Origin of the sequence: Stenotrophomonas sp. NPDC047960 (assembly GCF_043204395.1) — a bacterium.
Lineage (GTDB): Bacteria > Pseudomonadota > Gammaproteobacteria > Xanthomonadales > Xanthomonadaceae > Stenotrophomonas.
The window spans coordinates 784,434-839,900 of the sequence record NZ_JBIDBX010000001.1 but is presented as its reverse complement, the minus strand read 5'-3'; the positions used below and the strand labels follow the sequence as shown (position 1 = coordinate 839,900).

Annotated in this window: 53 protein-coding genes and 1 other RNA gene (2 of these 54 running past the window's edge); 17 read left to right on the top strand and 37 right to left on the bottom strand. The window is 67.3% G+C overall.

Features of this window, described 5'->3' with window-relative positions; genetic code table 11:
- Positions 1-367: the start of a heat-inducible transcriptional repressor HrcA gene (gene hrcA, locus ACGFZ3_RS04080; RefSeq protein WP_392916720.1), read on the bottom strand. The gene continues 701 nt to the left of window position 1, outside the view; the window shows 367 of its 1,068 coding nt (coding positions 1-367); it begins with the start codon at positions 365-367; its stop codon lies off the left edge, out of view.
- A gap of 92 nt (positions 368-459) precedes the next feature.
- Between hrcA and recN the strand changes: the two genes are divergently transcribed.
- Positions 460-2,124, top strand: a complete 1,665-nt coding sequence (recN, locus tag ACGFZ3_RS04075; RefSeq protein WP_392916717.1) for a DNA repair protein RecN — start codon at positions 460-462, stop codon at positions 2,122-2,124.
- A 32-nt stretch (positions 2,125-2,156) separates the two neighbouring features.
- Here the strand turns inward: recN and ACGFZ3_RS04070 are convergent, their stop codons facing one another.
- On the bottom strand, positions 2,157-3,074 hold the full coding sequence (locus ACGFZ3_RS04070) for a LysR family transcriptional regulator (protein ID WP_392916714.1): 918 nt from the start codon (positions 3,072-3,074) through the stop codon (positions 2,157-2,159).
- Positions 3,075-3,171: 97 nt separating this feature from the next.
- Between ACGFZ3_RS04070 and ACGFZ3_RS04065 the strand changes: the two genes are divergently transcribed.
- Positions 3,172-4,413 carry an SGNH/GDSL hydrolase family protein gene (locus ACGFZ3_RS04065; protein WP_392916711.1) on the top strand — a complete coding sequence of 414 codons (1,242 nt, stop codon included), beginning with the start codon at positions 3,172-3,174 and terminating at the stop codon, positions 4,411-4,413.
- A 108-nt stretch (positions 4,414-4,521) separates the two neighbouring features.
- On the opposite strand, the gene fur is transcribed toward ACGFZ3_RS04065, so the two are convergent.
- A complete protein-coding gene (gene fur, locus ACGFZ3_RS04060; RefSeq protein ID WP_068851145.1) occupies positions 4,522-4,938 on the bottom strand; it encodes a ferric iron uptake transcriptional regulator in 417 nt (138 codons plus the stop codon).
- A 104-nt stretch (positions 4,939-5,042) separates the two neighbouring features.
- Here fur and ACGFZ3_RS04055 point away from each other — a divergent pair, with 104 nt between their 5' ends.
- Complete coding sequence (locus ACGFZ3_RS04055; protein ID WP_392916707.1) at positions 5,043-5,438, top strand: outer membrane protein assembly factor BamE; 396 nt, start codon at positions 5,043-5,045, stop codon at positions 5,436-5,438.
- A gap of 51 nt (positions 5,439-5,489) precedes the next feature.
- On the opposite strand, the gene ACGFZ3_RS04050 is transcribed toward ACGFZ3_RS04055, so the two are convergent.
- Together ACGFZ3_RS04050 and ACGFZ3_RS04045 are read right to left on the bottom strand one after the other, a co-directional pair.
- A complete protein-coding gene (locus ACGFZ3_RS04050; RefSeq protein ID WP_392916704.1) occupies positions 5,490-5,747 on the bottom strand; it encodes an RnfH family protein in 258 nt (85 codons plus the stop codon).
- A gap of 3 nt (positions 5,748-5,750) precedes the next feature.
- The gene (locus ACGFZ3_RS04045) at positions 5,751-6,179 is read right to left on the bottom strand and encodes a type II toxin-antitoxin system RatA family toxin (RefSeq protein ID WP_392916702.1); all 429 of its coding nucleotides are present in this window, start codon (positions 6,177-6,179) and stop codon (positions 5,751-5,753) included.
- A 56-nt stretch (positions 6,180-6,235) separates the two neighbouring features.
- Here ACGFZ3_RS04045 and smpB point away from each other — a divergent pair, with 56 nt between their 5' ends.
- The 3 genes from smpB to ssrA all read left to right on the top strand — a co-directional run bounded on the left by smpB (position 6,236) and on the right by ssrA (position 7,684).
- On the top strand, positions 6,236-6,739 hold the full coding sequence (gene smpB / locus ACGFZ3_RS04040) for an SsrA-binding protein SmpB (protein WP_068851133.1): 504 nt from the start codon (positions 6,236-6,238) through the stop codon (positions 6,737-6,739).
- 85 nt (positions 6,740-6,824) lie between these two features.
- The gene (locus ACGFZ3_RS04035; protein WP_392916698.1) at positions 6,825-7,181 is read left to right on the top strand and encodes a hypothetical protein; all 357 of its coding nucleotides are present in this window, start codon (positions 6,825-6,827) and stop codon (positions 7,179-7,181) included.
- Between the two features lie 110 nt (positions 7,182-7,291).
- Positions 7,292-7,684: a transfer-messenger RNA gene (gene ssrA / locus ACGFZ3_RS04030) on the top strand.
- A gap of 73 nt (positions 7,685-7,757) precedes the next feature.
- On the opposite strand, the gene ACGFZ3_RS04025 is transcribed toward ssrA, so the two are convergent.
- Positions 7,758-8,069, bottom strand: coding sequence for a hypothetical protein (locus ACGFZ3_RS04025; RefSeq protein WP_392916695.1), 312 nt, complete (start codon positions 8,067-8,069; stop codon positions 7,758-7,760).
- A gap of 387 nt (positions 8,070-8,456) precedes the next feature.
- On the opposite strand from ACGFZ3_RS04025, the gene ACGFZ3_RS04020 reads away from it, so the two are divergent.
- From ACGFZ3_RS04020 to ACGFZ3_RS04010, 3 genes are all read left to right on the top strand, one after another.
- Positions 8,457-16,040 (top strand): deaminase domain-containing protein, encoded by a 7,584-nt coding sequence (locus ACGFZ3_RS04020; protein WP_392916692.1) that lies wholly within the window; start codon positions 8,457-8,459, stop codon positions 16,038-16,040.
- 102 nt (positions 16,041-16,142) lie between these two features.
- Positions 16,143-16,811: a hypothetical protein gene (locus ACGFZ3_RS04015; protein WP_392916689.1), complete on the top strand. Its 669-nt coding sequence runs from the start codon at positions 16,143-16,145 to the stop codon at positions 16,809-16,811.
- 92 nt (positions 16,812-16,903) lie between these two features.
- Positions 16,904-17,770: an endonuclease/exonuclease/phosphatase family protein gene (locus ACGFZ3_RS04010; RefSeq protein WP_392916686.1), complete on the top strand. Its 867-nt coding sequence runs from the start codon at positions 16,904-16,906 to the stop codon at positions 17,768-17,770.
- Between the two features lie 24 nt (positions 17,771-17,794).
- Here the strand turns inward: ACGFZ3_RS04010 and ACGFZ3_RS04005 are convergent, their stop codons facing one another.
- From ACGFZ3_RS04005 to ACGFZ3_RS03975, 7 genes are all read right to left on the bottom strand, one after another.
- Entirely contained in the window at positions 17,795-18,013 is a 219-nt protein-coding gene (locus ACGFZ3_RS04005; RefSeq protein WP_392916684.1) for a hypothetical protein, read from the bottom strand.
- Between the two features lie 205 nt (positions 18,014-18,218).
- The gene (locus ACGFZ3_RS04000) at positions 18,219-19,649 is read right to left on the bottom strand and encodes an efflux transporter outer membrane subunit (RefSeq protein WP_392916681.1); all 1,431 of its coding nucleotides are present in this window, start codon (positions 19,647-19,649) and stop codon (positions 18,219-18,221) included.
- Complete coding sequence (locus ACGFZ3_RS03995; protein WP_282245129.1) at positions 19,643-20,380, bottom strand: SDR family oxidoreductase; 738 nt, start codon at positions 20,378-20,380, stop codon at positions 19,643-19,645. The genes ACGFZ3_RS04000 and ACGFZ3_RS03995 overlap by 7 nt, the downstream gene beginning before the upstream one ends.
- A 25-nt stretch (positions 20,381-20,405) precedes the next feature.
- Complete coding sequence (locus ACGFZ3_RS03990; protein ID WP_392916677.1) at positions 20,406-23,576, bottom strand: efflux RND transporter permease subunit; 3,171 nt, start codon at positions 23,574-23,576, stop codon at positions 20,406-20,408.
- 128 nt (positions 23,577-23,704) lie between these two features.
- Complete coding sequence (locus tag ACGFZ3_RS03985; protein ID WP_392916674.1) at positions 23,705-24,907, bottom strand: efflux RND transporter periplasmic adaptor subunit; 1,203 nt, start codon at positions 24,905-24,907, stop codon at positions 23,705-23,707.
- 91 nt (positions 24,908-24,998) lie between these two features.
- On the bottom strand, positions 24,999-25,769 hold the full coding sequence (locus ACGFZ3_RS03980; protein WP_392916671.1) for an SDR family NAD(P)-dependent oxidoreductase: 771 nt from the start codon (positions 25,767-25,769) through the stop codon (positions 24,999-25,001).
- The gene (locus ACGFZ3_RS03975; protein WP_392916668.1) at positions 25,766-25,993 is read right to left on the bottom strand and encodes a hypothetical protein; all 228 of its coding nucleotides are present in this window, start codon (positions 25,991-25,993) and stop codon (positions 25,766-25,768) included. Before ACGFZ3_RS03975 ends, ACGFZ3_RS03980 begins: the two co-directional genes overlap by 4 nt.
- 142 nt (positions 25,994-26,135) lie before the next feature.
- On the opposite strand from ACGFZ3_RS03975, the gene ACGFZ3_RS03970 reads away from it, so the two are divergent.
- Positions 26,136-27,158, top strand: coding sequence for a LysR family transcriptional regulator (locus ACGFZ3_RS03970; RefSeq protein WP_282245138.1), 1,023 nt, complete (start codon positions 26,136-26,138; stop codon positions 27,156-27,158).
- Between the two features lie 72 nt (positions 27,159-27,230).
- Here ACGFZ3_RS03970 and ACGFZ3_RS03965 read toward each other — a convergent pair whose 3' ends face one another.
- Both ACGFZ3_RS03965 and ACGFZ3_RS03960 read right to left on the bottom strand, forming a co-directional pair.
- Positions 27,231-27,926 carry an OmpA family protein gene (locus tag ACGFZ3_RS03965; protein ID WP_392916664.1) on the bottom strand — a complete coding sequence of 232 codons (696 nt, stop codon included), beginning with the start codon at positions 27,924-27,926 and terminating at the stop codon, positions 27,231-27,233.
- A 116-nt stretch (positions 27,927-28,042) separates the two neighbouring features.
- Positions 28,043-29,452 carry a cryptochrome/photolyase family protein gene (locus ACGFZ3_RS03960; RefSeq protein WP_392916661.1) on the bottom strand — a complete coding sequence of 470 codons (1,410 nt, stop codon included), beginning with the start codon at positions 29,450-29,452 and terminating at the stop codon, positions 28,043-28,045.
- 150 nt (positions 29,453-29,602) lie between these two features.
- Between ACGFZ3_RS03960 and ACGFZ3_RS03955 the strand changes: the two genes are divergently transcribed.
- Positions 29,603-30,685 (top strand): catalase family protein, encoded by a 1,083-nt coding sequence (locus ACGFZ3_RS03955; RefSeq protein ID WP_392916658.1) that lies wholly within the window; start codon positions 29,603-29,605, stop codon positions 30,683-30,685.
- Positions 30,686-30,691: 6 nt separating this feature from the next.
- On the opposite strand, the gene ACGFZ3_RS03950 is transcribed toward ACGFZ3_RS03955, so the two are convergent.
- Genes ACGFZ3_RS03950 through ACGFZ3_RS03935 form a run of 4 tightly spaced genes read right to left on the bottom strand, consistent with a single transcriptional unit; the run spans position 30,692 to position 36,373 of the window.
- On the bottom strand, positions 30,692-31,327 hold the full coding sequence (locus ACGFZ3_RS03950) for an inorganic diphosphatase (RefSeq protein ID WP_392916656.1): 636 nt from the start codon (positions 31,325-31,327) through the stop codon (positions 30,692-30,694).
- Between the two features lie 8 nt (positions 31,328-31,335).
- Positions 31,336-32,715 carry a metallophosphoesterase gene (locus ACGFZ3_RS03945; RefSeq protein WP_392916653.1) on the bottom strand — a complete coding sequence of 460 codons (1,380 nt, stop codon included), beginning with the start codon at positions 32,713-32,715 and terminating at the stop codon, positions 31,336-31,338.
- Complete coding sequence (locus ACGFZ3_RS03940) at positions 32,712-33,824, bottom strand: phytase (RefSeq protein ID WP_392916650.1); 1,113 nt, start codon at positions 33,822-33,824, stop codon at positions 32,712-32,714. The genes ACGFZ3_RS03945 and ACGFZ3_RS03940 overlap by 4 nt, the downstream gene beginning before the upstream one ends.
- Complete coding sequence (locus ACGFZ3_RS03935) at positions 33,824-36,373, bottom strand: TonB-dependent receptor (RefSeq protein WP_392916647.1); 2,550 nt, start codon at positions 36,371-36,373, stop codon at positions 33,824-33,826. Before ACGFZ3_RS03935 ends, ACGFZ3_RS03940 begins: the two co-directional genes overlap by 1 nt.
- A gap of 157 nt (positions 36,374-36,530) precedes the next feature.
- On the opposite strand from ACGFZ3_RS03935, the gene upp reads away from it, so the two are divergent.
- A complete protein-coding gene (upp, locus tag ACGFZ3_RS03930) occupies positions 36,531-37,166 on the top strand; it encodes a uracil phosphoribosyltransferase (RefSeq protein ID WP_392916644.1) in 636 nt (211 codons plus the stop codon).
- Between the two features lie 11 nt (positions 37,167-37,177).
- On the opposite strand, the gene ACGFZ3_RS03925 is transcribed toward upp, so the two are convergent.
- From ACGFZ3_RS03925 to rsmD, 6 genes are all read right to left on the bottom strand, one after another.
- Positions 37,178-38,065: an MBL fold metallo-hydrolase gene (locus tag ACGFZ3_RS03925; protein ID WP_392916641.1), complete on the bottom strand. Its 888-nt coding sequence runs from the start codon at positions 38,063-38,065 to the stop codon at positions 37,178-37,180.
- Positions 38,066-38,144: 79 nt separating this feature from the next.
- Positions 38,145-39,890: a gamma-glutamyltransferase gene (gene ggt, locus ACGFZ3_RS03920; protein WP_392916638.1), complete on the bottom strand. Its 1,746-nt coding sequence runs from the start codon at positions 39,888-39,890 to the stop codon at positions 38,145-38,147.
- Entirely contained in the window at positions 39,887-40,168 is a 282-nt protein-coding gene (locus tag ACGFZ3_RS03915) for a YfhL family 4Fe-4S dicluster ferredoxin (RefSeq protein ID WP_068851051.1), read from the bottom strand. The genes ggt and ACGFZ3_RS03915 overlap by 4 nt, the downstream gene beginning before the upstream one ends.
- A gap of 127 nt (positions 40,169-40,295) precedes the next feature.
- A complete protein-coding gene (locus tag ACGFZ3_RS03910; protein ID WP_392916635.1) occupies positions 40,296-40,787 on the bottom strand; it encodes a hypothetical protein in 492 nt (163 codons plus the stop codon).
- A gap of 45 nt (positions 40,788-40,832) precedes the next feature.
- Positions 40,833-41,342: a pantetheine-phosphate adenylyltransferase gene (coaD, locus tag ACGFZ3_RS03905; protein WP_392916632.1), complete on the bottom strand. Its 510-nt coding sequence runs from the start codon at positions 41,340-41,342 to the stop codon at positions 40,833-40,835.
- A 7-nt stretch (positions 41,343-41,349) separates the two neighbouring features.
- A complete protein-coding gene (rsmD, locus tag ACGFZ3_RS03900; protein WP_392916629.1) occupies positions 41,350-41,955 on the bottom strand; it encodes a 16S rRNA (guanine(966)-N(2))-methyltransferase RsmD in 606 nt (201 codons plus the stop codon).
- Between the two features lie 117 nt (positions 41,956-42,072).
- Here rsmD and htpG point away from each other — a divergent pair, with 117 nt between their 5' ends.
- On the top strand, positions 42,073-43,971 hold the full coding sequence (htpG, locus tag ACGFZ3_RS03895; RefSeq protein ID WP_392916626.1) for a molecular chaperone HtpG: 1,899 nt from the start codon (positions 42,073-42,075) through the stop codon (positions 43,969-43,971).
- A 64-nt stretch (positions 43,972-44,035) separates the two neighbouring features.
- On the opposite strand, the gene ACGFZ3_RS03890 is transcribed toward htpG, so the two are convergent.
- Positions 44,036-44,335 (bottom strand): hypothetical protein, encoded by a 300-nt coding sequence (locus tag ACGFZ3_RS03890; RefSeq protein WP_392916623.1) that lies wholly within the window; start codon positions 44,333-44,335, stop codon positions 44,036-44,038.
- Between the two features lie 132 nt (positions 44,336-44,467).
- On the opposite strand from ACGFZ3_RS03890, the gene ftsY reads away from it, so the two are divergent.
- Genes ftsY through ACGFZ3_RS03875 form a run of 3 tightly spaced genes read left to right on the top strand, consistent with a single transcriptional unit; the run spans position 44,468 to position 47,190 of the window.
- The gene (gene ftsY, locus ACGFZ3_RS03885) at positions 44,468-45,757 is read left to right on the top strand and encodes a signal recognition particle-docking protein FtsY (protein WP_392916619.1); all 1,290 of its coding nucleotides are present in this window, start codon (positions 44,468-44,470) and stop codon (positions 45,755-45,757) included.
- 17 nt (positions 45,758-45,774) lie between these two features.
- Positions 45,775-46,917, top strand: coding sequence for an A/G-specific adenine glycosylase (mutY, locus tag ACGFZ3_RS03880; protein ID WP_392916616.1), 1,143 nt, complete (start codon positions 45,775-45,777; stop codon positions 46,915-46,917).
- 3 nt (positions 46,918-46,920) lie between these two features.
- Complete coding sequence (locus ACGFZ3_RS03875; protein ID WP_392916613.1) at positions 46,921-47,190, top strand: oxidative damage protection protein; 270 nt, start codon at positions 46,921-46,923, stop codon at positions 47,188-47,190.
- A gap of 155 nt (positions 47,191-47,345) precedes the next feature.
- Here the strand turns inward: ACGFZ3_RS03875 and ACGFZ3_RS03870 are convergent, their stop codons facing one another.
- From ACGFZ3_RS03870 to ACGFZ3_RS03825, 10 genes are all read right to left on the bottom strand, one after another.
- Positions 47,346-47,804, bottom strand: coding sequence for a DUF6491 family protein (locus tag ACGFZ3_RS03870; RefSeq protein WP_392916610.1), 459 nt, complete (start codon positions 47,802-47,804; stop codon positions 47,346-47,348).
- A gap of 87 nt (positions 47,805-47,891) precedes the next feature.
- On the bottom strand, positions 47,892-48,605 hold the full coding sequence (lolD, locus tag ACGFZ3_RS03865) for a lipoprotein-releasing ABC transporter ATP-binding protein LolD (RefSeq protein ID WP_392916607.1): 714 nt from the start codon (positions 48,603-48,605) through the stop codon (positions 47,892-47,894).
- Positions 48,598-49,839, bottom strand: coding sequence for a lipoprotein-releasing ABC transporter permease subunit (locus ACGFZ3_RS03860; protein ID WP_392916604.1), 1,242 nt, complete (start codon positions 49,837-49,839; stop codon positions 48,598-48,600). Before ACGFZ3_RS03860 ends, lolD begins: the two co-directional genes overlap by 8 nt.
- Positions 49,840-49,873: 34 nt before the next feature.
- Complete coding sequence (locus ACGFZ3_RS03855) at positions 49,874-50,311, bottom strand: hypothetical protein (protein ID WP_392916600.1); 438 nt, start codon at positions 50,309-50,311, stop codon at positions 49,874-49,876.
- Positions 50,262-50,510 carry a succinate dehydrogenase assembly factor 2 gene (locus ACGFZ3_RS03850; protein ID WP_392916597.1) on the bottom strand — a complete coding sequence of 83 codons (249 nt, stop codon included), beginning with the start codon at positions 50,508-50,510 and terminating at the stop codon, positions 50,262-50,264. The genes ACGFZ3_RS03855 and ACGFZ3_RS03850 overlap by 50 nt, the downstream gene beginning before the upstream one ends.
- 71 nt (positions 50,511-50,581) lie before the next feature.
- A complete protein-coding gene (locus ACGFZ3_RS03845) occupies positions 50,582-51,367 on the bottom strand; it encodes a succinate dehydrogenase iron-sulfur subunit (protein WP_093534163.1) in 786 nt (261 codons plus the stop codon).
- Between the two features lie 84 nt (positions 51,368-51,451).
- A complete protein-coding gene (gene sdhA / locus ACGFZ3_RS03840; RefSeq protein WP_392916588.1) occupies positions 51,452-53,242 on the bottom strand; it encodes a succinate dehydrogenase flavoprotein subunit in 1,791 nt (596 codons plus the stop codon).
- 30 nt (positions 53,243-53,272) lie between these two features.
- The gene (gene sdhD, locus ACGFZ3_RS03835; protein WP_392916585.1) at positions 53,273-53,659 is read right to left on the bottom strand and encodes a succinate dehydrogenase, hydrophobic membrane anchor protein; all 387 of its coding nucleotides are present in this window, start codon (positions 53,657-53,659) and stop codon (positions 53,273-53,275) included.
- Positions 53,656-54,048: a succinate dehydrogenase, cytochrome b556 subunit gene (sdhC, locus tag ACGFZ3_RS03830; RefSeq protein WP_145477963.1), complete on the bottom strand. Its 393-nt coding sequence runs from the start codon at positions 54,046-54,048 to the stop codon at positions 53,656-53,658. Before sdhC ends, sdhD begins: the two co-directional genes overlap by 4 nt.
- Positions 54,049-54,105: 57 nt before the next feature.
- Positions 54,106-54,279: a DUF1674 domain-containing protein gene (locus ACGFZ3_RS03825; RefSeq protein ID WP_282248070.1), complete on the bottom strand. Its 174-nt coding sequence runs from the start codon at positions 54,277-54,279 to the stop codon at positions 54,106-54,108.
- Between the two features lie 39 nt (positions 54,280-54,318).
- Here ACGFZ3_RS03825 and ACGFZ3_RS03820 point away from each other — a divergent pair, with 39 nt between their 5' ends.
- Positions 54,319-55,182: a YgfZ/GcvT domain-containing protein gene (locus tag ACGFZ3_RS03820; protein WP_392916580.1), complete on the top strand. Its 864-nt coding sequence runs from the start codon at positions 54,319-54,321 to the stop codon at positions 55,180-55,182.
- A gap of 101 nt (positions 55,183-55,283) precedes the next feature.
- Here ACGFZ3_RS03820 and ACGFZ3_RS03815 read toward each other — a convergent pair whose 3' ends face one another.
- A protein-coding gene (locus tag ACGFZ3_RS03815; protein ID WP_392916577.1) for an ABC transporter ATP-binding protein crosses the window boundary here: on the bottom strand, positions 55,284-55,467 show its 3' end. Its footprint extends 911 nt past the window's final position; 184 of the gene's 1,095 nt are visible here — the last part of the coding sequence; its start codon lies beyond the right edge, outside the window; its stop codon occupies positions 55,284-55,286.

Below are 55,467 nucleotides of genomic sequence, written 5' to 3'. Positions count from 1 at the left end.
TCATTGCCGAGAGCAGCTCAGAGGCACTGCCAAGCAGGGCCTGGGTGCCCGCACCGCTGGACAGCTCGCTGCGCAGGCGGTTGAGCTCGTTTTCGCCGGGCGGCTGCATCTTCACCAGGCTGTCGACGAAGACCCGGTAGCCGTGCGCGGTGGGCACCCGCCCGGCCGAGACATGCGCTGAGCTGAGCAGGCCCAGGTCTTCCAGATCGCCCAGGATGTTGCGGATGGTGGCCGGGCTGACATCCAGCCCGGCCAACCGCGCCAGGGTCTGCGAGCCAACCGGTTCACCGTCCTGGATGTGGCGCGCGATCAGCGTCCGCAGCAGGTGGCGGGTGCGCGGCGCGAGATGGGGCGCGGAGGGGTGCATGGAATCAACCTGTGAGACGCGACGTTGGATAATGGCAGGAACACTGCCTGCCCCACCCATGCTAGCGTTGCGCGGCTCAAGAACCCAATACCATGCTCAGACATCTATCGATCAAGGATTTTGCCGTTGTCCGCGCCACCGAACTGGAGTTCGGCGCAGGCATGACCGTGGTTTCCGGCGAGACCGGCGCAGGCAAGTCGCTGATGGTCGACGCCCTGGGCTTCCTGTCCGGGCTGCGCGCCGACAGCGGCGTGGTCCGCCACGGCGCGGCGCGTGCCGAACTGTCGGCCGAGTTCGCGCCCGGTGAAGAGGCCCCGGCCCGGCAATGGCTGCGCGACAACGAGCTGGATGACGAGGACCAGTGCCAGCTGCGACGGATCATCCGCGCCGATGGCGGCTCGCGCGCCTGGATCAATGGGCGCCCGGTGACCCTGTCCCAGCTCACCGAACTGGCCGGCATGCTGGTCGAGATCCACGGGCAGCACGAACAGCAGGCGCTGCTGGCGCGGCCGTCGCAGCTGGCGTTGCTCGACGCATTCGCCCGCAACGAGGCCGAGCGCGGCCAGGTCCGTCAGGCGGCTGCGCGTTGGCAGGCACTGGTGGACGAAGCGGAGTCGCTGTCGCGGCAGGGCGATGTCAGCGATCGCATCGGCTTCCTGGAACACCAGCTGGGTGAGCTGCAGCGGGAAGACCTGGAGCCGGCTTCGATTGCCGCACTGGGCAGCAGCCACCGCCGGCAGGCCCACGCCGGCGCGTTGCTCAGCGCCTGCGACGTGGCGGCGGCCCGCCTTAATGGCGACGATGAGGTGTCGGTGCTGCAGCTGCTGCAGCAGACCCGGCACGACCTGACCCGCGTGGCCGAACACGACGCCCGCCTCGGTGAGGTGGACGCGCTGCTGGACAGCGCGATCATCCAGCTGCATGAAGCGCTCGCCCTGCTCGACCGGGTCCACGACGATCTGGATGCCGACCCGGAGCAGTTCGAGGACATCGAACGCCGTCTGGGCCGACTGCACGACCTGGCGCGCAAGCACCGCGTGCCGATGGAAGGCCTGGGTGACCACCGCGATGCGATGGAAGCCGAGGTGGAGCAGCTGCGCGGTGCCGATGCGCGCCTGCAGGCGCTGGCCGGCGAGATCGACCGCGCGGCCGCACAGTGGCAGGCGGTGGCCGCCACGCTCAGCGCCAGCCGTGCCACTGCGGCCAAGGCGCTGTCGGAAACCACCACTACGCTGATCGGCGAGCTGGGCATGGGAGGCGGCCAGTTCCTGATCGAGATCGAGCCGCACGCGGCCGCCAGACCGGACCCGAACGGCGCCGAACGCGTTGAATTCCTGGTGGCGGCCAACGCCGGCCAGCCGCCGCGCGCCCTGCGCAAGGTAGCCTCTGGCGGCGAACTCTCGCGCATTTCGCTGGCCATTGAAGTAGCCGCACTGGACCTGGATGCGGTACCGACCATGGTGTTCGACGAAGTCGATTCCGGCATCGGCGGCGCGGTGGCCGATATCGTCGGCCAGAAGCTGCGTGCGCTGGGCGAGAAGCGGCAAGTGTTGTGCGTCACCCACCTGCCGCAGGTCGCCTCCAAGGGCCACGCCCATTATCGGGTCAGCAAGGCACCGGTGGAGGGCATGACCCAGAGCGCGGTGGAAAAGCTGGATGCCAAGGCCCGCGAAGAAGAGCTGGCGCGCATGCTCGGCGGGGTGGAGGTGAGCAGGGAAGCCCGCGCGGCGGCGCGGAAACTCCTGCAGGAAACCTGAAGGCCGTACCCACCAACGGTGGGTACCCACCGTCAGATCAGCGGTCTGCGCAGATCTACGTGTTCCACCAGGAAATCCAGCAACGCACGCACCCGCAAGGGCAGATACCCCCCCTGCCCCACGAACACGGCGTGGACGTCTTCCAGATCACCGGGGTTGGCCTGCTCCAGCACCGGCAGCAGCCGGCCGGCGGCGATATCGGCCTGCACCTGGAACGCTGCCAGCCGCGCGATACCTGCGCCGCCCAGCACCAGCCGCCGCAACGCCTCGCCATCGCTGGCACGTGCGTTGCCGCCGGTCGGCACCCTCTGTACCTGCCCCTGTTCGCGCAATGGCCAGCCGGTCTGCGCACGTGGGTGACCGATATCCAGCCGGTTGTGCGCCAGCAGCGCCGCCGCATTGCCCGGCAAGCCGTGCCGTGCCGCGTACGCAGGCGCCGCCACGATCATCATCCGGGTACTGCCCAGCCGCCGCGCAACCAGGCTGGAGCTCTTCAGGGGGCCGGCCCGTACCGCCACATCGGTGCGCTGCTCGAGCAGGTCGATTACCTCATCGGTCACCACCAGATCCACCCCCACCTGCGGGTGCCGATCCAGGAAGGCCGGCAGCAGCGGCAGCAGGAAGTGATGGGCAAATGGCACGTTGCTGTTCACCCTCAGCCGTCCCCGCGGCTCGGCGTGGTCGCTGGCGCAGCGTTCGGCTTCGTCCAGGTCGGCCAGCACGCGCAGGCCACGCTCGTAGAAGGCGCAGCCCTCCGGGGTCAGCTGCAACTGGCGGGTGGAGCGCTGCAACAGGCGCGTGCCCAGCCGTTGTTCCAGCCGCGCCACCAGCTTGCTGACCGCCGAAGGCGTCATGTCCAGCGCGCGGGCCGCCGCCGAAAAGCTGCCGGCCTCGATCACCCGCACGAAAATCTCCAGCTGGCCGGAACGGTTGATGTCGGGCGCCGGCATTGGATGAATCCAGTTCACAGATGATTGTCCGCAGGCAGTCTAGTTCACAGATCGACCGCCGCGCACCATGGCCGTCCTCTTCCACGGGATGGACCGCATGCTTTCCTTGATCCGCCTGGCGGCCGGCGCACTGCTTACGGCGTCAGCCAGCACCTCCCCCTCCATCGCCGTTGCCGCAGCCCGGCCCGGGCCGTCGCACTGGGTCGCCACCTGGCAGGCCAGCCCCCAGCGGGTCTGGGGCGCGGGGTTCCTGTTTCCGACCGGCATCCCGGACGTCCTGCGCAACCAGACGTTCCGCCAGACCGCCCGGATCAGCCTGGGCGGGCCGCAGCTGCGCGTCCGCTTCAGCAACGCATACGGCACCGCGCCGGTGCGGATCGGCGCGGCCAGCGTCGCGGGCAGCGCCGGGGCGCCGCCGGTGGCGCTGTCCTTTGACGGCCAGCCGGGCGCGGCGATCCCGCCCGGCCAGGACCGCGTGAGCGACCCGCTTGCCCTACCCACCCGCGACCTGCAGGCCATACAGGTCGATGTGTACGTACCCGCCGCCACACGCCTCCAGACCTTCCACTGGGACGGGCGCCAGACCAGTGCGATTGCCCCGGGCAACCAGACCGGCAACGCTGCGTTGGCCGACAGCACGCCTACCACCGCGCGGCTGTTCATGACCGGGATCGAGGTCGAGGCCCCGGCGGCGGCGCGCAGCGTGGTGGTGATCGGCGATTCGATCACCGACGGGGCCACCGCCAGCCTCGACCACGACCAGCGCTGGACCGACCACCTGGCCGCCCGGCTGGCTCCGCAGGGCATGGCGGTGGTCAACGCCGGCATTTCGGGCGGGCGACTGCTTCGCGATGGCATGGGCGAATCCGCCCTGTCCCGTTTCCAGCGCGATGTGCTGGAACAGCCGGGCGTGGCCAGCGTCGTGGTGCTGGTCGGCATCAATGACATCAGCTGGCCGGGCACCGCCTTCGCCCGCGACCAGGCGCGGCCAACGCTGGCAGAACTCCAGGCCGGCTACCGCCAGTTGATCGAGCGCGCGCATGCCCACGGCGTGCGGATCATCGGCGCCACCCTGACCCCGTTTGCCGGTGCGCTGCCCGGCACCCCGCTGGACGACTATCACGCCCCGGCAAAGGACAAGCTGCGCCAGCAACTCAATGCCTGGCTGCGCAGGGGGGCCCCGTTCGATGCCGTGGTTGACCTGGACCGCGCCCTGCGCGATCCGACCGATCACACCCGGCTGGCACCCGCCTACGACTCCGGCGACCACCTGCACCCTGGCGATGCCGGCAACCGGGCGATGGCCGAGGCGGTGGACCTGGCGGTGTTCGGGGAATGAAAAACCCGGGCTTGGCCCGGGTTCTTCTGGAGGCTGGTCGACCGATGATGGATTCTTTCAAAGGTCTACCGACCAACGGTCGGTAGCTACCGCGCAAGTAACCTGCGGTTACTTGCGCTTTTTGCGCACGTAGAGCACCAGCGAGTGCTCTTCCAGTTCGTAGCCGTGGTCGGCGGCGATCTTGCGCTGAAGTTCTTCGATCTCGTGGCTTTCGAACTCGATGATCTTGCCCGAGTCCACGTCGACCATGTGGTCGTGGTGGCCGCCCCGGTCCAGTTCGTACACGGCCTGGCCGCCTTCGAAGTTGTGCTTCAGCACCAGGCCGGCGGCCTCGAACTGGGTCAGCACGCGGTATACCGTCGCCAGGCCGATTTCGTCACCATGCTCCAGAAGCTGGCGGTAGATGTCTTCGGCGGTCATGTGATGCTGGTGCTTCTGGGCGTCGCGCTGCTCGAGCAGGGCAAGGATCCGCATACGCGGATGGGTCACCTTCAGGCCAACTTTGCGCAGGTCGTGGGTTTCCATAGGTCTCCGTTCATTGGCGATTTAGCGCCAGCTGCCTCGGATTGGGTCGCGGCGACACGTTCGGAGTGTATCATCGACTGGATTTCCCCAAACGCCATTCCCCGATGCGCAATCTCCTGCTGGTCGCCGCCGTTGCCCTGTCCACCACGGGCTGCGGCATCATCTATAAGCAACCCATCTATCAGGGCAACCTGATCCGGGAGCAGGCCGTCGGTCAGCTGCAGGTGGGCCAGAGCAAGCAGCAGGTCAACGCGCTGCTCGGCACCCCCTCCATCGACGATCCCTTCCATGCCCAACGCTGGGATTACACCGCCAGCCAGCGGCTGGACCGACTCGGCCGCACCGAAGTGAAGAACTTCGTGGTCTTCTTCGAAGGCGACCAGGTCACCCGCTGGGAAGGGGATTACTTCCCCAACAATGACGCCCAGCTGGCCAAGGATCAGGTGCGCCAGTTCGGCCGCAACCTGGCCAAGGACAAGAAGAAGCAGCGCGGGCGGTAAGCCCGGGCATCGCCTGGCAGTGGATTGACCGGGTAGCCGGCGACGCGTACCTCAGCGCGCGCGCGCCCGCCTGCGCCGGTTGTCCTTTGGATCCACCTGCAGGGGCCGCAGCAGCTCCACCCGGTCCCCGTCGTGGAGCACCTGGCCGGCCTTGGCCAGCATCCCATGCACGGCCACGGCCGGGCAGCCTTCGTGTCCGTTGATCGCCGCGGCAGCAATGGCGTCGGCCACGGTAGCGCCTTCGGCCAGCTGCAGCGTTCGCGACTCGGCCCGGTCAGGCCAGGCCAACACCACTTCCACGCGGATCACGGCTCAGTCCTGTTCGTCGGCGACGCGGACGAAGTCGGTGACCATGCGGTCGGCCAGGCCCTGGAAGCCCAGCGCCAGGGCCGGCCCCAGCAGGCGTGAGTTCGGTTCGAACTCCAGGGTGAGGCTGACCTTGCAGGCGTCCTCGGCAAGGGCATGGAATTCCCAACGGCCATGCAGCCGCTTGAACGGGCCATCGCGCAGCTGCATGTCGATGTGGTGCGGGCGCTGCAGGGTATTTTCGGTCATGAACCAAGTTGAAAACGACCCCAACCCCAGGTCCAGCCGCGCTACCAGCCGGTCCGGGGCCGATTCCAGGATCTGCGCGGCCGAGCACCACCGGAAGCGGCGCGGGTAGGCATCAATATCATTGACCAGGTCGAACATGCGGGCAGCCGAATGTTCAACCAGGGCACTACGTCGGATAGTTGGCATGCGAAGGCTTGGCTGGCGAATCGACCAAGGAGGCCCGAATCGGAGACAATACGGAAATGAGCAAGAACAGCGGCAAGGATAAAGCAAAGAACGCGACGGCCAACAAAACCATCGCGCTCAACAAGCGTGCCCGCCACGAATACACCCTCGAAGACCGTTTCGAGGCTGGCCTGGCCCTGCAGGGGTGGGAAGTGAAATCGATCCGTGCCGGGCGCGGCAACATCATCGACGCCTACGCCTACGTCAAAAGCGGCGAAATCTTCCTGATCGGCGCGCAGATCACCCCGTTGATCCAGGCCTCCACCCACGTGGTGGCCAACGACCGCCGCGAGCGCAAGCTGCTGCTCCACCGCAGCGAGATCGACAAGCTGGTCGGCAAGGTTGAACGTGACGGCTACACCATCGTCCCCACGGCGATGTACTGGAGCAAGAACAAGATCAAGCTGGAAGTGGCGCTGGCCAAGGGCAAGCAGACCCACGACAAGCGCGACGCTGAAAAAGACCGCGATTGGGCCCGCGAGAAGCAGCGCACCATGCGCCGCCACAACCGCGACGCCTGACGCGGTCCGCGCGACCCTCTTCCCATATCCGTAGAGCCGGGCCCAGCCCGGCTGCCCTACCCGCCCCAACTGTCCGGAGCACCGCGTGACCCAGGAAATCCCCCAGGAGACCGCCCCGAGCGCGGACCCCATCGCCACGCTCCAGGCCGACGTCGCCGCCTACGAGGCCATCTTCGCCGAGCTGGCCCGCGCCATGGACCCGGCCGCCCTGCTCAAGGTGCTGACCTACACCCTGCGCAACGCCAAGCGCGTGGCCTCTGAGAACCAGAGCTACGACTCGCTCGAGCACCGCCGCCTGGTCGCCCGGATCGAGGCCCTGATGGCCCGGGCCGAGCCCGAAGCGCGCAAGCAGGCCATGACCCAGCGCAACGCCCAGAACCACGACCGCAAGGTCCGGGCCAAGCACCAGGCCGACAGCAAGCGCCAGCGCGAAGGCAGGTAGTGCCCGACAGGGCCGTGACGCTTTCAGGTGACTGTTCAGCCGAAGTGGAGTAGCATCGGCCCCGTCAAGTAGCGTCTGGTCGTAGACGGCTTGCAGTTCTTGAAGAAACCGGGGGTGCATTGGTTTCGACGGGGGTTGTGAAGTTACTTGGTGCATGCCGAGGGGGCAGCTTTCCTCGTTAATCCAGCAGCAAACTTCTAGTTGCCAACGACGACAACTACGCTCCGGTCGCTCTCGCAGCCTAAAAGCTGTTTGAGTTACCTTCTGCCGACTTAGGCGGAGCCCCGAACCCACTTGTGTCCATGCTCGTCGGTGTAGGGTCATTATCATGGAATCGGTTGTGATGGCTGCCTGTCAGTCATGACCTAACCCAAAGCAGGCTGATCCTGGAGTGCGTTTCGCACACCGTACTGCTCCAGGACGACACCAAACGGTGAGCTAAGCATGTAGAACCGGGGATGGAGTGCCTTCGGACGGCGGTTCAATTCCGCCCACCTCCACCAATGCGGGGTCTGCCAGGACCCTGGAAAGCCGAGAGATCCCCGTCAAACGGGACTCTCGGCTTTTTTATTGACCTCAGGGCAGCGTGAACTTCCGCGCCATGCGGGTCGGCCACACCGAGGTGAACTGCGCACCGCCGACCAGCCGGTAGGCGGCCGACACGCTGTGCAGGACGCCCAGCCGTTCCAGCACGTCCTTGGCACGGCGGAACGCCGGGCGCGGGTCGGCCGTGAACATGAAGAGGTTGATCTCCTTGGCGCTGAGGTCGTAGCCGTCGAGCTTGGCTGCGCTGCCCAGGGCCGCGCCCAGCTCGGCCTCCAGCGTGGCCAGGAAGGCTTCATCATCCAGCGACTTTCTCCAGAATTTGATGATCAGCTGGTATTCCATGCGGCTGGCCCGGGGTTGGCGATGGGGGACTGCCCAGAGTACCCCGTTCCGGCGTCCGGGTATTGCTGCCGGACAATGGCGAGCGCGGGCGCACAGGCCGCAACAATTCCGATTCCGACAGCGCACAGCACACGCAGGCGGCTGACGGCGGCCTCGCGGAATCGTGCGCCCTGCAACGATGTTGAAGCACGGCTCGTCGGGTCGGGTCAGGGTTGATTGATGTAGTGGACTGCAGCAGCAGGCCGCCGTGGGTAGGATCGGCGCCCTTCCGCGCCCTGCGCCTGCCGCGACGCCCTGCCCGTGCCGACGATGTCCTGCTTCTCCGCCCTCCCCGCCCCTTCACGTACCGTGGCGCGCGTGCCTGCCATCGCGTCGCCGCCGACGCGCATGCCCCGCCCCATGCAGGTGTGCAACCGGGCGCAGACGGGAGTGGTAATCACGTTGCCGCTGCGTGGGGTGCCCCGCGCGCACCTGGACGCGCTTGCCGACCGCCTGGCGGCCGAGCCGATCGACACCACGCTGTTGCACGCACTCATCGCGGGTGGATTGCCGGGCACGCCAACCGGTGATGCGATGGCCGAGTGGCTTGCAGAGCACTGCGTCCTGCCCGCATGCGTCAAAGGAGAGGCGCTCGCATGGCGCTGTGTGCTGCTGCATGCGCTGCGGCTGCCGGCTGCCCACTGGGAGGTTGAATGCATCACCGCACGGCCGCACCTGACCGCAGCCACCGCCGCTGCCGACCCGCTGCTGCAACGACTGCGCGATGCGCTGTATCGCCCCATGCACGTCGCGCCCGCGCCGTGGCGGGCGCTGCTGATCGAGCGCCGCCACCAGAACACGCAGGCAGACGCGCGCGCGGTGGCACTGGAACTTCAGAAGGGACAGCTCGGCGGCAAGTCTGATCCTGCGCGCTGGAGCTGGGCATTGACCCAGCTTCGGGAGCTGGCCCCGGAAGCTTCGCCACGGACGCTGCAACGGGCGCTCCGGCGCGTGCGGCAGCAGCGTGATGCTGGCCTGGTCGAGCCGCGCGCGGGCCTGCCGCAGGTGTTCGAATCGCTGGATGCGTCTGCGATCGCCGCAGTCCACGCGCGCCTGGCTGCGCTTCACGGCGGTCCCGCCGATGACGGCAGGACGGCGTCCTTGGGCGTCGCCACGCCTGCCTTGGCAGCCAGGTTGCTGGCGGTAGCCCACCAGGCCAGCATCGAGCATGTCGCCGCTGCGCCGCCGCTGGGTGGCTACGGCACCGTCGCCCAGGTGCTGGTCAGCATGCTGAGCATGCCATGGCAGTTGCCGCAGATCGTGGGAGCCGGCTCCGATCTGATCTTCGCCGGCGCGGTGGGCGCGCGCCTGCTGGGCTACAGCGCACTGCCTGCACCCGAGACGGTTGCCAACATCGCACAGCCGCACGCCTTGGATGCGGCGTGGATGAGCACGCTGACGGCCTTGGCCTGCACACCGGCTGCCGGAACCGCGCCCCCCCTGCAGGGAAGCGACGCGCTGCTCGGTCGGCTACGGCCCGGAACCGCGCTGGCACAGCCGGGCCAGTGCTGGGAGGAAACGCGCACTGTGCCGGGCCTGCTGCGCGAACAGGCCGCAGCGATGGGAAACCTGCTGGCCCGTCTGGGAGCCCCTGCGGCGACGTCGACGTCTGCCTTCATGCCTACCGCAGGCCCCGCCGCTGACGGTGCCACCGGGCGCCCGCGGCGGGTCTCGCGGCGGCCGCATCACCCCGCCACCGCGCCGCGGGCACTGGCCGGTGCACTCACCGACAGTGGGATACCCGCGCGGATCATGCCGACCACCGCCGCGCCGGTCGGAGGCGCGGCCGCACAGGAAATGGTGCAGGTGCAGGTACAGGGCGTGCTTCCGCTGGGCGTGCTGGCGCCGTTGATCAACGGCATTCCATTGCACGCCTGGTGGAGCGTGCTGGATTGGCAGGTACCCCACACGCCGGCCGGCCTGCACGCCGCCGTGACCGACGCCTTCGCGCAGGCCGGGATCGCGCTGCAGCAACGTACGCCAACGCCGGCCCAGCTGGCGGCATTTTTCGACGCCGCTCCAGTGCGTGAATGGTACGCAGCACTGCAGGCACTCGCGCTGCTGCACGACGGCGGCCGGCATGCCCTTGCCAATGGCGGCCATACTGCACGCGCCTACGCCTTCACCCGCATGCTGGAAGTGCTGACCCATGGCCAGCACGACGACGCCCAATCCAGCGCGCTGCATGGACTGGCACGCCTGGGAGGCGCCGCCTGCCGTTACCTCCTGGAACAGGACGATGTGCCGCTGGAGGCGGCACACGCGCACTTCGATGCCCTGGCCTGGCAGACCGATACCGTCGCCGCACGTCTGGCAGCGCCGCTGACCGGGCCGCAGGTAGCAGCTCACCGCGCACGCATGCGCCAGTCCTACGGCATGCCGCTGACCCATCCCCACGACGCGGACCGGACGCGGCGCTGGCTGGTCGAGGCCGCACCGCCACTGCTCGATGCGACCGGATTCGAGACGTTGGACCCGGCCGACGGGTTGCTGGCCGACCTGCTGGTTGCGCTGCGCGACACGGTCGATCCCCTGCGGTTCGGCGAAGGGTGGGAGTGGCGCGGGAACGCCCCCCGCGCGGCCGACTGGCGTGACCACTTTGAGCGCCGCGCGGCAACGGCGGGCACGCACTGGGCCACCGAGCTGGGCGCGCTGTTCCATCACGTCGCCGCATCATTGGCGCGATACGACGACCTGGAGCCGGTGCTGCCGTCCGTGATCGACCCGCGCCGCAACGATCTGCGCGTGCTGACCCGCGCCTTGATCGCGCCAGTCGTGCAGCTGTATGCGGGACTGGACCTGCCGATGGACGATGCCGACCCTTGGTATGGCACGGCGTATGCAACCTGTGCCGCGTTTTTCGACTGGGTGGGCGACACGCGGTCATCCCCCGCGCTCGCGCTGCTGGCGACCATGGACCTGGGCAGCAATTCCCTGCCGCTGCGCCGGCTGCTGCCGCCGCTGAGCATCGCCCAACCGCTGCCTGTTGCGGTGCTGCGCCATCTGCTGGGCAGCGAGCACTACCCGGCAACCGCACAGGATCAGGAACGGGCCCTGCTCAGGCTGATGCGCGGCGATGACAGCCGCCGTCTGATCGGGCGGACGCTGGGCGTCACGGACGAAGCAGTCACCCCCGAGCTTGCGCACGCGTTCTACCGCAGGTTGATCGGGGTCAGTGGCGGCGACGCGGGTGACGCGTGGCGTGCTGCGTTCGAACGCGGTTCCACCTGGCACCTGTCACCGGCCGAATGGCTGTCCGTGCAACCGACCCGCGCGCTGGCTGCGCTATGGCGCGGGCCGGGTGCCAGCAACAGCCGGCAGGGCCTGGTTGACGTGGTGAACGCCGCCAGTGCCTCCGTCGTCGAAACGCGCCAGGCGCAGGGTGTGCCGACGGTGTGGACGCGGGTCATGGAAGGGGCTTCCGCGCTGGATGCCTGGTGCAGCGGCGACGATGCACGCCACACGGTGTGGCGCCATCTGCTTCGACCCCTTCCCGCGGGCAACGCGCCCTTGCGGCTGGATCACACTGCACCGCTGACGGCGGCCACGTGTGCCGCCCTCCTGGCCGCATCGGCGCAGGCGCAGCTTGCGCTGCCCGAGGCCCTGCCGGCGTGGCCGCTCCGCCCCCCCGCAGACGATGGCGCACCGGTATTGTCATTGGCGATCGCGCTGCGCGCGCGCTACCCGGCACTCTCCTCCGACGAGGCGATCGCCTTCAGTACCGCGCTGCTGCCGCGCGCGGCGCCCCGGCAGCACCCGCCATTGGAGTTCCCGCTGCTGGCAGCCCAGCGTGACGTGCCCAGGCCGCAGCATGCGGAGGACGCCGCGCTTCCGGAATATGCGCTGCGCGACACAACGACGGTCACCCCCGATGCAGGTCAGCTCGGCGCGGCCCACCTGCCCGCACTCGATGTCCTGCTCGATGGCTTCGGGCTGTCGCTGTTGCACCCGCGCAATGGAGCCGACAGCGATGCGGCACCGCTGGCCGCCGTCGATGCCTGGGAGCTGATGAGCCGCACCCGCCAGTTCGCCGAGTTATGCCGGCCGCTGCTGGCCGCGGCGGGCTGGTACGGGGGCAGTGATGATCACGCCGCCTCGGTCCGCGGCGCGCAGACGCTGCTCGCGCGGCTGATGCTGGAACGCTACGTCGGCCGTGCACGGATCGACGCGCTGCGCGAGCGTTTTGCATCACCCGACGTGGTCGATGTGCCGTTCACCGTCCTGGCCGACGAGGTGCGCGCAGCGGTCGCGCACGGCAACGCCAACGCCTCGCCCGCTGCACTGGGGGTGCTGTTCTGGCTGCTGGCCAGCGAACTGCAGCAGCCCGCCCTGCTGGTCCGCGGAATTCCCGATGACCTGAGCTTTGCGCGTACCCCCCTGAGCGTATCGCTGCGCCACGCGGCCACCTTCCTCGACGCCATGCAGCCCGGTGCCTGCAGCCGGGTGGACTTCGATACGTTGGCCGCGCTGCCGGCGCAGCTGGCGCTGCCCCCCCGCGTCGCCGGCGAGCACGATGATCTGCACGACGCCTGGGCACGCACCCTCGTGCCCGCGGCCATCGCCTATGCGAGCGCGCACGGGGCGATCCCCCGCACCACCCGCCTGGACCAGGTGAGCGCGCAGCAGATCAGCGACGCGCTCACGTTCCTCCACACCCGGCAGGGCCAGCACGCACTGCATCTGGAGCAGGTGCGCAGCCCTGCGCCGCGGCGCATGGATGTCGCCGCGCAGACCCTGCGCGAGGCCGGGGTGGACCCGTCGCTGTGGTCGAAGCGGCCGATCGAGATCGGCCAGGACTATCTCACCCGGCACGGCATCGTGCCGTCCCGGCTGATCGCGTTCGAATCGCAGGTGGTTGCATTTGGCCAGCCGTCCGCGGTCGGCGCGATGCCCAGCGCCGATGCCGTTGTCCACGACCTCCTCACGAATGATGATCCGCTGCAGGCGCTGCTGGTGGCCGACGCCTATCGGTCCACCTCGGGCCCCAGCACGGCGGACCGCTACGCCACCGAATTCGACGCCTACCAGCGCCGCGTGGAGGCCGGGCTGGCCGGGCTGATTGTCACGGCACTGGATGGCCTGCCGTCGCGGGACCGGCAACTTCTGCAGGAGGGCACCTGCACCACGCTGCGGGTCAGCTGCGATGGCCGGGACGCCGACCAGGGCCTGCTGCTGCGCTGCGACCCGGCCGGCAGCGATGACGCGCCGGTCTACTACGAGCTGGTGCCGCAGGCGGGGCTGGCGCGACGCGCCTGGGAAGATCCCACGCTGGGGCCGCTGGTCGATTTCGAAGGGCTGGTCAGTAGTGCGATCCGCCGCAGCCGCGATGGCAACGGCCTCACGCCGTTGTCCGGGCTGACCCTGGCATCCACCGGCACGGCCATCCGCGGCAGCGATTCGCAGAAGCTGCCGGGCATCGCCAGAATGGCTGCCACCCATCTGTGGCAGCCACTGCTGAAACGCGTCCGCGACAAGGAGCTCGCCGACCTGACAGGGCTGGAGCAGCTCTGGCAACGCGAGCTTGGCATGCTCGAGCAGCTGGCCATATTCGCAATCCCCGGCTATGGCTGTGCGAAGAACCTGCTCAAAGGCGATTTCTCGGCAGGCAGCCTGGTTGGATGCGCCATGGATTCAATGATCGTGCTGCCGTTTGGCACGTTCGCCCGCACCACGACCCGCATCCTGGAAACGGCTGGCGAACAGAGCGTGAGGTCGATCGCGGCCGAGGCCGGCGGCGCCGTGCTGAAGCTGGGCCTGGATCTGGTGCGTCAAGGCGGCCTCGGGACAATCGAAACCGTGGGCAAGGCCGCGCTGTGGGTGGGCAGCCATGCGTGGAACAGTGCGCTGCAAGGCGGCGGCAAATGGCTGCAGCGTGCGCTGCGCAGCGGAACCGCGCTGGACGGATCGGCGCAGGCGCTGGAACGCGCCCTGGCCCATGGCGCGGCACCGGCAGGCACGCTGCATGATCTGCAGGCTGCCACCCCGGCGCTGGCCGAGGCGCGGCTGGATGACGGCCGTGCCGTCCTGATCGTCGCGCAGGACATGGCCTGGCACCGCTTCGATCTGTTTACCGGGCGTGCCTACGGGCCCGCGCTGGAGGGGTTCACGTTTGAACACGAGCTGCCGCCGATCATCCCGGCCCGGCGCAGCGAAAGCGGCCTGCAGGTGTCGGTGGGCGACACCCCGGTGCGGTTCCTGCGCCGCGGTGACACCGACTGGGACGTGCTCATGGACGGCCATCCCTACCGGCTCAATGCTGAAGGCAACGCACTGGAAGCGCGGCCCGGCGACGCATGGCCCGTCGAGCCGGGACACTGGGAGGCGTTGCCGGCCACGTGCCGGCCGCACCGTTCGCTGGAGGTCCTGCCCTGCCCTGAAGGTACGCGTCTGCGCTTCACCCCTGATGCGGCCAGGGACCTGGTTGCCGAGGCACTGCCAGCCGAGCGCCTGGAGGCGATTGCAGCGGCCACGCGCGAGTTCAGCCTGGACCTGGCGCATCGGGCCCCGGACGGGAGCGGGCCCTTGCCGCTGATGGTCCACAAGGGAGCGGTCTGCTCCTGGACGCCGTCCCCATCGGACACACCGCCACAGCTGCTGCCCATTTCGGCTGCACAGCGTGACGCGATGGGGCTGCCTGCCAGCGTTACCTATCCCGATACGCTGCACGGCACGCTCGTGGATGAACCCGACTTCGGCCTGCGGGCATCGGCGCAGGAGCCGGATCTGGCGCGCCTGCGGCAGACGCTGCCCGTGGTGGATGTCGGCGCACTGGTGCCCGGCATCGACGACGCACGCCGGCTGCGTGCGATCCGGGTCGAATCGCCGTTCCTGCGGGCGCTGTGCATCGAGCCCGATGATGGGGTGTTCTACCAGGCAGCGCTGCCGGACACCTTCGAACCAGGCACCGGACTGCAGTTCACCCGTCTGCAGCACGAGCGCGATGCGTCCGCGCTCAATGCCTATCTGCGCACATCCGAACAGTACCGGATGACCCTGCTGCGCCCGCATCTCGAGCAGGACCGGGAGAACATCGCGCGACTGGCGTACAGCTTCATACGCCCTGGCCTGAGCGGGGACCTGCTGGCGCAGTTCCCCACTTACGAAGCGTACGAGGCGTACTTCGCTGCACGCGGTCGCCCTGATGTGCTCAAGCGCTACGCTGACAGCGTGCTGACCGGAGAGCGCGAGCAGCTGGCCTTCGTCCAGATCGCGCGCCGCCGCATTCCCGACTGGAAGGCACTGGCCAGCGCACCGGAGGAAGAACGCCGCCAGGTGGCCGATGTCATCAATGCACTGCTGCCGGCCACCGGCGGCAAGGGCGGCTGGCAGCCGGTGGACGCTGCAGCGCTTGCCCTGCCGGATGCCGGCGCATCGATCATGAAACACCTCAAGGGCACCAACCTGGCATTCGCGATCGTCGGCGAAAACGTCGACGGCAGCCTGCGGCAGACCATCTACTATGCGCTCTCGGGTGGAAAAAACGGCCTCAAGCTGCAGTTGCGGCCGAACCCCAGGCTCGGCGACGGCACCCGTTTCATCGATGCGCGCAAGGTGATGGAGGGCAAAGCGCCGTTGCGGACCATCACCAGCCTGCCGGTAGTACGCAACCCCGGCAACCTGGAGGCGCGCCCGTTCGGCCGCGAAGTGGATTCGGAACGGCTGATCGCCAGTTGCATGGACGATCATCCACAGGCGGTCGCGTTCAGGCTGTGGTCGCTGAGAGACACGTGCCGCTCATGCGGCGGCGTGGTGATGCAACAGATCCGTAACCGCTTCCCGCACGCCAACCCGTTCTCGGTGCGGTACACGATGGAGTATGGATCCGGCGGCCGCGTGCCAGAGCCATTGCCTGCGGCTGCGGAGCGGCTGGAGGCCGATACCGGGCTGGTCAGCTACTTCGACCAGTGGCGGCGGGACCGCGGCCTGAGTTGAGCCACTGCCGGCGCTGTACGCCACGGCGCGGCTGGGCCATGCTGGTGCCGGCGGCGCCGTGTCCTGCGGCGTCGCGCACCGCCCACCGCGCCGGAGACCTCGATGGATTTCCTGAAGCTGCTGCGTTCGCTGGAAGAATTCCTGTACGAGCTGTGCACCTGGTTCCTGTTCTTCCCGCGCACGCTGTACCGGGTGGTAGTGCATCCGCAGCGGATGGCCCAGTACGTCGACACCGAGCTGAAGGAGAAGCTGGAGCGCCAGTTCGACGATGCGATCAGTCCGCCCATGTTCCTCATGCTGGCCGTACTGGTCGCGCACGGGGTGGAACTGCTGATGCACCAGACCGTGGTCGGCACCAGCGAACTGTCACGCACGGTGATGGGCAACGAGGAAGGCCTGCTGCTGTACCGCTCGATCACGTTTGCAATCTGGCCGCTGGTGGCCACGGTGCATCTGCTGCGCCGCAAGCGGATCCCGATGACCCGCGAATCGCTGCGCCGGCCGTTCTTCATGCAGTGTTACCTGACCGCACCGTTCGCGGTGGCCTTGTCCACCAGCATGGTGTTCGTGCGCCTGCCCGGGCAGCTCTCCACCCACATCGGCATTGCCACCGCCCTGCTGTCGGCGGTCTGGTTCCTGGTGGTGCAGGCCGGCTGGCTGAAGGTGGCCCTGCAGCGCTCCTGGCTCAACACGATCCTGTCCACGCTCTGGGTGTTCGCGCTTGGCGCGGCGATCAACATCACGATCGGGATCGTGCTGCTGGGCAGCTGACCCCTCCGCCGCTTCCGCCAATCTCCGCATATCCCTGATCGCCTGATCCGTGCGACCCTCTGCAAACGATTTCACGGAATGGAGGGATTCCCATGTTGTCTCGTTTTCGTCGTCCCGCCCTGCTGGCCTTGATCGCGCTGGCGCTGCCGCTCGGCTCCGCCCTGGCCAAAGCTCCCGACCCGCTGCGGGTGATGTCATTCAATGTCCGCACCCCGGTGGACACCGAACCCAACAAGCGCTGGGAGGACCGTCGCGATGCGATGGTGACGCTGCTGCGCGAGCAGCACCCGGTGGTGTTCGGCACCCAGGAACTCAAGACCAGCCAGGCCGATTACCTGGTGCAGCACCTGCCCGGCTACCGGTGGTTCGGCGAGCCGCGTGGCCCCGGCGACAATGAAGAGCACATGGGCGTGTTCTACGACAGCGCCGCATTGAAGGTGGTTGAATCGGGCAACTTCTGGCTGTCCGATACACCGGAGGTGGCTGGCAGCATCACCTGGGGCAACCTGATGCCGCGCATGGTGACCTGGGCGCTGTTCGAACGTACCACTGACGGAAAGCGCTTCTACCTGTACAACACCCACCTGCCCTACCGCGACGAAGACGAGCCGCGCCGGGTACTGGGCGCCAAGCTGATCAGTCAGCGGCTGGCTGCGCTGCCGAAGGACATTCCGGTGGTGGTCACCGGCGATTTCAACAGCGAACCGGGCAGCACCACGTATGCGGCATTCACCACCGGGCTGGGCGATGCCCGCAGGCTGGCGCGCCGGGTCGAGGGTCCACGCCTGACGTTCCAGAATTTCAGCGATACGCCGACGGCCGAGATCGACTGGATCCTGGTCCGCGGCTTTGGCGTGAATCGATTCGCCACGCTGGACCAGAAGCCGGGCGGCGTGGTGCCGTCGGACCATTATCCGGTTCTTGCAGAACTGGTGTTCCCGGCCGCATCGACGACTTGAGCGCCTGGATGGCCAAGCGGCGCTTCATTGCCGCGGCCCCCGGCGAAGGCCTTCCAGTGCCTTGCACAGGGCCTGATGCTGTTCGCGCGCCTGGCAGATCCGTGCACTGATGGCCAGGAACACGCCGACGCCGACCACGCCGATGCCAAGCAGGCTGTCCGGCAACCGTGCAAACCCCAGGCTTACGGTCAAAGCGGCCACCACGAGGAGCACGATGACGCTCGCCGACAAGCCCGAGGACATTGACGGGTGTTCGTCCTTTGCTCGCTCTCCTGATGGTTTCCAGCACTTCCGTTGCATCACGCATCTCCCTGGCAGGCGGTGTTTTTAGCACCGCCCCGGGGCGACCCGTCAGAGGCAAAGCCGTCAGCACGGCGTTGTCAGGTACGCCATTGCGGCGGACCCTTTGAAAGCGTGCAGGGGGCGACGGTGTCGCCCCCGCGTTCCTTCACCGCATCGTGCCGGCCACCGCCGGCGGCGTCGCATCCTGCTGCTGGCCCCAACCGCCCAGCGCCTTGTACACACCCACCACGCTGACGTTGACGGTCGACTCGGCCGCGGCCAACGCATCGTCGGCGGCCAGCTGGGTCCGCTGCGCATCGAGCAGGGTCAGGAAGTCTTCCGACCCTTCGCGATAGCGGATCTGCGCCAGCTGTTCAGCACGCCGTGCGGCCTGCGCCTGCTCGGCGACGATCGCCAGGCGGGCCTGCTGCTTGGCATACCGGGTCAACGCGTTTTCGGTGTCTTCCAGCGCCAGCAGCACCGCCTTCTCATACTCGGCAGCCGCGCCGTCGGCCTGGGCCTTGCTGGCCCGCAGTCGCGCCTTCACGGTACCGAAATCGAACGCGGCCCAGCTGATCGACGGGGTCACCGACCACGCCTTGTTGTTGCCGTTGACCAGCCCGCTGGCGTCGCCGGACAGGAATCCGACGAACCCGCTCAGGCTGATCCGCGGGAACAGATCGGCGGTGGCCACGCCCACCCGCGCCGTGGCGGCCGCCAGGCGACGCTCGGCCACGCGCACATCGGCACGCTGGCGCAGCAGGTCGGTGGTGTCGCCCAGCGGCAACGCCTTGGCATACGGCGCGGCATCACGCGGTTCGAGCAGCGTGTCCAACGCGTCCGGGCGCTGCCCCAGCAGCACCGCCAGGCGATGCCGCGACTGCACTTCGGCCACTTCCAGCAGCGGAATGTCGGCCTCGATCGCCTTCAAGCGGGCCCGGCTGCTCTGCACGTCCAGCTCGCTGCCCGCACCCAGGTCCCAGCGGGTTTCGGTCAGTTTCTGGGTGTCGCGCAGGTTCACCAGCGTGCGCTTGGCCACTTCGATGCGCTTCTGGGTGCCGCGCAGTTCGAAGTAGTTGCGCGCCACTTCAGCCGCCACCGTCACCTGCGCGTCGGCCAGATTGTCCTGCTCGGCTCCCAGGTCCGCACGCGCCGCTTCGGCGGCACGGCGCTGGCGACCGAACAGATCCAGCTCCCAGCCGGCGTCGAAGCCAAGCTGGTAGGTTTCGCTGAAGACGCGCTCGCCACCGGCGGTAACATCCGGAGCCTTGCGGCGGTCATAGCTGCCCCCGGCGGTCACGTGCGGCAACTGGTCCAGACGCTGCTCGACGAACACCGCACGCGCTTCACGCACACGCGCCATCGCAATGCGCAGGTCCAGGTTGTCGCCCAGTGCGTCGTGAACCAGCTGTTCCAGCACCGGGTCATCGAACTGCGCCCACCAGCTGGCCACCGGCGAGGCGGTGCTGAATACCGGCGCGGCCGCGCCCTGCAGGACCACCGGCTGCGCCGGCGGTGCCTGGTAGTTGGGGCCGACGCTGACGCAGCCGGCCAGCAGCGCGCTGGCAACGGCGGCGGTCAACACGCGGATCACCATGGCAGCACCTCGCCCAGGTAAGTGAAGCTGCCGTTCGGGCCGTCGGCACCGATCAACGCCATGCCCACGCTGGAGCGTGCGCCGTCGGCAATTTCCAGCTCGCCTTCGCCACTGTTCATGTCGGTCTTCACGTAACCGGGGTGCACGGTGTTGACCTTGGTGGTGCTCTCGCGCAGCTCATAGGCCAGCTGCACGGTCCAGGCATTCACTGCGCTCTTGGAGGCGTTGTAGGCCGGCACCGCGAAGCCATAGATCGGCGAGCCCGGCTGACTGTGCAGGGTCAGCGAGCCCAGGATGCTGGATACGTTGACGATGCGCCCGGCCGGCGACTGGTTGAGCAGCGGCAGGAACGCCTGGGTCACGGCGATCACCGCGAACAGGTTGGTGTCGAAGGTGCTGCGCCAGGTGTCCAGGGTCTGCGCCGACGGGGCCAGCGCCGGGTTGTCGAGCAGGATGCCGGCGTTGTTGACCAGGATGTCGAGGCGACCGTGGCGGTCGCTGATCTCCTGCACGGCCGCGGCGATGCTGGCGGCGTCGACCACGTCGAGCTGGATCGCCTCCACCGGCAGGCCTTCGGCCTGCAGCTTCAGCGCTTCGGCCACGGCGGTGTCGCGCTTGCGCCCGGCCAGCAGCGTGTGCACGCCGGCCTGGGCCAGCTGGCGGACGGTTTCCAGGCCGATGCCACGGGTGGCACCGGTGACCAGGGCGATCTTGGAAGTAGCGGTATTCATGCGTGATTCCTTGTAGGGGTCGGGGTCAATGATGGAGAGTGGATTCGCCGTGGGCGACCAGCTTGCCGCCGCCGTTGCGGCTGACGAACTTGCGCAGCGCCACGTAGAACACCGGGGTCAGGAACAGGCCGAACAGGGTCACACCGAGCATGCCGGCGAACACGGTGATACCGGTCACCGAGCGTACCTCCGCACCGGCGCCGTGCGAGAGCACCAGCGGGATGGTGCCGGCGATGAACGCGATGGAGGTCATCACGATCGGGCGCAGACGCAGGCGGCAGGCTTCCAGCGCGGCTTCCACGATCCCCTTGCCGCCCATTTCCAGTTCGCGGGCGAATTCGACGATCAGGATCGCGTTCTTGCACGCCAGGCCCATCAGCACCACCAGGCCGACCTGCACGAACACGTTGTTGTCACCGCCGGTCAACCATACGCCGAACAGGGCCGACAGCAGCGTCATCGGCACGATCAGGATCACCGCCAGCGGCAGCGACCAGCTCTCATACAGCGCGGCCAGCACCAGGAACGCCAGCAGGATCGCCACCGGGAACACGATGAAGGCGGCCTTGCCCTGGGTGGCCTGCTGGTAGCTCAGGTCGGTCCATTCGGTGGTCATGCCCACCGGCAGCACCTTGGCGGCGATCTCGGTCAGGTTGTTCATCGCTTCGGCCGACGACAGCAGGCGCGGGTCGGCTTCGCCGGCCAGGTCCGCGGCCGGGTAGCCGTTGAAGCGCAGTACCGGATCCGGGCCGTAGGTTTCCTTCACGGTCACCATCGAACCGATCGGCACCATCTCGCCACGGTCGTTGCGGGTACGCAGTTTGCCGATGTCTTCCACGCTGTTGCGGAACTGGCCGTCGGCCTGCGCGATCACCTGCCAGGTACGCCCGAACTCGTTGAAGTCGTTGACATAGGACGAACCCAGGTAGGTCTGCAGGGTGTCGAACAGCTCGGTGAGCTGCACGCCCTGCGCCTTGGCCTTGACCCGGTCCACTTCGGCATCCAGCTGCGGCACGTTGGCCTGGTAGCTGGTGATCGGGAACGCCATGCCCGGGGTCTGCGCCACCGCACCCTGCATCTGGCTCACCGCCGTCTGCAGCGCGCCGTAGCCCAGGTTGCCGCGGTCTTCGATGAACATCTGGTAGCCGTTGCCGTTGCCCAGGCCCAGGATCGGCGGCGGCATCATCGCAAAGGCGAAGCCTTCCTGCAGCCCGGCGATCTTCTGGTTGATCTCGGCGTTGATGTCGGCTGCGGTCCGACCATGGCGCTCACTGAACGGCTTGAGCGGAATGAACGCCACGCCGGTGTTGGGCGTGTTGGTGAACTGCAGCGCGTTCAAGCCCGGGAACGAAATGGTGTGCGCCACGCCCTCGGTTTCCTGGGCGATCCTGGCCACCTTGCGCAGCATTTCATCGGTACGCGCAATGGACGAGCCTTCCGGCAGCTTCACACCGGCGATCAGGTACAGCTTGTCCTGGGTCGGGATGAAGCCCGGCGGCACCACCTTGAAGATGAAACCGGTTGCGACCAGCAGCACCGCGTACACCAGGAACACCGCGCCACGACGGCCGAGGATCTTCGACACGCCGCGCTCGTACTTCTCCGAGCTGGACTTGAAGAAGCGGTTGAACGGACGGAACAACCAGCCGAACAGGCGGTCGATGATGCGGGTCGGCGCATCCTTGGCCGCATCGTGCGGCTTGAGCAGGCGGGCCGCCAGCGCCGGCGACAGGGTCAGCGAGTTGATTGCCGAGATCACCGTGGAGATGGCGATGGTGACGGCGAACTGCTTGTAGAACTGGCCGGTCACACCGGACAGGAACGCCATCGGCACGAACACCGCACACAGCACCAGCGCGATCGCGACGATCGGCCCGGACACTTCCTTCATGGCCTGGTGTGCCGCGGCAAGCGGGGTCAGGCCTTCTTCGATGTTGCGCTCGACGTTCTCCACGACCACGATCGCGTCATCGACCACGATGCCGATCGCCAGCACCAGCCCGAACAGGCTCAACGTGTTGATCGAGAAGCCCAGCACGTACAGGGCGGCGAACGTACCTACGATGGACACCGGCACGGCGATCAGCGGAATGATCGAGGCGCGCCAGGTCTGCAGGAACAGGATCACCACCAGCACCACCAGCGCGATGGCTTCCAGCAGCGTGGAGACCACCGCCTTGATCGAGTCGCGCACGAAGATGGTGGTGTCGTACACCGCTTCGTACTTGACGTCGTCCGGGAAGGTCTTCTGCATCTCGTCCATCGTGCCGATCACCGCATCGCGGATCTCCAGCGCGTTGGCACCCGGGGCCTGGAAGATACCGATGCCCACCGCGTTCTTGCCATCCAGCTGCGAGCGCAGGGTGTAATCGCCGGCACCCAGCTCTACCCGGGCCACGTCGGACAGGCGCACTACTTCGCCGTCAACACCGGCCTTGAGCACGATGTCGCCAAACTCCTGCTCGCTGCGCAGGCGGCCCTGGGCATTGATCAGGGTCAGGAACTGGCTGTTGGGCATCGGCTCGGCACCGAGCTGGCCGGCCGAGACCTGCACGTTCTGCTCGCGCATGGCGCGCACCACGTCGCTGGCGGTCAGGCCGCGCGCGGCCACCTTGTCCGGGTCCAGCCAGGCACGCATGGCATAGTCGCCGCCACCGAAGATCTGCGCATCACCTACGCCCTGGATGCGCGCCAGCGCGTCCTTGACGTGCAGGCGGGCGTAGTTGCGCAGGTACAGAGTGTCGTACTTGCCCTTCGGCGAGGTCAGGTGCACCACCATCAGGAAGGTGGGCGACTGCTTCTGGGTGGTCACACCCTGGCGCCGCACATCTTCCGGCAGGCGCGCCTGCGCCTGGGCGACGCGGTTCTGCACCTTCACCGCCGCGTCGTCCGGGTCGGTGCCCGGGCGGAAGGTGACGGTCATCTGCAGCACGCCGTCCGAACCGGCCACCGACTTGAGGTACATCATGCCCTCAACGCCGTTGATCGCCTCTTCCAGCGGCGTGGCGACGGTTTCGGCGATCACCTTCGGGTTCGCACCCGGGTACACTGTGCGCACCACCACCGAGGGCGGCACCACTTCGGGGTACTCGCCGATCGGCAGCATGGGTATGGAGATCAGGCCGGCGGCGAAGATCACGATCGACAGCACCGCCGCGAAAATCGGCCTGTCGATGAAGAAACGGGAAAAGTCCATTAGGGGATTCCTGGGTTTTCACCAACGCCGGCGTGCAGCACCCCTGCCGCTGTCGAAGACGACAGCGGGAGCGGTGCCCCACGGGGCGTTGAAAGACACGGTAGAGCCGACCGTTGGTCGGCTGCTCTTTAATTCAATGCAACAGGCGCAGCCGCCGCAGACGGCTGCATTGCAACCACCTTGGCCTGCACCGGCATCCCCGGCATGAACACCTTCTGCACGCCATCGATGATTACCCGGTCGCCGGCGGCCAGCCCCTTCTGCACGATGCGCAGGCCTTCGGCGGTACGGCCCAGCTGGATGTCGCGACGCTGCGCCTTGCCTTCCTTGTCGACCACGTACACGTACTTGCGGTCCTGGTCGGTGAGCACGGCCTTGTCGTCGATCAGCATGGCCTGGAACTCGCCGCTGCCGAGCAGCTGCACGCGGGCGAACAGGCCCGGGGTGAAGGCGCGGTCGGCGTTGTCGAGCAGTGCACGCACGCGGATGGTCCCGGTGCTGCGGGTCACCTGGTTGTCCAGGAAGTCGACCTTGCCCGAGTGCGGGAAGCCCTCTTCACCGGACAGGCCCACCTTCACCGGCAGCTCGCTGTCGCGCTCGCTCGGGCGTTCGCCCTTGCGTGCCATCTGCGCGTACCGCAGGAAGGTGCCTTCGTCGGCATCGAAGTACACGAACACCGTGTCCAGCGACACCAGCGTGGTCAGCACGCTGGCGCTGTCGCCGGCGGTGACCAGGTTGCCGGCGGTGACCATCGCCCGACCGGCGCGGCCGTTGATGGGTGCGCGCACCTTGGTGAACTCCAGGTTCAGTGCCGCCGCGTCCAACGCGGCCTGCGCGGCCTGCACGTTGGCACCGGCCTGGTCGGCGGCGGCGCGGCGCTGCTCCCAGGATTCGGTGGAGATGGCCTGCTGCTCGGACAGCTTCCTGGCGCGGTCCGATTCGCTGCGGGCCAGGGCGGCCTGGGTGCGGGCACGCACAAGCTCGGCACGGGCACGGTCGTATTCGGCCTGGTAGCTGCGCGCGTCGATGGTGAAGAGCACATCACCCTTCTTCACTTCATCGCCTTCGACGTAGTTGACCTTGTCGATGTAGCCGGACACGCGCGGGCGCAGTTCGACGCTCTGCACCGCCTCGACGCGGCCGCTGAAGTCGTCCCACTGGCTGACCGGCTTGACCAGCACCGGCGCGGCGCTGACCTGCGGCGGCGGCGGCCCGGCAGTTTCTGCCTGGCTGCCGCTGCAGGCGGTCAGCACGGCAGCGGCCAGGATCGACACGCCGGCCATGGCCAGCCGTCGGGAGAAGCGATGCGGAGTGGAATTGGAGGAAGTCATGGAATGCATCCGTACGTAGGGGTGGTCAAAGAAAAACAAAATCGCGTTGTACTGCCGGGGCGGTAGCCTGGGACCTGAACCTAGGTAAAGGTCAAGCGACACCGGCGATGTCGCGCCAGGCCGGAGGTCGGTCCAGTTGCAGCAGTCCACGCGGAAGTTCCGCATCGCGGGTGTCGCAGCGCACGATGGCGCGGTTGTCGACGCAGTTGTCGAGCAGGGAAACCACGCGGCGGCCGACCAGCAGCGCGCTTGGCCATTCGATGCACGCGTTGGCGGCGTTGGTCGGCGTGCACACCGGGTTGCACACTTCCAGCATCTGCGCGCGCACGCCCAGGGCCTGCGCTTCCTGGTGCAGCACCTGCGCATACATGCGCGTGGCGGCGCCGGTGATGGAGCTCTCGCCATAGCCGGCCCACGGCTTGAAGCCGGCCGGGCTGCCGACCAGCACGTAACGGCGCGGATGGCCCTCGCTCTGCAGCAGCGGCAGAAGGCGGCGGCCGGCGTGCACGTGCGGCATCACGTCGACCTGCAACGCCTGCAGCAGCGCATCGCCGCTGCGGTCGATGACCCGGCCGCGGTTGTAGGGGCCGCCCATCGCATCGATGACAGCAGCCAGCGCGCGCGGCCGCTGCGCGATGCGGTCGGCCAGCGCCAGCGCCGAGCCATCGTCGGTGAGCGAACCCAACAGCGTTTCCAGCCCCGGCTCATCGGCAAACTGCTCGCGCAGCGACGCCAGCCGGCCAAGGTCCCGACCGACCACCAGGACCGGGCTGCCGGCCTCCAGCAGCGCAGCCACGATGCCCTGCCCGACGCTGCCGGTGCCACCAAGCACCAGAACTTCGGGGGCCAGTGTCCCGTTCATGGGACTTTAACTCCCGTCGCCGGGATAATCCCAATCCGGCCCAGTCGTCCGCCACTGCGGGCACCCAGACGCAGGCTGCCGCCGCGCTGCAGGTTGGCGGGCGGGGTGAACTCGCGGAACGCCTTGCCGGAGAAGGCCGAGGGGCGCTTTTCAACGGTCAGGGCCAGCTCCAGCGAGGGCGTGCGGCCGCCGATGACGCGGCCTAGAATGTTCTGCAACCACATGGTTGGCGTCCTCCAATTCGGGAATGGCGCCAGATTAGTCCTCGAACTCCCCCTTGATTAGTCCGAATTAAGGGGAATAATCGTCCCGTACCCGGCACAATCTTTCGGGCACCCCACCCCATCCCCCGATACGGACTCCGTCATGGCCCACGATCTCAACGACACGCTGATCTTCGTCAAGGTGGTCGAGCAAGGCAGCTTCATCGCTGCTGCCAATGCGCTCGGCCTGCCCAAGACCACGGTCAGCCGCAAGGTGCAGGAACTGGAAACGCGCCTCGGCGCACGCCTGCTGCACCGGACCACGCGCCGGCTGGGCCTGACCGAGGCCGGCTCGGTGTACCACGAACATTGCCAACGCATCGCACGCGAGCTGGAAGAAGCCGAAGGCGCGGTCAACCAGCTGCAGTCCGGGCCGCGCGGCTGGCTGCGCTTCACCGTGCCCTACTCGATCGGCATCACCTGGATCGCACCGCTGCTGGGGCAGTTCCATGCCCAGTACCCGGAGATCCAGCTGGACATGCACCTGGGCAACGAAAAGCTGGACCTCATCGCCGGCGAAGCGGACCTCGCGCTGCGCGTGGGGGCCCTGCCCGATTCCAACCTGGTGGCGCGCAAGCTGGGCAGCCTGCGCACGCAGGTGTTCGCCAGTCCCGCCTACATCGAGCGCTACGGCGAGCCGCTGCACCCGGATGAACTGCAGTTCCACCGCATCCTGGCGATGCGCAAGGCGCGCAACCTCAACAACAACCGGTTCTTCTGGCAGCTCGGCGAGAACGGCGGCGACCTGCGCGATTTCCCGGTCAATCCACTGCTCGTCGCCAATGATCCGTCGGCGCTGAACGGCGCGCTGGTCTGCGGCGAAGGCCTGCTGCTCACCGGTGATGTGATGGCCAAGCCGTTCATCGAATCGGGCATGGTGCGCCGTGTGCTGGCGGGCTGGACTGGCCCGGAAGTGGACTTCAACGCGGTGTTCGCCGGCGGCCGTCTGGTGTCGCCGAAGGTGCGCGCGTTCGTCGATTTCCTGGTGGAAAAGCTCAACTTCGATGCGAACTACATGCTGGCGCAGTGCCCGGCGGCGAAGCTGGCCAAGCAGCAGCAGAAGGAAGCCGAAGCGGAGCTGCAGGAGACCGGGAAGCGGATACTGGAAACGGTTACCGCAGGGTGATCCAAGCCGCCTGCGTCATGAAAAATGCCGCCTTCTCAGGCGGCATTTTTTCGTTGCACGCGCAGGCGCGGCTTATTGTTGCAGCGGGATCACGCGGATTTCCACGCGGCGGTTCTTTGCGCGACCGGCGTCGGTGCTGTTATCGGCGATCGGGTACGCCTTGCCGGCGCCCAGCGTCTCGATACGCACGCTCTGCACGCCCTGGGCGGTCAGGTACTGCGCCACCGAATCGGCGCGTTCCTTGGACAGTTTGTTGTTGACCGCGTCACTGCCAATACTGTCAGTGTGGCCAACCACTTCGATCATGGTCTGGTTGTACTCGTTCAGCGTGCTGGCCACGCCGTTGAGCGCACCGTAGAACTCCGGCTTCAGCTGGGACTTGCCGAAGTCAAAGGTCACGCCATCGGGCAGGTTCAGCACGATGTTGTCGCCCTGGCGCTGGACATCGATACCGGTGTTGGCGGTGCGCGCGCGGAGCTCACGTTCCTGCTTGTTCTGATACGCACCCACGCCGGCGCCGGCCAGCGCGCCGATACCCGCACCCACCATTGCGTGCTGGCGACGCTCGGTCGCGCTGTCACCGGTCAGCAGGCCGGCAGCCACGCCGATGGCGGTACCGATCAGCGCATTGCGGCCGGTGCGGCTCTGCTGCTCGGTCGGGTTGCCGTACGGGTCACTCTGCACGTAGGAGCCACCGGTGGCGCAGGCCGACAGGGCTGCAGCGGTCATCAGGGCCAGGGCCACGTTGCGGGGTGCGGATCGAATCATGGTGTTCTCCTTGGATGCCGTCTGACGGCGTGCGGATGGCCAGAAGGATAAACACGCCAATGCGATGCCGGCATGATGAACAGGCACGGATTCGGCATTTCGTTCAGGTTCCGGGGTCAGCCGGTATGTCGGTAGGCCGCCAACGCCGCCTCGCGGCCGGCTGCCAGATCCACCAGTGGCACTGCCGGATAGCCCGGCGCCAGCTCGGCCAGCAACGACGGCGACTGCCACGGCGCGAAGCGCGCCTTTACCGGCAACGGCGCCAGTTCGGGCACCCAACGGGTGATGTAACGCGCATGCGGATCGAACTTCTGCGACTGCGCGACCGGGTTGAAGATGCGGAAATACGGCGCCGCATCCGCACCGGTGCCGGCCACCCACTGCCAGCCCATGGTGTTGTTGGCCAGGTCCGCATCCACCAGCGTGTCCCAGAACCAGCGTGCGCCGTGCAGCCAGTGCTGGCGCATGTGCTTGCAGAGGAAGCTGGCCACGATCATCCGCACGCGGTTGTGCATGTAGCCGGTGGCCCACAGCTCGCGCAGCCCCGCGTCGACGATCGGGACGCCCGTCCGGCCCTGCTGCCACGCCTGCAGCTGTGTCACATTCGGCTTGGCCCAGCTGAAGTTCGCGAAACGCGGATTGAGATTGTTCTCGGGAGTCTGCGGGAAGTGGTGCAGCAGGTGGTAGGAGAACTCACGCCAGCCCAGCTCGCGGATGTAGCCATCGATATCGGCATCGCGGCTGGCGCTGCGCGCTCCTTCCAGCCGTCGCACGATCTGCCAGGGTGAAATTTCGCCGAAGTGCAGGTGCGGCGACAGCAGTGACGTACCCACCCGATCGGGCAGGTCGCGCTGCTGGCGGTAGCCGTTCAGCGCACCGTCGACGAACACCGAGAGCGCTTCCTGCGCACCGGTTTCGCCAGGTTGCCAGTGCTCCCAGAACTGCTTGTCCCAGTCCAGCGCAGGGGCCAGCTGCAGTGCATCCAGTGCCACGCCTTTCGCAGCGTGCGCCGGCAGGGTCTGCGGCAGCCGGGTGGCCGCCGGAATATTCATGCGGGTGAGCGCGTTGCGCCAGAACGGGGTGAAGACCTTGTACGGGCCGCCCTGCAGCGTGGCGATATCCCACGGCTCGAACATCAGGCTGCCGTTGCAGCTGTTCGCGTCTATGCCCCGCTCGCGCAGTTCGCGCTTGATCCGGGCATCGCGCGGTTGGGTGGCGGGTTCGTACTTGCGGTTCCAGTAGACCGCCTCGGCGCCGGTTTCTTCGATCAGCGCCAACAGCTGCGCCTGGCTGCCGCCCTTGCGCAGCACCAGCGCCGAGCCGCGTGCGCGCAGATCCGCGTCCAACGCCACCAACGAACGGTGCAGCCATGCGTTCGAAGCACCGCCCGGCGCCCACGCGCCCTCCTCGTCCGGTGCATGGATGTAGACCGGCACCGGGGTATGCCCCGCCTCCAGAGCGGCCTGCAATGCCGGGTTGTCCTGAAGGCGCAGATCACGGCGGAACCAGACCAGAGCTACCGACACACGCACCGCCTACGATGAAAGAGATCCACATGATAGCGATCTGGAGTGAAGGCAGTGCACGCGCCCTTCGCGCCACGGCGATGTCCCCTGCACCGCTCGTGCACGGATCACGCGGGAAGGTGACCCCTCTTCCACGCGGATGCCATCGCCATGCCTGCCCACCTCCCTGCTGTCGCCTACTCGGTCAATGTTGAACATGCGGACGCTGACGAACAGGCCACCATCGCCGAACTGGTCAAGGTGTTCACTGACATGGCCCAGGTCGTGGCCAACCACGAAGGGCATGCGCACCGCGCGGTGCATGCCAAGGGCCACGCGCTGCTGCGCGGGCGCTTCCATGTGCTCGGTGGGCTGTCGCCCGAGCTGAGCCAGGGCCTGTTCGCCACACCGGCCGAGTATGACGCCCTGGTGCGCTTGTCCTCGCCGCCGGCCGAGCAGCTGCCCGATACCGTCTCCACGCCGCGCGCGATGGCCGTCAAGATCATGGACGTGCCCGGTGCACGCGTGGAAGGCGGCGATGAGCAGCACAGCCAGGACTTCCTGATGGTCAATGGACCGGCGTTCAACACGCCCGGCATCAGCGGTTTCCTCCGCTCGGCGAAGCTGCTGGCGGCCACCACCGAGCGCATGCCGCGTACCAAGCAGGTGCTGTCGGCCACGTTGCGCGGCACCGAGGCGGCCCTCGAAGCCGTCGGTGGGCAAAGCGCCACACTCAAGGCGCTGGGCGGCGAACCGCAGCATCATCCGTTGGGTGAAACCTTCTTCACCCAGGTGCCATTCCGCTATGGCGCGTACATCGCCAAGTTTTCCTGGGTGCCGGTATCGCCGGCGTTGAAGGCGCTGACCGGCGAGCCGCTGGAATCGGCTGCGGACACGCAGCGCGAGGCGGTGGCCGCATTCTTCGCCCGGCCGGGTGCCGTGGCCGAGTGGGAGCTGCGGGTGCAGCTCTGCCGTGACCTGGAGAAAATGCCGATTGAAGACGCGTCGGTGGTGTGGCCTGAAGAGATCAGCCCGTACCTGCCCGTCGGCCGCCTCGTGGTCGAAGCACAGGCCTCCTGGAGTGCAGATGCCGAATCGAGCGAAGACCAGCTGGCCTTCGCCCCCTGGCACGCCCTGGCGGCGCACCGGCCGCTGGGCAATCTCAACCGCGCACGTCGCGTGGTCATGGCGGCCTCGCGTGAATTCCGCTCAACCTTCAACCGTTGCCCGATCCACGAACCCACCTCGGGTTGAACATTGTCAATCGCCCTTGGCGTGGCGCTGCTGGGCGTCGAAGCGCTGCATCGATTCGCGGATCAGCGCCTTCGCTTCAGCGGCGTTGCCCCAGCCGTTGAGCTGCACCGGGTTGCGGCCTTCGGGCAGGTCCTTGTAGACCCGGAAGAACGCTTCGATGCGCTGGCGTTCGATCAGCGGCAGATCCTGCAGGTCGCGGATGTTGGCGTAGGTCGGGTCGATCTTGTCCGTGGGTACGCCGATCACCTTCTCGTCGTGCTCGCCGTTGTCGACCATCTTCAGGTAGCCGATCGGGCGGAAGCGCACGATCACGCCCGGATGCAGCGGTTCGCGGGCCAACACCAGCGCATCCAGCGGATCGTTGTCGCCGGCCAGGGTGCGCGGCATCGAGCCATAGTTGGCCGGGTACGCGACCGGCATCGACTGGAAGCGGTCGACGTGGACCAGGCCGTCTTCCTTGATTTCGTACTTGGTGAAGCTGCCGGCGGGGATTTCCACGGCCAGGTTGGCTTCCTCCGGCGCTTCCTTCGGCTGGGCGGCCAGGAACGGATGCAGCACCGCGTTGCTGGCCAGGCTGGCGCCGGTGAGCAGCAGCAGTGCGGCGGCCAGGGCGATCAGGGGAAGCTTGGGTTGCGGGTTCATGGCAGTCCTTATTCCCAGCAGCGATCAGCGCGACCCTTCAGGGTCTGGGTGCGCGTGCAGTCGCGCGGGGCGATGCGGCCCTCGGTGAGTTCGGTCTTGCGCTTGCTGCCGTCGGCCTCGCGGTTGAGTTCGAAGCCGTCGTACAGGCGGCCGGTGACCGTGCGTGCTTCGTAGCGCAGGTGCCGTGGATCGATCGTGAGCACCTGGTACAGCTGGGTGTCCTCACCGACCGGCGCCATCGTCGCGCGTGCTTCTTCGGACAGCCGGTACTGCTTCGGGCCGGCCACCGTCACCACGTACTGCGGGGTGGCCGCCTGCCCTTCGCCACGACGCCCGTAGGTGTGGTCGTGGCCCTGCAGCACCAGGTCCACGTTGTGGCGGCGCACCACCGGCAGCAGCACGTCACGCAGCTCGGCGTTCTCGCGGCCCTCGCGCGGCGAATAGAACGGCTGGTGCAGCAGCACGATGCTCCACGGCTGCGGGTTGTCCGCCAGCACCTTGTCCAGCCACGCCGCCTGCGCCCGGGCCGTGCCCAGGTCCAGCGCCGAGGTCCCGTCCAGCACGGCGATGCGGACGCCCTGGTAGTCGAACCAGTAGGTGCTGGTGGATGCGGCCTCCACGCCGTTGCGCGGCAGGGCGAAGGTCACGGGCCAGTGCCGGCCCAGCACGCGGCGTTCCTGCGGGGTGTCTTCGAATTCCTCGAAGTACTCGTGGTTGCCGATCGCCGGTGCCACTGCGGTTTCCTGCGGCAGCCAGCCGGCGGCAGCGAACCACTCGCCCCACTCGCTGTCGTCCACGCCGTCACCGCCACTCACCAGGTCACCGGCAAACAGGATCAGGCGTGCATCCGGGGCGGCTTTGATGCCGGCACGCAGCACGCGCGAGACGTGGCTGACGTTCTTGTTCTGGGTGTCGCCGAAATACAGCAGGGTCAATGGCTGGTCGGCCCGCCCGGCGGTGCGCAGCTGGTTCCAGGCGCTCCAGGTGCCGTTGCCCTGCACCCGCCACAGGTACAGCGTGTCCGGCGCCAGTCCCACGACGTCGGCGCGGTGGTGATGGGATGTACCGAGCTCCGTGGCCAGCGCCGTGGTCACGGCGGTAACACGCCGGGGCGTGCCGACATCGGGCGAGTCGCCGGCAACCACCCATTCCAGCAGCGGCGTGCTGACGCTGCCATCAGTCCGCCACGCGACGGCGAAGCCGCGCGATGCGTCCTGCGCCGGCGAGGCCACGATACGGTCGGGGAAACCGGTCGCCGCGTAATGCCGGCTGCCGGCCGGCACCTGGGTGTTCGGTTCGGCCTTGCCCTCCGGCTTGGCCCAGCTGGAAGCGCTGCCCAGCAGCAGCAAGACCGCGAGCGCGCGGGCGCAGGCAGGAATACCGCTCACTTTGCACACTCCAGCGGCAGCGACAGCTGTCTGGCCACGCTGGCCCAGTCGAAGGCGACCACGCCCTGGTCGTCATGCACGGCGTACAGCGCGCCATGCGGGAAGCGCGGCGAGGCGGCCGTGCTCAGCCAGATACCATCGGTATTGGCCACGGTATTGCCCTGGAACGCGCCGACATGCTTCAGCGTGTTGCGGTCGAACAGATGGAATACGCTGCGATCCTTGCCCTGTTCGGTGGTGATCCACCAGCCGTCCTTGCCGCAGGTGCGCAGCATCACGCCTTCGGCCTGGGCCTTGAACGCATCGCGGCCGAAGGTGGTGCCGCTGAACCTGCCTTCCAGTGAATACACCTTGATTTCGCTGGCATAGCGTTCGTCTTCTTCGGCAATCAGCAGGCGGTCGTAGGCCGGGTCGCCCCAGATCGATTCCACCACGCGCAGCGCGCCGGCCTCGGTGGTGTCGCCGATGCTGGCGACCAGGCTCGCCTGCACCTTGCCGTCCTGCACCTGCACCGCATAGCGGCGCACGCGCTTGTCCAGCTCGGCCAGCGGCGGCAGCACGTCGTTGCCCTGCGCGTCTTCACCGGCGTCGTAGGAGTCGGTCACGTACACGTCATAGCCGTTGGACTGCTTGTTCACCCACAGCCCGTACGGCTTGCGCAGGTCGTCGGCGGCGAACGTGCCCAGCGGCGTGAACGACGGCAGCTGCAGCACCTGCACGCGGTGGTTGTCGCGCTCCACGATCAGCACCAGGTCATCGACCACGGCGATGCCGTTGGGCCGGACGAACTGACCTGGCGCGGTGCCGGTGCTGCCCACGTCACGCAGGTGCGCGCCGGTCTGGCCGTCGTAGACCACCAGCTTGTCGGTGGCCTTGGCGGTGGCGATCAGCCACACCTGCCCGTCCGGGCTGGTCCAGCTGGCCGGCGAGTCGATGTTGTCGGCAGGCGTCATCGGCGTGAGGAAGGCCTCGGCCACGGTGGCCACGTTGCGGCCGGTGGTGGCTGCGGCGGCGTCCACGGCGGGCGCGGCCGGCGCGGGGGCGGCAGCCGGCTTGCAGCCGGCCAGCAGCGCCAGCGCAAGCAGGCCCAGTGCGGGGCGTGCGCGCATCACAGCGCCACCTTCAGGCCCAGCGCGTAGGTGCGGCCGTACTCTTCGTTCTGCAGCGTGCGCGAACGCACGCCCTGGTACAGCTCCAGCGGCTTGTCGAGCAGGTTCTGCGCTTCGAAGTACACGCTCACGTTGGTGGTGATCTTGTAGTCCAGGCTGAAATCGAGCTGGGTATGGGGCGCCACGAAGATGTCGTAGGCGCGGCTGTCGCCCAGCGTATCCAGGTACTCGCTGCGGTACACGGCGGCGAGACGGGTGCTGAAGCCGGCCTTCTCGTAGCCCAGGTGTGCGCTGTAAACATGCCTGGAGGCACGCGGCAGGGTGAAGTCCTCGTCGGCGCGGCCGTCCAGGCCCGGGTCGAAATCGGTCTCCAGCCAGGTGCCGCTGGAACCGACCAGCAGGCCATCCCAACCGGCCGGCAGGAAGCTGAGCTGCTGCTGCCAGTTGAACTCGGCGCCGTAGACCTTGGCCTTGTCGCCGTTGATCACGCGGGTGACCTCGAAGCCCGGGTATTCGGGATCGCTGTCGCTGACGGTGTTGACGATGTAGCCGTCGATCGACTTGTGGAACAGGCCCAGCGAGAGGATGCCGGTACTGCCGATGTAGCGCTCGAACGACAGGTCCACATTGTTGGATTCGTACGGATCCAGCTCGGGGTTGCCGAGACGCACTTCCTCGTCGCCGCGGTTGTAGCCGATGCGCGGCGCGATATCGCCGAACGACGGGCGCGACACGGTCTTGTTGGCGGCTGCACGCAGCACCCAGTCGCTGCCGGCGTCGTAACGCAGGTGCAGGCCGGGCAGCACGTTGGTGTAGCTGCGGTCGGCGGTGAGCGGGGTCACGGTGAAGCTGCGGCCGTTGGCGGACACGTCGACCTGGTTGCCGGTGGCCTGGAACCGGGTGTTTTCCACCCGCACGCCGCCGATGATGCGCAGGCTGCCCACATCCCATGTACCCATGGCGTAGCTGGCGAAGATGTCTTCGCTGGCGGTGTAGTCCTCTTCCAGCGAGGTCATCGCATTGGCGCCGACATCCTGCGGGCGGGCACTGTACTGGCTGCCGAACTGGGCCCAGTAACGGCGCATCGCATCCGAGCTCATGCCCTGGCCGAGGCTGCCGCCACGGTGGTCGGGCGTGGCGGTGGTCCACTCGGACAACGCCACGTCGGGACCCACGCGAAGCTCGCGCTCGTCGGTATCCACGTCGCGGTCACGCCAGCGTCCCAGCAGGCCGAACTTGTAGCTGCTGTTGTCGCCGTCGAAGCGGATGTTGACCTGGGCGCTGTGCTCCTTGTCATCCACGCGCTTGGGCGAGACCACGAAACGGTCGAAATCGTAGTTGCCGTTGTCCATCCAGCTGGCATCGCTGAGCGTGTAGCGCGGGATGCCGCTGTTCTGGTCCACGGTGGCGGCCAGGTCGTCGCCGTTGTACTCGAAGCGCGCTTCCATCTCGTCGTTGACGCGCTCTTCGGTACGGGTGTAACCGACCTTGTAATCCAGCACCGCGTTGGTCAGGCGGTTCTCTCCGCCCAGGCTGGCGGCGAAGGTGTTTTCCTCCTTGGTGCGGTAACGCATGCGCTTCTGGATCGCATCGGCCGGCAGGTCGTCGACCCGGAACTGGTTGTTGCCCAGCGCGGTGACCTCGCCATCGCCGAAGTTGAAGATGGTGCGCTGGCGGGTTTCGGCGTCATCGAACTGGCTGTACAGGGTGCGCAGGTAGTACTGGCTGTCTTCATTGGGGCGCCAGTCGAAGTTGAGGTTGGCGCCGATGCGCTTGCGCTCGATCTCGTACTTGCGGTGCTGCAGGCTGTTGGCGAACAGCTCGTCTTCGCTGCCGCCGTCGAACTCGCCGTACTCGACTTCGCTGTTGTCGGACTCGAACTTCCGGTTCTGGTAGTTCACGCCCAGCGCCACGCCGAAGGTATCGGCGAACACTTCGCTGTAGTTGAACGCGGCCTTGGGGCTGGTGTGGCCGGACAGGTCCTGGTGGCTGGCTTCGATCTTGCCACGCAGGCTGCGCCCGTCGCGGTCGAAGGCCGAAGCGGACTCGACCAGGATCGCGCCGCCGATGGCGTCGCCGGGCATGTCCGGCGTCGGCGACTTGACCACGCGCAGGCGTTCGGTCGAGTCCGAGGGAATCACGTCCAGCGGCGCGGCGCGGCTGGAATCTTCCGGGGTACCCACGGCGATGCCGTCGATGCTGACGCTGTTGAGGTTGGCATCCAGGCCGCGCACCACCACGAAGCGGCCCTCGCCCTGGTCACGGGTGACACTGACGCCGGGCAGGCGCTGCAGCGATTCGGCCACGTTCTTGTCCGGGTAGACGCCCATGGCATCGGACGATACCGCGTCCTGGATGGCGTCGCTGCTGCGCTTGAGGTCAACCGCACGGGTCTGCGATTCCAGCTGCGGGCGCACTTCCACCCGGTCCAGTTCGGTGGCTGCCGCAGCGCCGACGAGCTCCCCGCTCGCGGCGGCCACGGCAGGCGCGGTGGACAGGACGAGCAACGACAGGCTGATGGCCAGCCCCAACGGCGATTTGTTCTGCACGGCTTCCCCAACGGTGTAAAGATTGGGTCAGCACGGTATGTCCGGGAGATTGCATGAACGTGACACCGGTGGCGATGGGCACCTTCTGGGGCGGACTATGGCCGGCCATGGCACCGGTGCGGCAAAATGGCGTTCTCCCCGTTTTGTTGGCATTCCCATGAAAATCGTCGAAGTTCGCCACCCGCTGGTGCAGCACAAGATCGGCCTGATGCGCGATGCATCCCTGAGCACCAAGGACTTCCGCGAGCTGGCCAATGAGCTGGGTGGCCTGCTGGCGTACGAGGCCACCGCCGACCTGGATACCGAAGCGCACACTCTCGCCGGTTGGGCCGGAGAGGTCACCGTGCAGCGCATTGCCGGTGCGAAGATCACGGTGGTGCCCATCCTGCGCGCGGGGCTGGGCATGCTCAGCGGCGTGCTGTCGCTGATTCCCGCGGCGCGGGTCAGCGTGGTGGGCCTGCAGCGCGATGAGGAAACCCTGCAGCCGGTGCCCTACTTCGAGCGCCTGACCGGGCGCCTGGAAGAGCGCGATGCGCTGATCCTGGACCCGATGCTGGCCACCGGCGGCACCCTGATCGCCACCATCGACATGCTCAAGCGCGCCGGGGCACGGCGGATCAAGGGTATTTTCCTGGTGGCGGCGCCGGAAGGCATTGCCGCGGTGCAGGCCGCGCACCCGGACGTGGAGATCTTCACTGCCGCGATCGATGCGCGCCTCAACGAGAAGGGCTACATCCTGCCCGGCCTGGGCGACGCCGGTGACCGCATCTTCGGGACCCGCGTGGCCGGTTGATCGGCGCGCTGTCAGGCCAGCGCGCGGGCCTTCAGCTCGCCCTGTTCGTGGGCGGTGCCGAACCGCCCCTTCTCGTCGCGGGTGACCTGGGCCAGCGCGCACTCGGGGTCGTGGGTAAAGAACAGGTGCACGTTGCGCGCCAGTTTGTCTTCGAGGAAGCTGCGCTTCTCGTCGATCAGCAGTTCGGCGTTGCGGTCGTAGCCCATGGTGATGGGTACGTGCACCCATGAGCGCCCGGGAATCAGGTCGGCACAGAACACCACGCCGCCGCGCGGCTGACCTTCTACCTGTTCCGGGCCAATGATTTCGGCCAGCATCAGGCCCGGGGTGTGACCATCGCTGAAACTGAAACGCACGCTGTTGCCCAGCGTGCGCGAATGCGGTCCTCCTACGATCTCCAGCCGCCCACTGTCGCGCAGCAGCTGCGGCAGTTCGGGAATGAAGCTGGCGCGGTCGCGCGGGTGAGGATCCAGCGCGCGTTCCCAGTGTTCGGCACCGACCAGGAAGGTCGCGTTGGGGAACAGCAGTTCCGGCGCGCGGCCTTCGCTCCACGGTGCCAGCAGGCCACCGGCGTGGTCGAAATGCAGATGGCTGAGCACCACCACGTCGATGTCCTCGTGCTCGAAGCCGGCTTCGCGCAGCGATTCGATCAGCACATGGCTGGGTTCCTGCACGCCGTAACGGTCACGCAGCTTCGGTTCGAAGAACGCCCCGATTCCGGTTTCGAACAGCACCGTTTTGCCCGCCAGCGGGCTCGCCAACAACGCGCGGCAGGCCAGTTCGATCCGGTTGAGATCGTCCGGTACCGCCCATTTTTCCCAGACCGCACGCGGCGCATTGCCGAACATCGCGCCGCCATCGAGCTTTTGTGAGTTACCGCGGATGGACCATAGTTTCATCGGTAAATTATCCGGCGGGCCGCGTTAATAATTCGCTATCCGCCGGCATGAAAAACCCCGCCGTGGCGGGGTTTTCGGTTTACCGTGCCGCCGCAGGAGCGACCGCTCCCGAACCGACCGGATTGCGCGGGTCGCTGCCCACGCTGAGCTGGTTGCTGCGGCGGTTCCACTCCACTGTCTGCAGGTTGCCCCACACGTGGCTGGAACCGCGCCCGCCTTCCGCGCTGTCGCCGGGCAGGTCGATCTTGTGGCCCATCGCCTGCAGCTGCTTGATGGTACCCGCATCGAACGCACCGGTTTCGGCCTCGATCACGTCCGGCAGCCACTGGTGGTGGAAGCGCGGCAACGCCGCAACCTGCTGCGCGTCGAGGCCATCGTCGTAGCCCAGCACGCCCAGCAGCACCATGGTGATGATGCGGCTGCCGCCCGGGGTGCCGAGCACCACGACCTTATCGGCCGATTCCATGAAGGTCGGGGTCATCGAGCTGAGCATGCGCTTGCCCGGCTTGGGCGCGTTGGCCGCATAGCCCATCACGCCGAACGCGTTGGGGGTACCCGGCTTGAGCGCGAAGTCATCCATCTCGTTGTTGAGCAGCACGCCGGTGCCCGACGGAATGAGGCCCGAGCCGTACAGCAGGTTCACGGTCTGGGTGGCGCCCACGCGGTTGCCGTCCTGGTCGATGATCGAGAAGTGGGTGGTCTCGTCATCTTCCAGCGGAGTCGGATTGCCCGACAGCAGGTCGCTGGGGGTGGCCTTTTCCGGGTGGATGGTGGCGCGCAGGCCCTGGGCGTAATCGCGGCTGGTCAGCACCTTCTGCGGAATCTGCACGAAATCCGGATCGCCCAGGAAGAAGGTGCGGTCACGGAACGCGCGGCGCATCGATTCCACCACCAGGTGGGTGCGGTGCGCCGGATCCATCGCCTTCAGGTCCCAGCCTTCCAGGATCTGCAGCATCGAGGCCAGCGCGATGCCGCCGGACGACGGCGGCGAGGCGGTGGTGATCTTCCAGTCGCGGTAGTTGAACACGATCGGTTCGCGCTGCTTGACCCGGTAACCGGCCAGCTCGTCGGCCGTCCACTTGCCACCGGCATGCTTCACCCCGGCCAGCAGCAGCTTGCCGGTCTGGCCCTTGTAGAAGCCATCGAACCCGCCTGCGGCCAGGCGCTCCAGCGTCTGCGCCAGCTCCGGCTGCCTGAACACATCGCCTTCGGCGATCGGTTTGCCGTTGCGCAGGTACACTTCCCGCGTTCCGGGGTACCGCTCCATCACTTCACGGCGCGAGGCATAGCCCTTGGCCATGCGCGCATACACCGGGAACCCCTCGCGGGCGATGCGGATCGCCGGGGCCAGCGATGCCTGCAGCGGCAGCTTGCCGTGCCTGGCCGACAGCTCCACCAGCGCCGCCGGCAGGCCGGGAATGCCGGCCGACCACGGTCCGTTCACCGACCGGTCGCGGTCCAGCTCGCCCTTCCTGTCCAGGAATGCTTCGGGGGTCGCGGCGGCCGGCGCGGTCTCGCGCGCGTCCAGCATCACGTCCTTGCCGGTCTTCGCATCGTGCAGCAGGAAGAACCCGCCGCCGCCCAGGCCGGAGCTGATCGGCTCGACCACCGCCAAGGTGGACGACACCGCCACTGCGGCGTCGAACGCGTTGCCGCCCTTGGCCAGAATCTCCATCCCCGCTTCGGTGGCCAGGTGATGGCCACTGGCAATGGCGACGCCTTCAGGATGCGCGGCCAGCGTGGCCTGCGGCGCAGGCTCGGCGGCCCATAGGGCCGGTGTCCACAGCAAGAGCAGCAGCAACCAGCGACGGGAGGGGGTGTTCATTCGGGGGCAGACTCCACATAGAGTTCGGGATGATCGCGCTGCAGCCCATGCAGCTTGGCCAGCAGCGCTTCCTGGGTTTCGGGAATGTCCGGATCGGGATCGATGCATTCCACCGGGCAGACGACCACGCACTGCGGTTCGTCGAAATGCCCCACGCATTCTGTGCAGCGTGCAGGGTCGATCACGTAGATGGTTTCACCCATCGAAATGGCCTGGTTGGGACAGGCGGGCTCGCATACGTCGCAGTTGACGCAGAGCTCATTGATTTTCAGCGACATGGCGTTACTCCACGCCAGTGCCGGCAGAGGAAAACCGGCCTGCGCAGCTGCGCGGGCCGGTCAACGGCGGCGTCCACGAAGGACGCCGCCCGGGCCGCGCACCAGTGCGCGGCCGCCATGGCACGGCTTACTTGGCTTCGACGAAGATGTACTCGGCGCCGGTCGGCTGGACGATCGACTGGACGCGGGCGTTGTCGGCCGCCTGGCCGATGAACACCACGCGCACACCCTTCATCGAGTCGGCGGACACGTCCTTGAACACGGCCTGGATCATGTCGGCCATCTTGCCCGAGGCGGACGAGCCGAAGGCCAGCATGTTGCCCGGCTGCACGCCACGGGCGACAGCAGCGGTGGCGCTCTCGACCTGGCGGTCGTACTTGGCCTGGAACTCCGGATCCGATTCCGGGGACAGGTAGTACAGGAACGGGCTGTTGGTGATATTGCCCATGTTCTGCACGGCCACGGCCTGCAGGTACTTCTTCCAGCCCGCATCGTCGTCCTTGGCCGGGGCGACGAGCGCCTGCTGGGCCTCGGCGACCGGTGCGGCTTCTTCCTTCTTGCAGGCGGTGAAGGCCAGCGCGAACGACGCGATCAACATGGCACGCATGGTGTTGTTCATGGAGTCTCCCTCTTGGTGATGCTTGGTATGTGTGGGTCTGGGGGTTTACGTTGGGCCCGGCTTCGCTTCGCGGACCTTGCGCAGCGCCTCGAGCACCGAGGCCGGCACGAAGCCGGACACGTCGCCGCCAAGACGGGCGATCTCGCGGACCAGCGAGGACGAAATGAAGCTGTGCTGCTCGGCCGGGGTCAGGAACAACGTCTCGACCTCCGGAATCAGGTGGCGGTTCATGCTGGCCATCTGGAATTCGTATTCGAAATCGGAGACCGCGCGCAGCCCGCGCAGCAGCACTCCACCCTGTTCGGAGCGCACGAAATGCGCCAGCAGGGTGTCGAAACCGCGCACTTCCACGTTGCGGTGGTGGGCCAGCGCATCGCGCGCCAGCGACACCCGCAGCTCCAGCGGCAGCGAAGGCCCCTTGGACGGGCTCTGCGCCACGCCGACCACCAGCTTCTCGAACAACGGCGCGGCCCGGTTCACCAGATCGATGTGACCGTTGGTGATCGGATCGAAGGTGCCCGGGTATACGGCGATGCGGCGGTTGGCTGCGGTCATGCGGAAGCTACGCGTTCTGATCTGGTGAAAGTGTAGCAGTGGCGCGCCTGTACAGGGCAAAGCGGACCTCCCGCGTGGCTCCTTCGCGGTGCAGCAGCCATCCCGGGGGCAGGCGCAGCGTCCGGCCGGCCGGGGACTCCAGGTACAGCCAGGCATCGGCGGCCAGGTGCGGCCCCAGCCCGGCCAGCACGGCCTCCCACAGCCCATCGGCGAACGGCGGGTCAATGAAGGCAATGTCGGCCAGGGCCGACGGGCGCTGGCCCAGCCAGTGCAGTGCATCGCCCTGCACCACCTCGATCTGGCCCTGGGCGCCCAGCCTGGCCACCGACTCGCGCAGCTGGCGGGCCAGCGCGGCATCGCGCTCCACCAGCGTGGCCTGCGCGGCCCCGCGCGACACCGCCTCCAGCCCCAGCGCACCGCTGCCGGCGAACAGGTCCAGCACCCGGGCTCCGCCCAGGCGCGGCATCAACCAGTTGAACAGGGTCTCCCGGACCCGGTCGCTGCTGGGCCGCAGGCCGGGCGCCAGTGGCACCGGCAGCCTGGTATTGCGCCATTTACCGCCAATGATGCGGACCTGGCCGACGGAGTGGGATGCGGGCGAGCGTGAATTCATCCGCCAAGAATACCGTGACCCCATTGAAACGCTGCCATCTTGAAATCGGGACAATCCGTCCCTACCCCTTGTGCAGCCGCCGCGCCGGGCGCGGCACCGTCCAAGGAGCACTCCACGATGACCGAGCAGACCCACAAAGAAACCCTGGGCTTCCAGACCGAAGTGAAGCAGCTGCTGCAGCTGATGATCCACTCGCTGTACTCCAACAAGGAAATCTTCCTTCGCGAGCTCATCTCCAACGCCGCCGATGCCTCGGACAAACTGCGCTTCGAAGCGCTGACCCAGCCGGGCCTGCTCGAAAGCGGCGGTGAGCTGCGCATCCAGGTCAGCGTCGACCCGCAGGCGCGCACCGTGACCATCGACGACAACGGCATCGGCATGAGCCGTGACGAGGCCATTGCCCACCTGGGCACCATCGCCAAGTCCGGCACCGGCGACTTCCTGCGCCAGCTCTCCGGCGACCAGAAGAAGGATTCGCAGCTCATCGGCCAGTTCGGCGTTGGCTTCTACAGCGCGTTCATCGTGGCCGACCAGGTCGATGTCTACTCCCGCCGGGCCGGCCTGCCGGCCAGCGAGGGCGTGCACTGGTCCTCGCGCGGCGAGGGCGAGTTCGACGTCGAAAGCATCGACAAGCCCGAGCGCGGTACGCGCATCGTGCTGCACCTGAAGGACGACCAGCAGGACTTTGCCGACGCCTGGCGCCTGCGCGGCATCATCAAGAAGTACTCGGACCACATCGGCCTGCCGATCCAGATGGTCAAGGAACACCACGGCGATGACGCCCCGGCCGAGTTCGAATGGGAAACCGTCAACCGCGCCAGCGCGCTGTGGACCCGCCCGCGCACCGAGATCAGCGACGCCGAGTACCAGGAGTTCTACAAGCACGCCGCGCACGACCACCAGGATCCGCTGGCATGGAGCCACAACAAGGTCGAGGGCAAGCTCGAGTACACCTCGCTGCTGTACGTGCCCGGCCACGCGCCGTTCGACCTCTACCACCGCGACGCGCCCAAGGGCCTGAAGCTGTATGTGCAGCGCGTGTTCGTGATGGACCAGGCCGAGCAGTTCCTGCCGCTGTACCTGCGTTTCATCAAGGGCGTGGTCGATTCCAACGATCTGTCGCTGAATGTGTCGCGCGAAATCCTGCAGTCCGGCCCGGTCATCGATTCGATGAAGTCGGCGCTGACCAAGCGTTCGCTGGACATGCTGGAAAAGCTGGCCGCCGACAAGCCCGAGGTGTATGCCGGGTTCTGGAAGCAGTTTGGCCAGGTGCTGAAGGAAGGCCCCGCCGAAGACTTCAACAACCGCGAGAAGATCGCCGGTCTGCTGCGCTTCGCCTCGACCCATGACGCCAGCGGCGAGCAGAGCGTTTCGCTGGCTGATTACATCGGCCGCATGATCGAAGGGCAGGACAAGATCTACTTCCTGACCGGCGACAGCCACACCCAGGTCAAGGACAGCCCGCACCTGGAGGTGTTCCGCAAGAAGGGAATCGAAGTACTGCTGCTCACCGACCGCATCGACGAATGGCTGATGGGCTACCTGACCGGGTTCGACGGCAAGTCGTTCGTGGACGTCGCCCGTGGTGACCTCGACCTTGGCGCACTGGAAACCGCCGAGGACAAGCAGGCGCAGGAAGAAGCGGCCAAGGACAAGCAGGGCCTGGTCGAGCGGCTCAAGGGTGCGCTGGGCGACGACGTGGCCGATGTCCGCGTGTCGCATCGCCTGACCGATTCACCGGCCATCCTGGCCATCGGCGAACAGGACCTGGGCCTGCAGATGCGCCAGATCCTGGAAGCCAGTGGCCAGAAGGTGCCCGACAGCAAGCCGGTGTTCGAATTCAACCCGGGCCACCCGCTGATCGGCAAGCTGGACCAGGAAGCCGATGCGGACCGCTTCGGCGATCTGAGCCGGGTGCTGTTCGACCAGGCCGCGCTGGCGGCGGGCGATACGTTGAAGGACCCGGCGGCCTACGTGCGCCGGCTCAACAAGCTGTTGCTGGAGTTGTCGGCCTGATGATGCGCGCCCACCAACGGTGGGCAGCTTCCGGCAGCGCGCCACCCCCGGTGGCGCGTCGCCGTCAGGCGCGCTCGTCCAGCAGCGCGCCCAGCATGTCGTCAGCCCTCCGGATCAAGGTCGCGTTGGCCTTGAACGCCAGCACCTCGCTGCGAGCCGCCAACAGATCTGCCATGGGCGCGGTGGGATCCTGATCCGTCGTCGCCACGCTGGCCTGCACGCCCCCTTCCACCGTGCTGCTGCGCCACACCTGCAGCCGCTGCGCGTCGGGGGTGGACAGGTTGGCGATGTTGTGCGCCGCGGCCTGTACGCCCTGCTGGGCCGCGCGCAGGCCGCTGCCGGCAATGGCCGGAATGGTGCTCATGGTGACCCGCCCTGAGCCGTAAAAGCACGGCCCTCCACCGTCGTTAACGGCCGCCCCGGCGCAGCCTTGAATGCACGCGGGCCCGACAGGCCCGGGTGATAACATATCCCCCTGATTTCAGCGCCGAATCCCATGCTCAGCTTCTTCCGTCGCAAAAAGCCCCAGGACGCTCCGCAGGACGCGCCCAAGACCCAGCACTACTCGGCTGAAGAACTGGCCGCCGCGTTCCCGTCGGCCGCGCCTGTCGATGAACCGGTCGCCCCGGCCATCGAACCGGCCCACGCTCCGGCGGAACCGGTCACCCCGGATGCAACCGCGGTAGCGCCGGCCGTTGCCCGGCAGCCTGCGCCCGCCGATCTTCCGGCCCCCGCGCTGCCCGTTGAAGCGCCGCCCGCCCCGATCCACGCTGCTGCCCCGGTAGTGGTCGCTACCGAAATCGTGCAGGAAGCCGCGCAACCGCTGGCCTCACCCGCAGCCACGGACGACGCCGCCCCGGCCGCGCCGGGCAAGACCGGCTGGCGCGACCGCCTGCGCAACAGCGTGATCGCGCGCAGCTTCGGCGGCCTGTTCTCGCGCAACCCCAAGCTCGATGACGACCTGCTGGATGAGCTTGAAACCGCACTGATCACCGCCGATGTCGGCGTGGGTGCCACCACCGCGCTGGTGGACGGCCTGCGCAAGCGCATGAAGGCGCGCGAATTCGCCGATGCCAACGCGCTGCTCAAGGCACTGCGCGCCGACCTGATCGCGATCCTGCAGCCGGTCGCGCGCCCGCTGGTGATCGACCGCAGCGCAAGACCCTTCGTGATCCTTACCGTTGGCGTCAACGGCGTCGGCAAGACCACCACCATCGGCAAGCTGGCCAAGCGTTTCAAGGACGACGGCCACAGCCTGATGCTGGCCGCCGGCGATACCTTCCGCGCCGCTGCCGTGGCACAGCTGCAGGCGTGGGGCGAGCGCAATGGCGTGGCCGTGGTGGCGCAGGGCCAGAATGCCGATGCCGCATCGGTGGCATTCGATGCGCTGCAGGCCGGCAAGGCGCGCGGCACCGAAGTGCTGATCGCCGACACCGCTGGCCGCCTGCATACGCAGGGCGGGCTGATGAACGAGCTGGGCAAGATCCGCCGCGTGCTGGGCAAGATTGATGAAAACGCGCCACACGAGGTGCTGATGGTCATTGATGGCACTACCGGCCAGAACGCGCTGTCGCAGCTGCGCCAGTTCCATGCCGCAGTCAACGTCACCGGCCTGGTGGTGACCAAGCTCGATGGCACCGCCAAGGGCGGCGTGGTGTTCGCGCTCGCGCGCGAGTTCGGCATTCCAATCCGCTTCGCCGGCATCGGCGAGCGTCCGGAAGACCTGCGCGTGTTTGATCCGGAAGCGTTCGTGGACGCGTTGCTGCCGGAAGCGCTGGGCGGCTGAGCACGCCCGCACGCCCCATGCCGCGCCCGCCTGCCGCCAGCGAAACGCCAGCCATCGGGGATGCCTTCGTGAGGCGGCTGCTGCCGTGGTTCGACCGCAATGGCCGGCATGATCTCCCCTGGCAGCACCCGCGCACGCCGTACCGGGTGTGGTTGTCGGAAATCATGCTGCAGCAGACCCAGGTCGCCACGGTCATTCCGTACTTCCTGAAGTTCCTGTCCGTGTTTCCCAGCCTGCCGGCCCTGGCCGCCGCCAGCAACGATGCGGTGATGGCACAGTGGGCGGGCCTGGGCTACTACGCCCGCGCACGCAACCTGCATGCCGCCGCGCAGCAATGCGTGGCGCTGCACGGAGGCGAACTGCCGCGCGACATCGACGCACTGCATGCACTGCCCGGCATCGGCCGCAGCACCGCCGGCGCGATCCTCAGCCAAGCGTGGAACGACCGCTTCGCGATCCTGGACGGCAACGTCAAGCGCGTGCTCACCCGTTACCACGGTATCGAAGGCTTCCCTGGCCTGCCCGCAGTGGAAAAGGTCCTGTGGGCACTGGCCCAGGTGCATGTGGAACACGTACCGGCCGGTCGCCTTGCTGATTACACGCAGGCACAGATGGACCTGGGCGCCACGGTCTGCACCCGCAACCGACCCGCCTGCGTGATCTGCCCGCTGCAGGAAGACTGCGTGGCGCGCCGCGAAGGTCGCAGTGGGCAGCTGCCCACGCCGAAGCCGGGCAAGGTCCTGCCCGAACGCGAGGCGGTGGCGCTGCTGCTGCGCGATGCACAGGGCCGGGTGCTGCTCCAGAAGCGGCCGGACACCGGCATCTGGGCGCAGCTGTGGACGCTGCCGCAGGCCGACAGCGGCAGCGCGCTGCAGGACTGGTTCGATGCACATGTGCTCGGTTCGCTGGATGATGCCGAGGAGCTGCCAGTGTTGCAGCACACCTTCAGCCACTATCGCCTGCACCTGCAGATCCTGTCGCGCCGGGTGGATGGGTTGCGCAGTGACGATCCTGGCCTGCGCTGGGTACCGGTGCAGGAGCTGCCCAGCCTGGGCCTGCCTGCACCGATCCGCAGACTGCTGGAAAGCGGCAGTGTTCCGCGCGTCCCCGCCACACGCCGTAAACTACGTGCTGCAATGACTTCGAAGAACACCGAGTAGCCCATGGCCCGCACCGTTTTCTGCCAGTACGAACAACGCGACACCGAAGGACTGGATTTCGTGCCTTATCCCGGAGCGCTGGGCAAGCGCATTTTCGACGGCATCGGCAAGACTGCCTGGGCGGCCTGGCTGGCGCACCAGACGATGTTGATCAACGAGAACCGGCTGTCGCCGCGCGATCCGAAGCATCGCGCGTTCCTGGAAGACGAGCTGGTCAAGTTCCTCTTCAGCGGTGGCGCCGAGAAACCGGCCGGGTTCGTGCCGGAAGCCTGATCGCGGCTGCAGGCTGCGATCAGGCGGTCGCGCACGCGAAAAACGGCAGGAGCCGTTCTCAACGTCGCGAAGCGACCGCCCGGAGGGTGCCCGCCAGGACGACGGGCATACCGTTGGTCGTGCGACCAATGTGCCGACCAACGGTCGACACCTACCTACTGCTCGGGCGACGTTTGCCCTGCTTCGCGTTCCTGCACCTGCGCCTGGCGCATTTCCTGCTCCGAGGATCGCAGCGTCTTGACGTCCAGGGGGCGGATCGAGCTGATGAAGCACGGTACGCTCGGGCCACGGTTGGGGTCGCGGACCAGCACCCGGTCGAAGCGCGACGACACCTGCCCGGTCTGACTGGTCAGCCCGATCGCGGTGGCGTAGCTGAGGCCGTAGCACGGGCCACGCAGTTCAATCAGATAGGCTTCGCTGGGGCGGGTCCACACCGCCAGGGCGCTGTCACCCAGTTCTGTCCAGCCATTGAGCGAGCCGAAGTAGCGCATCGACGGTTGCGGCGGACCGGCGTGGGCGCGGTACAACTCCAGGCGTTCGGCGCCGGTCAGGCGGCCGGTGGCACACCCGGCCAGCGTCAAGCCCATTGCAACGATGGCGACAAGCGTCTTCATGGCACCTCCGCGGTGGGACAACAAGGCCATCATGCACCGGCGGCTGCCCGCCCGCAGCCCCGGGCGGGCGGCTGTTCAGCTGGCAGCTCAGACCTCGGCGTGGGCCAGGGCGTGCAGCCGGCCTTCGCGCAGTTCCAGCACGCGGTCCAGCTTCCGCGCCAGGCTGCGGTCGTGGGTCACCAGCACCAGGCTGGTGTGGTGGGCGCGGTTGAGGTCCAGCATCAGCTCGAACACGGTTGCGGCGGTCTTGTCGTCCAGGTTGCCGGTCGGTTCGTCGCCCAGCACGCAGGCCGGGCGGTTGACCAGCGCGCGGGCCACGGCGGCACGCTGGCGCTCGCCACCGGACAGCTCGCCCGGCTTGTGCTCCAGGCGGTGCCCGAGGCCAACCGATTCCAGCAGTCCTTTCGCGCGTGATCGGGCATCGGCTACTTCCTCGCCGCCCAGCAGGACCGGCATCATCACGTTTTCCAGCGCGGTGAATTCGGGCAGCAGGTGGTGGAACTGGTACACGAAGCCCAATGCGCGGTTGCGCAGCCGCCCGCGCTGGCCATCTGACAGCGCCGACATCTGGTGGCCGGCCACGAACACTTCACCGGCGGTGGGTGTGTCCAGCCCGCCCAGCAGGTGCAGCAGCGTGCTCTTGCCGGCGCCGGAGGCACCGATGATCGCCACGGTCTCGCCGGCGGCCACGCTCAGGTCCAGGCCGTTGAACACCGGGGTCTGCATGCGGCCTTCCGCATAGGTCTTGGCCAGTCCCTGCGCACGAATCACTTCGTCGCCGCGGTTGATCGGCTCATTCATAGCGCAGGGCCTCCGCCGGCTGGGTGCGGGCAGCGCGCCACGCGGGGTACAGGGTGGCCAGGAAGCTCATGACCAGTGCGACGACGGTGATGATCACGATGTCCGGGGTCTGCATGTCGGTTGGCAGGCCGGTGATGTAGTACACGTCCTCCGGCAGCAGCTTGACGTTGAACAGCGTCTCGATCGCACCCAGGATGCGTTCCAGGTTCAGGGTCAGGGTGATGCCGCCCACCACGCCGAGCACCGTGCCGAAAATGCCGATCAGCGAGCCCTGCACCATGAACACCTGCATCACCCCGCCCGGGGTCAGGCCCAGGGTGCGCAGGATCGCGATGTCGGCCTGCTTGTCGGTAACCAGCATCACCTGCGAAGAAACGAGGTTGAACGCGCCCATGGCGATGATCAGCGAGAGCAGGATGCCCATCACCACTTTTTCCATGCGCAGCGAGTGGTACAGGTTGGCATTCTGCTGGGTCCAGTCGCTGACCCGGTAGCCGCCCTTGAGGTTGTGCGCCAGGTCCACGCCCACATCCAGCGCCTTGTCCATGTCGTGCAGTTTCAGGCGCACGCCGGTAACCCCGTCCATGCGCAGCACACGCTCCAGGTCGGCCATGTTGGCGTAGGCGACGCCGCGGTCGATTTCGTTGTAGCCGGCCTCGAAGATGCCGCTGACCGTAAAGCGCTTCAATCGGGGCATCGCGCCCATCGGGGTGCCCTGTACTTCCGCCAGGGTCACCAGCACGGTGTCGCCGACGTCCACGCCCAGCCAGATCGCCAGTTCCTGGCCGACCAGCAGGTTGTAGCTGCCTTCCTTCAGGCTGTCGAAGCTGCCCTTCTTCAACTTGGTATTGATCACCGACACCGCCGGCTCCAGCGCCGGATCGATGCCCTGCACGATCGCGCCCTGCACCCGGGCGCCGCTGAGCATGGCCTGGATCTCGATGTACGGCGCGGCACCGGCCACGCGCGGATCCTTGCGGGCCACCTCGACCGCATGCTGCCAGTTGGCCATGGGCGCGCCGTCGGCGGTGATGGTGGTGTGCGCGGTCATCTGCAGCAGGCGGTCGCGGATTTCCTTCTGGAAACCGCTCATCACGGCCAGTGTCGTGATCAGCACGGCCACGCCCAGGGCAATGCCCAGGATCGAGGCCATGGAGATGAAGGAGATGAAGCCGTTGCGGCGCTTGGCCCGCAGGTAACGCAGGCCGATGGCTACTGGTATGGGTTTGAACATGCAGGTACGCCGGACAATTCAGCCTATGGTGCCATCACGGAGGTGAACACGGAATGGAACGCCCCCGGATTGCCAGTCGCAGTTCACGTCGCCGCGTTGGCGGCAGGGTATCGGGCCAGAACAGGCGGGCATGATAGCGGCCATTGCAGCGCCAGCTGAGCTGCAGCAGTGGGCCGCGGTCCTGCAGGGCCAGGGCGTCCACGGCCAGGCCATCAACCTGGGCCGGGGCGTCGCCGGCAGGGATCACGAAGGTGAGTGGCCGACGACGGGCATGGCGCCAGCCCTGCACGGCCGTCCCTGCCGCGGCCGCCAGGCCCAGCGGCCACTGCGCGGCGGTCGGCAGCGCGCTGGCCGTGGCGACCCACGGCATCAGCAGGGCAAACAGGATGTGCGCGGCAACCTGCCAGCGCGAGGGGCGCCACTCAAGCCGGCAGGGCGCGGATCCGGGCAATGAGATCGGTGAGCTCGGCATCCGGGCATACCTCGTAACCCATGAACCAGCGCCACAACTTATCGTCCTCGCAGTCGAGCAGGCGCAGGAAAACCTCGCGCTCGTCGGTCGGTGCAGTGCCCCATTGGCGGTCGAGGTAACGCTCGAACAGCTGGTCCAGTTCGCGCATGCCGCGGCGGCAGCGCCAGCGGAGCTTCTTGAGGAGGATGGCTTCGTCCATTTCGGGTTCCCACATAAGGCAAAGCCACGCAGGGCGTGGCTTTGCCGGTTTCGATCATTTCCGTGAGGAAATCAGGCGCGGCGCGCCATCATCAGCTTCTTGATCTCGGCGATCGCCAGCGCCGGGTTCAGGCCCTTCGGGCAGGTGCGGGCGCAGTTCATGATGGTGTGGCAGCGGTACAGCTTGAACGGGTCTTCCAGGTCGTCCAGGCGCGCACCGGTGTCCTCGTCGCGCGAGTCGACGATCCAGCGGTAGGCCTGCAGCAGGATCGCCGGGCCCAGGTAACGCTCGCCGTTCCACCAGTAGCTCGGGCAGCTGGTCGAGCAGCACGCGCACAGGATGCACTCGTACAGGCCATCGAGCTTCTTGCGGTCTTCCGGCGACTGCAGGCGCTCACGGTCCGGCGGCGGCGGGGTCTGGGTGCGGATCCACGGCTTGATCGAGGCGTACTGCGCGTAGAAGTGGGTCAGGTCCGGTACCAGGTCCTTGATCACGCTCATGTGCGGCAGCGGGTAGATCGGCACCTCGGCCTTGCCGCAGTCGGCAATGGCGCGGGTGCAGGCCAGCGTGTTGGTGCCGTCGATGTTCATCGCGCACGAACCGCAGATGCCCTCGCGGCACGAACGACGGAAGGTCAGGGTCGGGTCGATCTCGTTCTTGATCTTGATCAGCGCGTCCAGGACCATCGGGCCGCACGCGTCCAGATCGATTTCGTACGTATCGGTCCGCGGGTTGCTGTCGTCGTCGGGACTCCAGCGGTAGATCTTGAAGGTACGGGTGTTCTTCGCACCGCTCTTGGCGGGGAAGTGCTTGCCCTTTCCGATCTTGGAATTCTTTGGGAGGGAAAACTCGGCCATGGCTGTTCTCGTTGGCTCAGGCGGCTCGCGCTGCAATGCAGGCGCGGCTGGCTCGGAAGGTGAGGAAGTCGATCCGCATGGCGCTTAGTAGACGCGCGGCTTGGGCGGGACCACGTCCACGTCCTTGGTCAGCGTGTACATGTGCACCGGGCGGTAATCGAAGCTGCACTTGCCGTTGTCGTCGACAGTGACCAGCGTGTGCTTCTGCCAGTTCACGTCGTCGCGGTCCGGGAAGTCCTCGTGTGCATGTGCGCCACGGCTTTCCTTGCGCTGTTCGGCCGAGTTGATCGTCGCCACCGCGTTGAGCAGCAGGTTGTTCAGCTCGTAGGTTTCGATCAGGTCCGAGTTCCAGACCAGCGAACGGTCCGACACCTTGACGTCCTGGAAGGAGTCGAAGATCTCCGACATCTTGGCGCAGCCCTCTTCCAGCGTCTTGCTGGTACGGAACACCGCCGCATCGTTCTGCATGGTGCGCTGCATGCGGTCGCGGATGACCGAGGTCGGGGTGTCGCCGTTGGCGTAACGCAGCTTGTCCAGCAGGCCCAGCGCCTTGTCGCACGCATCCGACGCCAGGGTCTTGTGCGGCTGGCCCGGCTTGATGGTCTCGGCGCAGCGGTTGGCCACCGCACGCCCGAACACGACCAGGTCGAGCAGCGAGTTGGAGCCCAGGCGGTTGGCGCCGTGCACCGACACGCAGGCCGCTTCGCCGATGGCGTACAGGCCCGGTACCACCGCATCCGGGTCGTCACCGACCTTGCGCACCACTTCACCATGGTAGTTGGTCGGGATGCCGCCCATGTTGTAGTGCACGGTCGGGATGACCGGGATCGGCTGCTTGTGCACGTCCACGCCGGCGAAGATGCGGGCGCTTTCGGCAATGCCCGGCAGCTTGTCGTCGATCACGCCCGGGCCGAGGTGGGTCAGGTCGAGCAGGATGTGGTCCTTGTGCTCGCCAACGCCGCGGCCTTCGCGGATTTCGATGGTCATCGAACGCGACACCACGTCGCGCGAGGCCAGGTCCTTGTAATGCGGTGCGTAGCGCTCCATGAAGCGCTCGCCGTTGCTGTTGCGCAGGATGCCGCCTTCGCCACGCACGCCTTCGGTGATCAGGCAGCCTGCACCGTAGATGCCGGTGGGATGGAACTGCACGAACTCCATGTCCTGCATCGGCAGGCCGGCACGCATGACCAGACCGCCGCCGTCGCCGGTGCAGGTATGGGCCGAGGTGGCGCTGAAATAGGCGCGGCCGTAGCCGCCGGTGGCCAGCACCACGCCATGGGCGCGGAACAGGTGCAGCGAGCCGTCGGCCATGTCCAGCGCGAGCACGCCGCGGCAGACGCCTTCCTCGTCGAAGATCAGGTCGAGCGCGAAGTACTCGATCATGAAGCGCGCGTTGTGCGCCAGCGACTGCTGGTACAGCGTGTGCAGCATGGCGTGGCCGGTACGGTCGGCGGCCGCGCAGGTGCGCTGCGCGGACGGGCCTTCGCCGTACTTGGTGGTCATGCCGCCGAACGGGCGCTGGTAGATCTTGCCGTCTTCGGTACGGCTGAACGGCACACCGTAGTGTTCCAGTTCGATGATGGCCGGAATCGCTTCGCGGCACATGTATTCGATGGCGTCCTGGTCGCCCAGCCAGTCCGAGCCCTTGATGGTGTCGAAGAAGTGGTAACGCCAGTCGTCTTCACCCATGTTGCCCAGCGCGGCGGAAATACCGCCCTGCGCGGCCACGGTGTGCGAACGGGTCGGGAAGACCTTGGTCAGGCAGACCGTCTGCAGGCCCTTGGCGGCCAGGCCGAACGTGGCACGCAGACCGGCGCCGCCGGCGCCCACCACGACCATGTCGTACTTGTGTTCCGTAATCTTGTAAGCGGACATCTACTCTGGATTCCTGTCTTGGTGCCTGACTCAGGCAACGCCGAGCGCAATGCGGGCGACCGCAAAAACACTGACGATCGCGCCCAGCACGGCAATGAACTTCACCGTGGTCTGCAGCGCCAGGGCCAGCAACGAATTATGGATGTAGTCTTCCAGCACGACCTGCAGGCCGATCTGGGCGTGCCAGAACATGGCCACCAGGAAGCCCACCAGCAGCACCGCGTTCCACGGCTTGGACACCGCGTCGGCGGCGGTCACGTAATCGGCGTTGACCAGGCTCAGCACGAAGATGAGGAACCAGATGGTCAGCGGGACCAGCGCGGTGGCGGTCAGGCGCTGCAGCACGAAGTGCTCGGTGCCGGTCTTGGCCGCGCCGAGGCCGCGCACGTTCTTCAGCGGGGTACGGAACTTGTTCATGCGGCGGCTCCGAGGAAGACGTAGGCCCAGACCAGCGCGGTGATCACCAGGCTGGCGATGACCGACATCCAGCTACTGCGGACGAAGGCCGGGATGCTGAAGCCAATCGCGAAGTCCTGCACGATATGGCGGATGCCATTGCACAGGTGGTAGGCGAAGGACCAGGTCCATGCGAACAGGAACAGCTTTCCGTACCAGCTGCCGGCATGGCCGGTGAAGCAGTTCCAGGATTCGGGACCCATCATCAGGGCGAGCAGGCCGCCAGCGATGATCAGGGCTCCAACAGACAGAAAGATGCCGGTGGCTCGATGCAGGATCGAGGTGGCCATCTGGATCTGCCAGCGATACACCTGAAGGTGCGGGGAAAGGGGACGTTCTCTGGCGGCCATTCGCTGGGCTCGTTGTCTCGGCTGGGCGGCACAATTGCCGCGTTGGCTCAATGCTGATCAGAAATCGATGCAGCGTCCGTTTTTCTCCCAATCGCCATACCGCACCGGATCCAGTCCGCCGCGGCCACCGATCTCCACAGGCACCACCGGCGTATCGGCGAGCGGCTGCTCCTCCGGTACCAGCGGGGCTTCAGGATCGATATCGGGAGTGGGGGTTGTTTGGCCTATCATGGGTGGTCTCGCAACGCACAAATTTTAGACCCCGTTCACGTGCCTGACAACCTGCCCCTCGATTTCAGTGGTTTTCCGCGCCTTTCCGGTCACGCGCTGCTCAGCCTGCGCGGGGCGGACGCGGCGGCCTTCGCCCATGCCCAGTTCGCCAGTGATGTGACCGCCCTGCCCGTGCGGCACTGGCAGTGGAGCGCCTGGCTGAGCGCCAAGGGCCGCACCCTTGCTGTGTTTCAGCTGTTGAAGCTGGACCCGGAGCACGTTCTGCTGGTGCTGGCTGACGGTGATGCCGATGCGATTGCGTCGCAGTTACAGCGGTTCGTATTCCGCCGCAAGGTCAAGATCGAGGTGCGCACCGAACTGGCGGTGGCCGGCAGCTTCAGCGCGCCGGAAGCGGCGTCTGGCGCAGCGATTGCGCAGGCGGGCGATGCGCTGGAGCTGGATGTGGGCAGCGATGCGTTGCCACGCACCCTGAAGATTGCACCCGCCGATGCGGATCCGCCGCCGGCCGATGCCGCGTTCGAACTGGCCTGGCGCCAGTCGGACCTGCGCTATGGCCTGCCGCGCCTGGCCGCCGACCAGCGCGAACAGTGGACCCCGCAGCAGCTGGGCCTGGATCGGTTGAACGGGTACAGCGTCAAGAAGGGCTGCTATCCGGGCCAGGAAATCGTGGCGCGCACCCATTTCCTGGGTAAGGCCAAGCGTGCCCTGCAGCTCCTGCGCGTGGCCGAGGGCACTGCCAGCGGCGCCAAGGTCGAGCAGAACGGCGCGGCCGTTGGCACCGTGGCCAGCGTGGCCGGCGACCTGGCGCTGGCGGTGTTGCCGCTGGAGATGGCCGAGGGGGCGTTGAGCGCTGGCGGCGCGGACGCCCACGGCGTGCCGCTGCTGGAAGGGCTGGCCCGTTGAGCGCGATCACGACCCACGGTCGTGATCTACCCCCGGACATATTCGTTGGCCTGGATCACGACCAACGGTCGTGATCTACCGCGCGGACGTGACCTGATCCATCACAGGTCGTGGTTCAACCGCTCGCCGGTGTCCGCATCGAAGAAGTGCAGTCCCTGCGGCTGGATCGCCACGCGGATCGTGTCACCTGCTGCCGGCAATGCCTGCGGCGCCACGCGCATCACCAGCGCCTGGTTGCCGTGGGTCATGTTGACGAAGATCTCGTTGCCGACCGGTTCGATGCCA

Bases quoted from the DNA above. Each gene is read 5' to 3' on its own strand.
- ACGFZ3_RS03875 (WP_392916613.1), top strand. From the start codon at position 46,921: ATGGCCCGCACCGTTTTCTGCCAGTACGAACAACGCGACACCGAAGGA.
- ACGFZ3_RS03915 (WP_068851051.1), bottom strand. From the start codon at position 40,168: ATGTCGCTGAAAATCAATGAGCTCTGCGTCAACTGCGACGTATGCGAG.
- ACGFZ3_RS03995 (WP_282245129.1), bottom strand. From the start codon at position 20,380: ATGAATACCGCTACTTCCAAGATCGCCCTGGTCACCGGTGCCACCCGT.
- ACGFZ3_RS03855 (WP_392916600.1), bottom strand. From the start codon at position 50,311: ATGCCGAGCTCACCGATCTCATTGCCCGGATCCGCGCCCTGCCGGCTT.
- upp (WP_392916644.1), top strand. From the start codon at position 36,531: ATGAAAATCGTCGAAGTTCGCCACCCGCTGGTGCAGCACAAGATCGGC.
- htpG (WP_392916626.1), top strand. From the start codon at position 42,073: ATGACCGAGCAGACCCACAAAGAAACCCTGGGCTTCCAGACCGAAGTG.
- ACGFZ3_RS04015 (WP_392916689.1), top strand. From the start codon at position 16,143: ATGGATTTCCTGAAGCTGCTGCGTTCGCTGGAAGAATTCCTGTACGAG.
- mutY (WP_392916616.1), top strand. From the start codon at position 45,775: ATGCCGCGCCCGCCTGCCGCCAGCGAAACGCCAGCCATCGGGGATGCC.
- ACGFZ3_RS03965 (WP_392916664.1), bottom strand. From the start codon at position 27,926: ATGATTCGATCCGCACCCCGCAACGTGGCCCTGGCCCTGATGACCGCT.
- ACGFZ3_RS03825 (WP_282248070.1), bottom strand. From the start codon at position 54,279: ATGATAGGCCAAACAACCCCCACTCCCGATATCGATCCTGAAGCCCCG.
- coaD (WP_392916632.1), bottom strand. From the start codon at position 41,342: ATGACCGCAGCCAACCGCCGCATCGCCGTATACCCGGGCACCTTCGAT.
- ACGFZ3_RS04070 (WP_392916714.1), bottom strand. From the start codon at position 3,074: ATGCCGGCGCCCGACATCAACCGTTCCGGCCAGCTGGAGATTTTCGTG.
- sdhA (WP_392916588.1), bottom strand. From the start codon at position 53,242: ATGTCCGCTTACAAGATTACGGAACACAAGTACGACATGGTCGTGGTG.
- ACGFZ3_RS03970 (WP_282245138.1), top strand. From the start codon at position 26,136: ATGGCCCACGATCTCAACGACACGCTGATCTTCGTCAAGGTGGTCGAG.
- ACGFZ3_RS03980 (WP_392916671.1), bottom strand. From the start codon at position 25,769: ATGAACGGGACACTGGCCCCCGAAGTTCTGGTGCTTGGTGGCACCGGC.
- ACGFZ3_RS03910 (WP_392916635.1), bottom strand. From the start codon at position 40,787: ATGAACAACACCATGCGTGCCATGTTGATCGCGTCGTTCGCGCTGGCC.
- ACGFZ3_RS04065 (WP_392916711.1), top strand. From the start codon at position 3,172: ATGCTTTCCTTGATCCGCCTGGCGGCCGGCGCACTGCTTACGGCGTCA.
- ACGFZ3_RS03975 (WP_392916668.1), bottom strand. From the start codon at position 25,993: ATGTGGTTGCAGAACATTCTAGGCCGCGTCATCGGCGGCCGCACGCCC.
- ftsY (WP_392916619.1), top strand. From the start codon at position 44,468: ATGCTCAGCTTCTTCCGTCGCAAAAAGCCCCAGGACGCTCCGCAGGAC.
- ACGFZ3_RS03845 (WP_093534163.1), bottom strand. From the start codon at position 51,367: ATGGCCGAGTTTTCCCTCCCAAAGAATTCCAAGATCGGAAAGGGCAAG.
- ggt (WP_392916638.1), bottom strand. From the start codon at position 39,890: ATGAACACCCCCTCCCGTCGCTGGTTGCTGCTGCTCTTGCTGTGGACA.
- ACGFZ3_RS04000 (WP_392916681.1), bottom strand. From the start codon at position 19,649: ATGGTGATCCGCGTGTTGACCGCCGCCGTTGCCAGCGCGCTGCTGGCC.
- ACGFZ3_RS03890 (WP_392916623.1), bottom strand. From the start codon at position 44,335: ATGAGCACCATTCCGGCCATTGCCGGCAGCGGCCTGCGCGCGGCCCAG.
- ACGFZ3_RS03985 (WP_392916674.1), bottom strand. From the start codon at position 24,907: ATGACTTCCTCCAATTCCACTCCGCATCGCTTCTCCCGACGGCTGGCC.
- ACGFZ3_RS03955 (WP_392916658.1), top strand. From the start codon at position 29,603: ATGCCTGCCCACCTCCCTGCTGTCGCCTACTCGGTCAATGTTGAACAT.
- fur (WP_068851145.1), bottom strand. From the start codon at position 4,938: ATGGAAACCCACGACCTGCGCAAAGTTGGCCTGAAGGTGACCCATCCG.
- ACGFZ3_RS04005 (WP_392916684.1), bottom strand. From the start codon at position 18,013: ATGTCCTCGGGCTTGTCGGCGAGCGTCATCGTGCTCCTCGTGGTGGCC.
- ACGFZ3_RS03940 (WP_392916650.1), bottom strand. From the start codon at position 33,824: ATGCGCGCACGCCCCGCACTGGGCCTGCTTGCGCTGGCGCTGCTGGCC.
- lolD (WP_392916607.1), bottom strand. From the start codon at position 48,605: ATGAATGAGCCGATCAACCGCGGCGACGAAGTGATTCGTGCGCAGGGA.
- ACGFZ3_RS04045 (WP_392916702.1), bottom strand. From the start codon at position 6,179: ATGCCAACTATCCGACGTAGTGCCCTGGTTGAACATTCGGCTGCCCGC.
- ACGFZ3_RS03870 (WP_392916610.1), bottom strand. From the start codon at position 47,804: ATGAAGACGCTTGTCGCCATCGTTGCAATGGGCTTGACGCTGGCCGGG.
- ACGFZ3_RS03850 (WP_392916597.1), bottom strand. From the start codon at position 50,510: ATGGACGAAGCCATCCTCCTCAAGAAGCTCCGCTGGCGCTGCCGCCGC.
- sdhD (WP_392916585.1), bottom strand. From the start codon at position 53,659: ATGAACAAGTTCCGTACCCCGCTGAAGAACGTGCGCGGCCTCGGCGCG.
- rsmD (WP_392916629.1), bottom strand. From the start codon at position 41,955: ATGAATTCACGCTCGCCCGCATCCCACTCCGTCGGCCAGGTCCGCATC.
- ACGFZ3_RS03950 (WP_392916656.1), bottom strand. From the start codon at position 31,327: ATGAACCCGCAACCCAAGCTTCCCCTGATCGCCCTGGCCGCCGCACTG.
- ACGFZ3_RS04025 (WP_392916695.1), bottom strand. From the start codon at position 8,069: ATGGAATACCAGCTGATCATCAAATTCTGGAGAAAGTCGCTGGATGAT.
- sdhC (WP_145477963.1), bottom strand. From the start codon at position 54,048: ATGGCCGCCAGAGAACGTCCCCTTTCCCCGCACCTTCAGGTGTATCGC.
- recN (WP_392916717.1), top strand. From the start codon at position 460: ATGCTCAGACATCTATCGATCAAGGATTTTGCCGTTGTCCGCGCCACC.
- ACGFZ3_RS04055 (WP_392916707.1), top strand. From the start codon at position 5,043: ATGCGCAATCTCCTGCTGGTCGCCGCCGTTGCCCTGTCCACCACGGGC.
- ACGFZ3_RS04010 (WP_392916686.1), top strand. From the start codon at position 16,904: ATGTTGTCTCGTTTTCGTCGTCCCGCCCTGCTGGCCTTGATCGCGCTG.
- ACGFZ3_RS04020 (WP_392916692.1), top strand. From the start codon at position 8,457: ATGCCCCGCCCCATGCAGGTGTGCAACCGGGCGCAGACGGGAGTGGTA.
- ACGFZ3_RS03925 (WP_392916641.1), bottom strand. From the start codon at position 38,065: ATGAAACTATGGTCCATCCGCGGTAACTCACAAAAGCTCGATGGCGGC.
- smpB (WP_068851133.1), top strand. From the start codon at position 6,236: ATGAGCAAGAACAGCGGCAAGGATAAAGCAAAGAACGCGACGGCCAAC.
- ACGFZ3_RS03990 (WP_392916677.1), bottom strand. From the start codon at position 23,576: ATGGACTTTTCCCGTTTCTTCATCGACAGGCCGATTTTCGCGGCGGTG.
- ACGFZ3_RS03860 (WP_392916604.1), bottom strand. From the start codon at position 49,839: ATGTTCAAACCCATACCAGTAGCCATCGGCCTGCGTTACCTGCGGGCC.